Annotated in this window: 52 protein-coding genes and 2 tRNA genes (2 of these 54 cut by a window edge); 21 read left to right on the top strand and 33 right to left on the bottom strand. The window is 63.8% G+C overall.

Going from position 1 to position 57,478, the window contains the following annotated elements:
* Positions 1-225, bottom strand: partial view of a hypothetical protein gene (locus NG900_RS10790; RefSeq protein WP_252680004.1) — the 5' portion only. Its footprint begins 201 nt before the window's first position; only the first 225 of its 426 coding nucleotides appear in the window; it begins with the start codon at positions 223-225; its stop codon lies beyond the left edge, outside the window.
* A gap of 210 nt (positions 226-435) precedes the next feature.
* Here NG900_RS10790 and ompR point away from each other — a divergent pair, with 210 nt between their 5' ends.
* From ompR to NG900_RS10770, 4 genes are all read left to right on the top strand, one after another.
* On the top strand, positions 436-1,158 hold the full coding sequence (gene ompR / locus NG900_RS10785; RefSeq protein WP_004627064.1) for an osmolarity response regulator transcription factor OmpR: 723 nt from the start codon (positions 436-438) through the stop codon (positions 1,156-1,158).
* Between the two features lie 34 nt (positions 1,159-1,192).
* The gene (locus NG900_RS10780; protein WP_252680002.1) at positions 1,193-2,554 is read left to right on the top strand and encodes an ATP-binding protein; all 1,362 of its coding nucleotides are present in this window, start codon (positions 1,193-1,195) and stop codon (positions 2,552-2,554) included.
* A 195-nt stretch (positions 2,555-2,749) separates the two neighbouring features.
* A complete protein-coding gene (locus NG900_RS10775; protein ID WP_252680000.1) occupies positions 2,750-3,298 on the top strand; it encodes a peroxiredoxin in 549 nt (182 codons plus the stop codon).
* 80 nt (positions 3,299-3,378) lie between these two features.
* The gene (locus NG900_RS10770) at positions 3,379-3,900 is read left to right on the top strand and encodes a carboxymuconolactone decarboxylase family protein (protein WP_252679998.1); all 522 of its coding nucleotides are present in this window, start codon (positions 3,379-3,381) and stop codon (positions 3,898-3,900) included.
* 79 nt (positions 3,901-3,979) lie between these two features.
* Here NG900_RS10770 and ispF read toward each other — a convergent pair whose 3' ends face one another.
* Positions 3,980-4,486, bottom strand: coding sequence for a 2-C-methyl-D-erythritol 2,4-cyclodiphosphate synthase (gene ispF / locus NG900_RS10765; RefSeq protein ID WP_252679996.1), 507 nt, complete (start codon positions 4,484-4,486; stop codon positions 3,980-3,982).
* A gap of 20 nt (positions 4,487-4,506) precedes the next feature.
* Positions 4,507-5,241 carry a 2-C-methyl-D-erythritol 4-phosphate cytidylyltransferase gene (gene ispD / locus NG900_RS10760; RefSeq protein ID WP_252679994.1) on the bottom strand — a complete coding sequence of 245 codons (735 nt, stop codon included), beginning with the start codon at positions 5,239-5,241 and terminating at the stop codon, positions 4,507-4,509.
* A gap of 159 nt (positions 5,242-5,400) precedes the next feature.
* On the opposite strand from ispD, the gene mfd reads away from it, so the two are divergent.
* From mfd to serB, 3 genes are all read left to right on the top strand, one after another.
* Entirely contained in the window at positions 5,401-8,832 is a 3,432-nt protein-coding gene (gene mfd / locus NG900_RS10755; protein ID WP_252679992.1) for a transcription-repair coupling factor, read from the top strand.
* 37 nt (positions 8,833-8,869) lie between these two features.
* Entirely contained in the window at positions 8,870-10,054 is a 1,185-nt protein-coding gene (gene argE / locus NG900_RS10750) for an acetylornithine deacetylase (protein ID WP_252679990.1), read from the top strand.
* A gap of 102 nt (positions 10,055-10,156) precedes the next feature.
* Positions 10,157-11,014 carry a phosphoserine phosphatase SerB gene (gene serB, locus NG900_RS10745; RefSeq protein ID WP_252679988.1) on the top strand — a complete coding sequence of 286 codons (858 nt, stop codon included), beginning with the start codon at positions 10,157-10,159 and terminating at the stop codon, positions 11,012-11,014.
* Positions 11,015-11,102: 88 nt separating this feature from the next.
* Here the strand turns inward: serB and NG900_RS10740 are convergent, their stop codons facing one another.
* The 9 genes from NG900_RS10740 to phaC all read right to left on the bottom strand — a co-directional run bounded on the left by NG900_RS10740 (position 11,103) and on the right by phaC (position 21,865).
* Positions 11,103-12,314, bottom strand: coding sequence for a cystathionine beta-lyase (locus NG900_RS10740; protein WP_252679986.1), 1,212 nt, complete (start codon positions 12,312-12,314; stop codon positions 11,103-11,105).
* 41 nt (positions 12,315-12,355) lie between these two features.
* The gene (locus NG900_RS10735) at positions 12,356-13,114 is read right to left on the bottom strand and encodes a hypothetical protein (RefSeq protein ID WP_252679984.1); all 759 of its coding nucleotides are present in this window, start codon (positions 13,112-13,114) and stop codon (positions 12,356-12,358) included.
* A complete protein-coding gene (bktB, locus tag NG900_RS10730; RefSeq protein ID WP_252679983.1) occupies positions 13,089-14,273 on the bottom strand; it encodes a beta-ketothiolase BktB in 1,185 nt (394 codons plus the stop codon). The genes NG900_RS10735 and bktB overlap by 26 nt, the downstream gene beginning before the upstream one ends.
* A 109-nt stretch (positions 14,274-14,382) precedes the next feature.
* Positions 14,383-15,744, bottom strand: a complete 1,362-nt coding sequence (rimO, locus tag NG900_RS10725; protein WP_048932503.1) for a 30S ribosomal protein S12 methylthiotransferase RimO — start codon at positions 15,742-15,744, stop codon at positions 14,383-14,385.
* 67 nt (positions 15,745-15,811) lie between these two features.
* Positions 15,812-16,792, bottom strand: a complete 981-nt coding sequence (locus tag NG900_RS10720; protein ID WP_252679981.1) for a tRNA dihydrouridine synthase — start codon at positions 16,790-16,792, stop codon at positions 15,812-15,814.
* A gap of 197 nt (positions 16,793-16,989) precedes the next feature.
* The gene (gene phaR / locus NG900_RS10715; RefSeq protein WP_252679978.1) at positions 16,990-17,544 is read right to left on the bottom strand and encodes a polyhydroxyalkanoate synthesis repressor PhaR; all 555 of its coding nucleotides are present in this window, start codon (positions 17,542-17,544) and stop codon (positions 16,990-16,992) included.
* 406 nt (positions 17,545-17,950) lie between these two features.
* Positions 17,951-18,691 carry a 3-ketoacyl-ACP reductase gene (locus tag NG900_RS10710; RefSeq protein ID WP_252679976.1) on the bottom strand — a complete coding sequence of 247 codons (741 nt, stop codon included), beginning with the start codon at positions 18,689-18,691 and terminating at the stop codon, positions 17,951-17,953.
* A 111-nt stretch (positions 18,692-18,802) separates the two neighbouring features.
* Positions 18,803-19,984 carry an acetyl-CoA C-acetyltransferase gene (locus NG900_RS10705; protein ID WP_252679974.1) on the bottom strand — a complete coding sequence of 394 codons (1,182 nt, stop codon included), beginning with the start codon at positions 19,982-19,984 and terminating at the stop codon, positions 18,803-18,805.
* A gap of 87 nt (positions 19,985-20,071) precedes the next feature.
* The gene (gene phaC / locus NG900_RS10700; protein WP_252679972.1) at positions 20,072-21,865 is read right to left on the bottom strand and encodes a class I poly(R)-hydroxyalkanoic acid synthase; all 1,794 of its coding nucleotides are present in this window, start codon (positions 21,863-21,865) and stop codon (positions 20,072-20,074) included.
* Between the two features lie 271 nt (positions 21,866-22,136).
* On the opposite strand from phaC, the gene NG900_RS10695 reads away from it, so the two are divergent.
* Positions 22,137-22,370 (top strand): hypothetical protein, encoded by a 234-nt coding sequence (locus NG900_RS10695; RefSeq protein ID WP_252679970.1) that lies wholly within the window; start codon positions 22,137-22,139, stop codon positions 22,368-22,370.
* 5 nt (positions 22,371-22,375) lie between these two features.
* Here the strand turns inward: NG900_RS10695 and pgeF are convergent, their stop codons facing one another.
* Together pgeF and NG900_RS10685 are read right to left on the bottom strand one after the other, a co-directional pair.
* On the bottom strand, positions 22,376-23,191 hold the full coding sequence (pgeF, locus tag NG900_RS10690) for a peptidoglycan editing factor PgeF (RefSeq protein ID WP_252679968.1): 816 nt from the start codon (positions 23,189-23,191) through the stop codon (positions 22,376-22,378).
* Entirely contained in the window at positions 23,175-24,299 is a 1,125-nt protein-coding gene (locus NG900_RS10685; RefSeq protein ID WP_252679966.1) for an RluA family pseudouridine synthase, read from the bottom strand. Before NG900_RS10685 ends, pgeF begins: the two co-directional genes overlap by 17 nt.
* A 15-nt stretch (positions 24,300-24,314) precedes the next feature.
* On the opposite strand from NG900_RS10685, the gene NG900_RS10680 reads away from it, so the two are divergent.
* Positions 24,315-25,145, top strand: a complete 831-nt coding sequence (locus NG900_RS10680) for an outer membrane protein assembly factor BamD (RefSeq protein WP_252679965.1) — start codon at positions 24,315-24,317, stop codon at positions 25,143-25,145.
* A gap of 67 nt (positions 25,146-25,212) precedes the next feature.
* On the opposite strand, the gene NG900_RS10675 is transcribed toward NG900_RS10680, so the two are convergent.
* The 3 genes from NG900_RS10675 to NG900_RS10665 form a co-directional block, all read right to left on the bottom strand.
* Complete coding sequence (locus NG900_RS10675; protein ID WP_252679962.1) at positions 25,213-27,348, bottom strand: DNA repair helicase YoaA; 2,136 nt, start codon at positions 27,346-27,348, stop codon at positions 25,213-25,215.
* A gap of 74 nt (positions 27,349-27,422) precedes the next feature.
* Positions 27,423-27,626, bottom strand: coding sequence for a DUF465 domain-containing protein (locus NG900_RS10670; protein ID WP_252679960.1), 204 nt, complete (start codon positions 27,624-27,626; stop codon positions 27,423-27,425).
* A 33-nt stretch (positions 27,627-27,659) separates the two neighbouring features.
* Complete coding sequence (locus NG900_RS10665; RefSeq protein ID WP_252679958.1) at positions 27,660-28,424, bottom strand: hypothetical protein; 765 nt, start codon at positions 28,422-28,424, stop codon at positions 27,660-27,662.
* Between the two features lie 120 nt (positions 28,425-28,544).
* On the opposite strand from NG900_RS10665, the gene NG900_RS10660 reads away from it, so the two are divergent.
* Entirely contained in the window at positions 28,545-30,878 is a 2,334-nt protein-coding gene (locus NG900_RS10660; RefSeq protein ID WP_252679956.1) for a Tex family protein, read from the top strand.
* 187 nt (positions 30,879-31,065) lie between these two features.
* Positions 31,066-31,524: a hypothetical protein gene (locus NG900_RS10655; RefSeq protein ID WP_252679954.1), complete on the top strand. Its 459-nt coding sequence runs from the start codon at positions 31,066-31,068 to the stop codon at positions 31,522-31,524.
* 83 nt (positions 31,525-31,607) lie between these two features.
* Here the strand turns inward: NG900_RS10655 and NG900_RS10650 are convergent, their stop codons facing one another.
* Positions 31,608-33,509: a potassium transporter Kup gene (locus NG900_RS10650; RefSeq protein ID WP_252679952.1), complete on the bottom strand. Its 1,902-nt coding sequence runs from the start codon at positions 33,507-33,509 to the stop codon at positions 31,608-31,610.
* 382 nt (positions 33,510-33,891) lie between these two features.
* Here NG900_RS10650 and NG900_RS10645 point away from each other — a divergent pair, with 382 nt between their 5' ends.
* Positions 33,892-34,131: a hypothetical protein gene (locus tag NG900_RS10645; RefSeq protein WP_252679950.1), complete on the top strand. Its 240-nt coding sequence runs from the start codon at positions 33,892-33,894 to the stop codon at positions 34,129-34,131.
* A 6-nt stretch (positions 34,132-34,137) separates the two neighbouring features.
* Here the strand turns inward: NG900_RS10645 and NG900_RS10640 are convergent, their stop codons facing one another.
* A complete protein-coding gene (locus NG900_RS10640; protein ID WP_252679948.1) occupies positions 34,138-35,172 on the bottom strand; it encodes a quinone-dependent dihydroorotate dehydrogenase in 1,035 nt (344 codons plus the stop codon).
* Between the two features lie 206 nt (positions 35,173-35,378).
* Between NG900_RS10640 and NG900_RS10635 the strand changes: the two genes are divergently transcribed.
* The 5 genes from NG900_RS10635 to NG900_RS10615 all read left to right on the top strand — a co-directional run bounded on the left by NG900_RS10635 (position 35,379) and on the right by NG900_RS10615 (position 37,837).
* Positions 35,379-35,455, top strand: a tRNA-Met gene (locus tag NG900_RS10635).
* Between the two features lie 27 nt (positions 35,456-35,482).
* A tRNA-Met gene (locus NG900_RS10630) sits at positions 35,483-35,559 on the top strand.
* Between the two features lie 171 nt (positions 35,560-35,730).
* Positions 35,731-36,318, top strand: coding sequence for an NUDIX hydrolase (locus NG900_RS10625; protein ID WP_252679946.1), 588 nt, complete (start codon positions 35,731-35,733; stop codon positions 36,316-36,318).
* Between the two features lie 24 nt (positions 36,319-36,342).
* The gene (gene aat, locus NG900_RS10620) at positions 36,343-37,089 is read left to right on the top strand and encodes a leucyl/phenylalanyl-tRNA--protein transferase (RefSeq protein WP_252679945.1); all 747 of its coding nucleotides are present in this window, start codon (positions 36,343-36,345) and stop codon (positions 37,087-37,089) included.
* Positions 37,076-37,837 carry an arginyltransferase gene (locus NG900_RS10615; RefSeq protein ID WP_252679944.1) on the top strand — a complete coding sequence of 254 codons (762 nt, stop codon included), beginning with the start codon at positions 37,076-37,078 and terminating at the stop codon, positions 37,835-37,837. Before aat ends, NG900_RS10615 begins: the two co-directional genes overlap by 14 nt.
* A gap of 3 nt (positions 37,838-37,840) precedes the next feature.
* On the opposite strand, the gene NG900_RS10610 is transcribed toward NG900_RS10615, so the two are convergent.
* From NG900_RS10610 to NG900_RS10590, 5 genes are all read right to left on the bottom strand, one after another.
* Positions 37,841-38,008, bottom strand: a complete 168-nt coding sequence (locus NG900_RS10610; protein WP_252679943.1) for a hypothetical protein — start codon at positions 38,006-38,008, stop codon at positions 37,841-37,843.
* Positions 38,009-38,022: 14 nt separating this feature from the next.
* A complete protein-coding gene (locus NG900_RS10605) occupies positions 38,023-38,337 on the bottom strand; it encodes a TM2 domain-containing protein (RefSeq protein ID WP_252679942.1) in 315 nt (104 codons plus the stop codon).
* 69 nt (positions 38,338-38,406) lie between these two features.
* Positions 38,407-38,688 carry a hypothetical protein gene (locus NG900_RS10600; RefSeq protein WP_252679941.1) on the bottom strand — a complete coding sequence of 94 codons (282 nt, stop codon included), beginning with the start codon at positions 38,686-38,688 and terminating at the stop codon, positions 38,407-38,409.
* A complete protein-coding gene (locus NG900_RS10595) occupies positions 38,685-40,094 on the bottom strand; it encodes a LutB/LldF family L-lactate oxidation iron-sulfur protein (protein ID WP_252679940.1) in 1,410 nt (469 codons plus the stop codon). The genes NG900_RS10600 and NG900_RS10595 overlap by 4 nt, the downstream gene beginning before the upstream one ends.
* 38 nt (positions 40,095-40,132) lie before the next feature.
* Positions 40,133-40,858, bottom strand: coding sequence for a (Fe-S)-binding protein (locus NG900_RS10590; protein ID WP_252679939.1), 726 nt, complete (start codon positions 40,856-40,858; stop codon positions 40,133-40,135).
* Between the two features lie 252 nt (positions 40,859-41,110).
* Between NG900_RS10590 and NG900_RS10585 the strand changes: the two genes are divergently transcribed.
* Entirely contained in the window at positions 41,111-41,908 is a 798-nt protein-coding gene (locus tag NG900_RS10585; protein ID WP_252679938.1) for an IclR family transcriptional regulator, read from the top strand.
* A 65-nt stretch (positions 41,909-41,973) separates the two neighbouring features.
* On the opposite strand, the gene pbpG is transcribed toward NG900_RS10585, so the two are convergent.
* The 5 genes from pbpG to NG900_RS10560 all read right to left on the bottom strand — a co-directional run bounded on the left by pbpG (position 41,974) and on the right by NG900_RS10560 (position 46,711).
* Positions 41,974-43,176, bottom strand: coding sequence for a D-alanyl-D-alanine endopeptidase (gene pbpG / locus NG900_RS10580; RefSeq protein ID WP_252679937.1), 1,203 nt, complete (start codon positions 43,174-43,176; stop codon positions 41,974-41,976).
* 437 nt (positions 43,177-43,613) lie between these two features.
* Positions 43,614-44,321, bottom strand: a complete 708-nt coding sequence (locus NG900_RS10575; RefSeq protein ID WP_252679936.1) for a nitroreductase — start codon at positions 44,319-44,321, stop codon at positions 43,614-43,616.
* Positions 44,322-44,335: 14 nt separating this feature from the next.
* The gene (locus tag NG900_RS10570) at positions 44,336-44,779 is read right to left on the bottom strand and encodes an acyl-CoA thioesterase (RefSeq protein ID WP_252679935.1); all 444 of its coding nucleotides are present in this window, start codon (positions 44,777-44,779) and stop codon (positions 44,336-44,338) included.
* Between the two features lie 58 nt (positions 44,780-44,837).
* Complete coding sequence (locus tag NG900_RS10565; protein WP_252679934.1) at positions 44,838-45,755, bottom strand: DMT family transporter; 918 nt, start codon at positions 45,753-45,755, stop codon at positions 44,838-44,840.
* Positions 45,752-46,711, bottom strand: coding sequence for a histone deacetylase family protein (locus NG900_RS10560; RefSeq protein WP_252680883.1), 960 nt, complete (start codon positions 46,709-46,711; stop codon positions 45,752-45,754). Before NG900_RS10560 ends, NG900_RS10565 begins: the two co-directional genes overlap by 4 nt.
* Positions 46,712-47,114: 403 nt before the next feature.
* On the opposite strand from NG900_RS10560, the gene NG900_RS10555 reads away from it, so the two are divergent.
* Positions 47,115-47,693 (top strand): phasin family protein, encoded by a 579-nt coding sequence (locus tag NG900_RS10555; protein ID WP_252679933.1) that lies wholly within the window; start codon positions 47,115-47,117, stop codon positions 47,691-47,693.
* Between the two features lie 346 nt (positions 47,694-48,039).
* Entirely contained in the window at positions 48,040-48,600 is a 561-nt protein-coding gene (locus tag NG900_RS10550; protein ID WP_315862368.1) for a hypothetical protein, read from the top strand.
* A 109-nt stretch (positions 48,601-48,709) separates the two neighbouring features.
* Here the strand turns inward: NG900_RS10550 and lpdA are convergent, their stop codons facing one another.
* From lpdA to aceE, 4 genes are all read right to left on the bottom strand, one after another.
* Positions 48,710-50,500, bottom strand: a complete 1,791-nt coding sequence (gene lpdA, locus NG900_RS10545; protein WP_252679931.1) for a dihydrolipoyl dehydrogenase — start codon at positions 50,498-50,500, stop codon at positions 48,710-48,712.
* Positions 50,501-50,557: 57 nt separating this feature from the next.
* Positions 50,558-51,130 carry an Ntn hydrolase family protein gene (locus NG900_RS10540; protein ID WP_048932532.1) on the bottom strand — a complete coding sequence of 191 codons (573 nt, stop codon included), beginning with the start codon at positions 51,128-51,130 and terminating at the stop codon, positions 50,558-50,560.
* A gap of 93 nt (positions 51,131-51,223) precedes the next feature.
* Positions 51,224-52,894 (bottom strand): dihydrolipoyllysine-residue acetyltransferase, encoded by a 1,671-nt coding sequence (gene aceF / locus NG900_RS10535; protein WP_252679930.1) that lies wholly within the window; start codon positions 52,892-52,894, stop codon positions 51,224-51,226.
* A 154-nt stretch (positions 52,895-53,048) separates the two neighbouring features.
* Positions 53,049-55,739, bottom strand: a complete 2,691-nt coding sequence (aceE, locus tag NG900_RS10530; RefSeq protein ID WP_252679929.1) for a pyruvate dehydrogenase (acetyl-transferring), homodimeric type — start codon at positions 55,737-55,739, stop codon at positions 53,049-53,051.
* Between the two features lie 314 nt (positions 55,740-56,053).
* Between aceE and NG900_RS10525 the strand changes: the two genes are divergently transcribed.
* A protein-coding gene (locus tag NG900_RS10525) for a PAS domain S-box protein (protein ID WP_420804142.1) crosses the window boundary here: on the top strand, positions 56,054-57,478 show its 5' portion. It continues 1,137 nt past the right edge of the window; only the first 1,425 of its 2,562 coding nucleotides appear in the window; it begins with the start codon at positions 56,054-56,056; its stop codon lies off the right edge, out of view.

The following is a 57,478-nucleotide window of genomic DNA, read 5'->3' as shown; positions in this document are numbered from 1 at the left end:
CTCGCCGCCGGTCTGCATTGCATGCCCGCCGCCGAAAAAACCGCCGAATCCGCCAAAGCCACCGCGCTCGCGATCGTTACGGGCGTGCGCCGGCAATCCAGCCATGCAGAGGGCAGCAGCACACGCCAGCAGCGCAAGGCGCCGCTGAAACATCACTGACCGATTCGAAAAAGGGATTTGAGAAGCCACGTCCTTGTTGCTGGAAACCGATGCGCCATGCATCATTGCGCGACAATCGATAACTGGCAACCGCATTGCACGCCAGTCCCCTGCGCGGGGGTCCACAGACCCCAAATTGTTGCGAGGAACTGCCAGGGCAGTGTAGCTGTGCGTCCTACAGACTGTTCACGTGGCTCGGTAAATAATGTAACCGTCTGTTTCAATTGGGCTTTCAGTGCGCCTCGGGCCCATGTTTTTGTCGTTACCATTAGCGCCATGGAAAATTCCGGTCAAAAGATTCTCGTCGTCGACGACGATCCCCGCCTGCGTGACTTGCTGCGCCGCTACCTGGGGGAACAGGGGTTCACCGTGCTGGTGGCGGAAAACGCCACGGCCATGAACAAACTCTGGCTGCGCGAGCGCTTCGACCTGCTCGTGCTCGACCTGATGATGCCGGGCGAAGACGGCCTGTCGATCTGCCGCCGCCTGCGCGGTGCCAACGATCAGACGCCGATCATCATGCTCACCGCCAAAGGCGAAGACGTCGACCGCATTGTCGGCCTGGAGATGGGTGCCGACGATTACCTGCCCAAGCCGTTCAACCCGCGCGAGCTGATCGCGCGCATCCACGCCGTGCTGCGCCGCCGCGGCCCGGCCGAGATCCCAGGTGCACCGTCCGAAACGCCCGAAACCTTCGCCTTTGGCGATTTCGTGCTGAACCTGGCCACGCGCACGCTCAAGAAGAACGACGAAGAGATCACGCTCACGACGGGCGAATTCTCTGTGCTCAAGGTGTTTGCACGCCATCCGCGCCAACCGCTGTCGCGCGAAAAGCTCATGGAAATGGCGCGCGGCCGCGAATACGAAGTGTTCGATCGCAGCCTCGACGTGCAGATTTCTCGCCTGCGCAAGCTGATCGAACCGGACGCCAGCAACCCCCGATTCATCCAGACAGTGTGGGGCCTGGGCTACGTGTTCATCCCTGATGGTGCCAAGTAAGGGCGCCAGATCCACCCTTTCTCCCGCATCCGACTTGCGCATCCCGCGTCCGGCCGCGTTGCGGCATCTGCTGATCAGTGTGTTCGGTTCGCTGTTCTGGCGAACCTTCATGCTGATCGCATTGCTGATCGCGATCTCCCTGGGTGTCTGGTTCCAGAGCTTCCGCATTTTCGAGCGCGAACCCCGCGCGCAGCAGATCGCCATGCAGGTGGTCAGCGTGGTCAAGCTCACCCGGGCGGCGCTGCTGTATTCGGATCCGATGCGACGGCGCTTCCTGCTGCTCGACCTCGTGCAGAACGAGGGCATCAAGGTCTACCCACGCGAGAAGGAAGACGAATACCGCGAACCGCACACCAATCCGTACCTGACGCAGCTCGTCCAGCACGAGATCCGCGGCCGGCTTGGCGCCGATACCGTAATCGCCACGGCAGTCAATGACATCCCAGGCGTGTGGGTCAGCTTCCAGATCGAGGGCGATGATTACTGGGTCGCCATCAGCCCGGACCGCTTCGAGCGCGTGCCTGGCGTGCAGTGGCTGTGGTGGTCGACGGCGGCACTGGTGCTGTCGGTGCTGGGCGCGGCGTTCATCACGTCACGCGTGAACCAGCCGCTCAAGCGCCTGGCCGATACGGCGCGCGCCATCAGCGCGGGCGATGATCCGAAGGCGCTGCCCGAGGGCGGCGGCACCGAAGTGGCGCAGGCGAATCACAGCTTCAACCAGATGGTGCGCGACCTCAAACAGCTCGAGGCCGACCGCGCCGTCATGCTGGCCGGCATCTCGCACGACCTGCGCACGCCGCTCACGCGCCTGCGCCTGGAAACCGAGATGAGCCCCGTCGACGAGCAGACCCGCGAGTTGATGGTGGCCGACATCGAGCAGATGGACGCGATCATCGGGCAGTTCCTCGACTACGCACGCCCCAGCGGCGAGATGCTCGAAGCGGTGGACCTGACCGAGCTCGTGCGCGACACGGCGCCCGTGTATTCCGCGCACGACGACATCGACCTTTCACTCAAGCTCGCGCCCGAGGCCATCGCCCGCTGCAACCGCATGGAAACGCAGCGCATTCTCGACAACCTGATCGAAAACGCACGCCGCTACGGCAAGACGCCCGCCACAGGCCGCGCGGAAATCACCGTCAGCACGTTCCTGCAAGGCAACGAAGTTGTATTGTGCGTGGCCGATTCCGGCGCCGGCGTGCCGACGGACCAGCTTGCGCTGCTGACGCGACCGTTCTACCGGCTGGAATCGGCGCGCAGCGAGGCCAAGGGTGCCGGGCTCGGCATGTCGATCGTCAATCGCATCCTGCAGCGCAGCGGCGGCCGCCTCACGCTTGAGAACCGCGCCGCGCCCGCCACCGGGCTGATCGTCTGCGCCTGCTACGCGCGCGCCTGACCCGGCACGCGCAGGCACATCGCCTGCTTTCCACCACTGTCATGCGCGGCCGGCAACGGCCGTGCGGCAGGCCGTGCTATAGCCGGCTTTGAGATTTTCAATTAGCCGGTTTCCCATTCATCGCCAATACTCCAGCCGCCAGGCTGCGCGTTTGCGAGCCCCCTTTCCATTGCCGCACAACCCCAGGAGAAGCCCATGAAAACCATTGGTGACAAGCTCGAACCGTTCAAGGTCGTCGGCGTCAAGCCGGGGTTCAACAATCACGAGGAAGGCGGCCAGTCGGCGTTCGAAGACATCACCGAGACCTCGTTCCCGGGCAAGTGGAAGGTCATCTTCTTCTATCCGAAGGACTTCACTTTCGTGTGCCCGACCGAGATCGTGGCGTTCGCCAAGCTGAACGACGATTTTGCCGACCGCGACACCATCGTCATGGGCGGATCGACCGACAACGAGTTCGTCAAGCTCGCATGGCGCCGCGAGCACAAAGACTTGAACAAGCTCAACCAGTGGTCGTTTGCTGACACGACGGGCGCGCTGGTCGACCAGTTGGGCGTGCGTGAGCACGAGGCCGGCGTTGCATTGCGCGCGACATTCATCGTCGATCCGGACAATGTGATCCAGCACGTGTCGGTCAACAACCTGAACGTGGGCCGCAATCCGGACGAGGTGCTGCGCATTCTGGATGGTCTGCAGACAGATGAGCTATGCCCGTGCAACCGCGCGGTCGGCGGCGCCACACTGTAATCGCCACGCGGTGCCCTCCGAACCTGAAGCCCGCCCTTGCGCGGGCTTTCTTTTTCAGCAACCGCTGATAGGAGAAATCGATGGAATTTCTGCAGACGATTAAGGGCTCGATTCCGGACTACGCCAAGGACATCCGCCTGAATCTCGACAGCACGATCGCGCGCTCCTCGCTGGAGGGCAACGATGCGGTGGGTGTGGCGCTGGCGGCGGCCTTTGCCGCCAAGAGCAAGGTGCTGACCGATACCATCCGCCATGCCGGTGTGCTATCGCCCGAAGAAGTGAACGGCGCGCTGACAGCCGCCGCGCTCATGGGCATGAACAACGTCTGGTATCCGTATGTCGAGATGGCGGACGATTCCGACCTCTCGCAGCAGAAGGCGGAACTGCGCATGAACGCCTACGCCAACAACGCTGGCGTGGACAAGCGCCGCTTCGAGATGTACGCGCTGGCCGCGTCCATCATCGGGAAGTGCCACTTCTGCATCAAGTCGCACTACGACCTGCTGAAGAACCACCAGGGCATGAGCGCGCAGCAATTGCGTGATGTCGGGCGCATTGCGGCGGTCGTCAATGCGGCTGCGCAGGTGATCGCGGCCGAATAGCCACACCGTGCTCCACAAACAACAACGGCAGCGCTGGAGCGATTCAGGCTGCCGTTGTCTTGGCGCGGCCGCAACGCACTCAGTCCTGATCGGCGCTTTCCGCGCGATAGATCAGCACCACGGCCTGTGCAACGATGCCCTCTTCCTTGCCTTCGAAGCCGAGCTTCTCGTTGGTCTTGGCCTTGACGTTGCAGCGCTCGGGCGCGATACCCAGGTCTTCCGCCAGGTTGGCGACCATGCCCGGCACGTGCGGTGCGAGCTTCGGCTTCTGCGCAATGACCGTCGCGTCGACGTTGCCGACCGCGTAGCCCGCCTTGCGCACGCGGTGCACGGCTTCGCGCAGCAGCACACGACTGTCGGCGCCGGCAAAGGCCGGATCGGTGTCGGGAAAGTGCCGGCCGATGTCGCCCAGGCCGGCGGCGCCGAACAGCGCATCGGTGATCGCGTGCAGCAGCGCGTCAGCATCGGAGTGGCCGAGCAGGCCGCGGGTGTGCGGAATCTCCACACCGCCGAGGATCAGCTTGCGCCCTTCCACCAGCGCATGCACGTCGTAGCCCTGCCCGATGCGAATGTCCATCCAGTTCATGCTTGCGATGCCTCGTTGGGTTATGCGCTCTGCGCGAGGATGGCCTCGGCAAGCGCGAAATCGTCGGGATACGTCACCTTGAAATTGCGCAGCGCACCCGGCACGAGCAGCGGTGCGTGTCCTGTGGCCTCGATGGCGCTGGCTTCGTCGGTGACGATGCGGTGCTGCACGAGTGCCTCCCGCAAGGCGCGTTCCAGCAGGCCCAGCGGAAACATCTGCGGCGTCTGCGCCTGCCACAGGCCATCGCGCGGCACCGTGGCATGAATGTGCTGTGCAGCGTCGGCGCGCTTGAGCGTGTCCGCCACCGGCAGCGCAAGAATGCCGCCGACTGCCTGCGAGCCCTCCACCTCTACCGCAGCGACAAGGTGCGCGATCAGCTCGGGCGTCAGGCCGGGGCGCGCGGCATCGTGCACGAGTACCCAGTCGTCGTCGCTTGCCCCAAGCCCGCGCAACGCTGCCAGTCCATGCGTGACGGAGGCGTGGCGCGAATCCCCACCGCAATCGACTTCCACCAGCTTGGGCGCGTTGAAGCCACCGTCCGGAAAACGCTCGGTGAGCGGCTGTGCGCCGGGCGTCGTAACGACGAGCACGGTGTCGATTTCAGGGCTCGCCAGAAAGGCCTGCGCCGTATGCCAAAGCATCGGCCGCCCGGCGATCGCCTGATATTGCTTCGGCAAATCGCCACCGGCGCGCGAGCCGGTGCCGGCCGAGGGGATCAGCGCAAAACGGCGTCGGCCAGGGTGGGAAGTCGGCATGAAAGGCAGGAAATTGGGCGTGGGCGCAGCATTTGCGTGGGTTTTTGGCCGGCGCCAAGCGCGCGGCTGGCGCGGATTTTATAATAGCGACCAGCGTCACGACACCCCGCCTGCAAATGCCGGCGGGGTGTCGTGCTTTGTCCCCGATCCTGACGTCCCATGTCCGATTTCTCGCTTTCTGCCCTGCCCGTTGTCAAACCAGGCCAGCGTTTCGTCTTCAGCGGCCTGCAGGGCGCGGCGGACGCCCTGCTGCTTGCGCGCTACCTGGAGCAGCATCGCGCCAACGTGCCCATGCTGGCGGTGGTCTGCGCCAATGCCGTCGACGCCCAGCGCCTGGCCGAAGAGCTGCGCTGGTTTGCCCCGCAGGCGCGCGTGAAACTGCTGCCGGACTGGGAAACGCTGCCGTACGACAACTTTTCTCCGCACCAGGATTTGATCTCCGAACGGCTGGCGACGTTGCATGACCTGCAGAACGGTGCGTGCGACATCCTGCTCGTGCCCGCCTCCACGGCATTGCAGCGCATCGCGCCGCCGTCGTTCCTGGCGGCCTATACGTTCTTCTTCAAGAAGGGCGAAAGGTTGGATGAAGCGGCCCTGAAAGCGCAATTCACGCTGGCCGGCTACGAGCACGTGAGTGCCGTCATGCGCCCGGGCGAATACTCCGTGCGCGGTGGGCTGATCGACCTGTTCCCGATGGGCTCGCCGCTGCCGTATCGGCTCGACCTCTTCGGTGACGAGATCGAAACCATCCGCTCCTTCGACCCCGACACACAGCGCAGCCTCTACCCCGTGAACGAAGTGCGCTTGCTGCCGGGCCGCGAATTCCCGATGGACGAGGCCTCGCGCACCGCCTTCCGGGGCCGCTGGCGCGAGGTCTTTGAAGGCGACCCGACGCGCTCACCCATCTACAAGGACATCGGCAACGGCGTGCCCTCGGCCGGCATCGAGTACTACTTGCCGCTCTTCTTCGAAGACACCGCCACGCTGTTCGACTACCTGCCGGGCGCCACACACCTGGCCTTCGTTGGCGACATCGAGGGCGCGGTGCGCCGTTTCTGGGCCGATACCACGCAGCGCTACAACTTCATGCGGCACGACCGCGAGCGTCCGCTGCTGGAGCCCGCCGCGCTGTATCTGGATGAAGAGGCGTTCTTCGTCGCCGCCAAGCCGCATGCGCGCCTTGTGCTGCGCACTGAGCCGGGCGATGCACCGCTTTCGCTGCCGTTGCCGAACGTTGCCGTCAATCGCCGTGCGGAAGACCCACTGGTCAACCTCGAATCGTTCCTGATGCGCGGCAACTGCCGCGTGATGATCTGCGCAGAATCCGCCGGCCGCCGCGAAACGCTCGCACAGATGCTCGCCGCCAGCGGGCTGCACCCAGAAGGCGTGGCGGACTTTGCCGACCTGCTGGCAGGCGATGTCAAGTTCGTGCTCGGCGTGGCGCCGCTGTACCAGGGCTTCATCCTCGGTGATGAGCGCATCGCCATCATCACCGAGACCGAGCTATACGCGCAGTCCACGCGCCGCGCCGGACGCCGCAAGCAGGAACAGGCCACCGCCGTCGACGCGATGGTGCGCGACCTGGCCGAGCTGAAGATCGGCGACCCGGTAGTGCATAGCGAGCACGGCATCGGCCGCTACCAGGGGCTGGTCTCCGTCGATACGGGCAACGGCGAGGAAGAATTCCTGCACCTCGATTACGACAAGGGCAGCAAGCTCTACGTGCCGGTGCACCAGTTGCACGTGATCTCGCGCTACTCGGGTGCCGATCCAGAAACCGCGCCACTGCACTCGCTCGGCTCCGGTCAGTGGGAGAAGGCCAAGCGCAAGGCTGCGCAGCAAATCCGCGATACGGCGGCCGAACTGCTGAACTTGTACGCGCGCCGCGCGCTGCGCCAGGGCTTCGCCTTCCCGCTCACGCCGGAGGACTACGTCAAATTTGCCGAGAGCTTCGGCTTTGAAGAAACGCCCGACCAGGCCGCCGCCATCGCCGCCGTCATCGCCGATATGACCTCCGGCAAGCCGATGGATCGCCTCGTCTGCGGCGACGTCGGCTTCGGCAAGACGGAAGTCGCCTTGCGCGCGGCATTCGTGGCGGTGATGGGCGGCAAGCAGGTCGCCATCCTCGCGCCGACCACGCTGCTGGCCGAGCAGCATTACCAGACGCTGGTCGACCGCTTTGCCGACTGGCCCGTGCGCATTGCCGAAATCTCGCGCTTCAAGAACAAGAAGGAAATCGACGGCGCCATCCAGGCTATCAACGCCGGCACCATCGACATCGTGATCGGCACGCATAAGTTGCTTTCGCCGGACGTGAAGTTCGATCGCCTCGGGCTCGTCATCATCGACGAGGAACACCGCTTTGGCGTGCGCCAGAAGGAAGCGCTCAAGACGCTGCGCGCCGAGGTGGACGTGCTCACGCTCACGGCTACGCCGATCCCGCGCACGTTGGGCATGGCGCTGGAAGGCCTGCGCGATTTCTCCGTGATTGCCACCGCGCCGCAAAAGCGCCTCGCCATCAAGACCTTCCTGCGTCGCGAAGAAGACGGCGTGCTGCGCGAAGCCATCCTGCGGGAGCTGAAGCGCGGCGGCCAGGTCTACTTCCTGCACAACGAAGTCGAGACCATCGAGAACAAGCGCGCCAAGCTCGAAGAGCTGATCCCGGAAGCGCGCGTGGTGGTCGCCCACGGCCAGATGCACGAGCGTGAGCTGGAACGCGTGATGCGCGATTTCGTCGCCCAGCGCGCCAACATCCTGCTGTGCACGACGATCATCGAAACCGGCATCGACGTGCCGACCGCCAACACGATCCTGATCCACCGCGCTGACAAATTTGGCCTGGCGCAGCTGCACCAGTTGCGCGGCCGCGTCGGGCGCTCGCACCACCAGGCGTATGCGTATCTGCTGGCACACGATCTGGACGGCCTGACCAAGCAGGCACAGCGCCGCCTCGAAGCCATCCAGCAGATGGAAGAACTGGGTTCGGGCTTCTACCTGGCGATGCACGATCTGGAAATTCGCGGCGCCGGCGAGGTGCTGGGCGACAAGCAGTCGGGCGAGATTTCCGAGATCGGCTTCCAGCTCTATACGGACATGCTCAACCAGGCCGTGAAGTCGCTTAAGGCGGGCAAGGAGCCCGACCTCATGGCGCCGCTGGCGGCCACCACAGAGATCAACCTCGGCACGCCCGCCCTGCTGCCGCAGGACTATTGCGGCGACGTGCAGGAACGCCTGTCGCTCTACAAGCGCCTAGCCAACTGCGAGAGCAGCGAAACCATCGACAACATCCAGGAAGAGCTGATCGACCGCTTCGGCAAGCTGCCGCCGCAGGCGCAGTCGCTCATTGAAACGCATCGCCTGCGCATTGCTGCGCAGCCGCTGGGCATCCGCAAGATCGACACGGGGGCGGAAGCCGTCACGCTGCATTTCGTGCCGAACCCGCCCATCGACGCCATCAAGATCATCGACCTCGTGCAGAAGAATCGCCAGATCAAGCTGGCCGGGCAAGACCGTCTGCGCATCGAGAACATTCCCGCCGAAACGGCCGCGCTGGCGCAGACAATTCGCCACGCCATGCGGCAATTGACGTGATCCAGTAGGATCAGCCGATCAGAACAAGGAAACCATCATGAGCACCGCCCTCACCACCCTCGATTGGACCCGCAAGCTCGTCGGCTTCGACACCACCAGCCGCGGCTCCAACCTCGCGCTGATCGAAACCGTGCGCGACTACCTGCGCAGCGTCGGACTCGAATCGCACCTCTCGCACAACGACGACGGCAACAAGGCCAACCTGTTCGCCACCATTCCGGCAGCGGACGGCAGCGTGCAAGGCGGCATGGTGCTGTCGGGCCATACCGATGTGGTGCCCGTGGACGGCCAGAAGTGGGACAGCGATCCGTTCACGCCCGAAGTGCGCGACGGCAAGCTCTACGGCCGTGGCACGTGCGACATGAAGGGGTTCATCGCCTCGTCGCTCGCGCTGGTGCCATCGCTGCTGCAGGCAAAGCTGCGCGAGCCGGTGCATCTGGCGCTGTCGTACGACGAAGAAGTCGGCTGCGTGGGCGCCCCACGCATGATCGATGACCTGATCGCGCGCGGCATCAAGCCCTCCGGCTGCATCGTCGGCGAGCCCACCTCCATGCGCCCGATCGTCGCCCACAAGGGCATCAACGCGTACCGCTGCCGCGTGCATGGCCGCGCCGCGCATTCGTCGCTCACACCGCAGGGTGTCAACGCCATCGAATATGCCGCGCGCATCATCTGCTTCGTGCGCGATCTGGCCGATGAATTCCGAGCCAAGGGCCCGTTTGATGACGCGTTTGACGTGCCCTTTACCACGGCATCAACCGGCCTCATCAACGGTGGCATTGCGCTCAACACGATCCCCGCGCTGTGCGAACTGGTGTTCGAGTTCCGTAACTTGCCGGGCGTGGATGCACCCGCCATCCGGGGGCGCGTTGAACGCTACGTGCGCGAGACCATCGAGCCGGCCATGCAGCGCGAGCACCCGGACGCCCGCATCGAACTCGACGAGATCGCCGCCGCGCCGTCGCTCGACGCCTCCGAACAGGCTGCCATCACGCAACTCGTGCGCGTGCTGACCGAAGACAACGACAAGCGCAAGGTTGCCTACGGCACCGAGGCCGGTTTGTTCCAGCGCGCCGGCATCCCGGCCGTGCTGTGTGGCCCGGGCAACATCGAACAGGCCCACAAAGCCAACGAATATGTGGAACTCGCCCAGCTCGACGCCTGCGACCGCTTCCTCGCCAAAGTGGCGCACAGCCTGATGGTCGAGACCGCGTCCGCCTGACGCTTACACACCGACACCTCCCCTTTAAGTGGGGGGTATCCGACCGGGGCGTTCGCTACAATAGCGGGCTTCCCCCGGCGTCTTATTTCCCCTCTCTCGCCCATGCCTGTCGTCCTGCAAAGCCTGTCGCCGCTGTCCACCGGTGACATCGAATCCGTCCGCGGCCTGTTCGGCAGCGCCACTTACGAGCTGCGCGCGCCCAACGTCGCCGCCATCGAATGGGTGCACGAGTTGCCCAGCGAATTGCGCGTCCAGCTCGACGCCATTTGCGCCAACCTGAAGCTGGACTACGCATGGATTCCCGACGAATGGACGTTCGGCGATTTCCGCGTGCTGGCGATGGACATGGATTCCACGCTCATCACCATCGAGTGCATCGACGAGATTGCGGATTTCTGCGGGCTCAAGCCGCAGGTGGCCGCCATTACCGAAGCCTCGATGCGCGGCGAGATCAAAGATTTCAACGAAAGCCTGACGCGCCGCGTTGAGCTGCTCAAGGGACTGGACGCCAGTGTGCTGGAGCGCGTCTATACCGAGCGCCTGCAACTGTCGCTAGGTGCCGAGAAGATGCTCAAGGCCGTGCAGGCGATGGGGATTCGCACGTTGCTGGTATCAGGCGGCTTCGAGTTCTTCACTTCGCGCCTGCAGGAGCGCCTGGGTCTGGACCGCACGCGCGCGAACACACTCGAAATCGTCGACGGCAAGCTGACCGGCCGCGTGCTTGGTGAAATCGTCAACGCCGATGTGAAGGCGCAGACGCTCAAGGCGTTCTGCAAAGAGCTTGGCGTGTCGCCGGATAACGCCATTGCCATGGGCGACGGCTCGAACGATCTGAAAATGATGGGCGTGGCCGGCCTGTCGGTGGCATTCCGCGCCAAGCCGATCGTGCAGGCGCAGGCCGATGTGGCGTTCAATGTCGTGGGTCTGGATGGGTTATTGAACCTCTTCCCGCAGCAGTAACGCACCAACAACCGGTTGGTGAAATCAAAACGAAACGGGGCGCAACCTGTGCGCCCCATGCTGCTTCACTGAAAGGTCGGCAGACAGATCAACCCTGCAGGTGCGTCTCCATCGCCTGCTTCAGGTCGGCAATCAGGTCGCGCGGGTCTTCCAGCCCGATATACAACCGCACGAAACCACCCGCGTTCTCCCAATCGGCCGGCGGCCAGGCCGTCGCCGTGCGCATCGATGGAATGTTGTACGGCAGCGCAAGGCTGTGCGCCCCGCCCCACGAAAAACCGATCGCAAAGTAGCGCAAGCCTTCGATGAAGGCGTCGATCTGCGCCTGCGAATAGCGCTCGTGCAGCACGATCGAGAACAGCCCGCTCGCGCCGGTGAAGTCGCGCTTCCAGTTTTCATAGCCCGGGCAGTCGGGCAGCGCCGGATGCAGCACGCGCACGACCTCGGGCCGGTCGGCCAGCCATTCGGCCACTTCGCGCGCATGCGCGTCATGCGCGGCCAGCCGTGTCGGCAGGCTCGGCAGGCCACGCAGCACGAAATAGCAATCGTCCGCCGACACGCCCCAGCCCATGCGCATGCGCGTGGCCAGCAGCTTGTGGTGCAGCGCCTCGTCGTTGGTGATGGCGGCGCCCATCAGCACGTCGCTGCCGCCGGACTGGTACTTGGTCAGCGCCTGCACCGAGATGTCGATGCCGTGCGCGAACGGCTGGTAGTACACGCCGCCGCTCCAGGTGTTGTCGATAGCCGTGATGGCGCCTGCCGCGCGGGCGGCTTCGGCAATGGCCGTGCAGTCGGGCACCTCCATCGTCACAGAGCCCGGCGCTTCCAGCCACACGAGCTTGGTGTTATGGCGGATCAGGTCGGCAATGCCGGCGCCGATCATCGGGTCGTAGTAGCGCACGGTGATGCCGAACTGGCGCGCCATCCATTCGCCGTGGTCGCGGTTCGGGCCGTAGGCGTTGTCCGGCACCAGCACATCGTCACCCGACTTGATGAGCGCGAAGTACACCAGCGAGATCGCCGCCAGCCCCGACGGCAGCAGCAGCGTGTGCGAACCACCCTCAATCTGCGCCAGCGCCTGGCACAGCGCATCGGACGTCGGCGTCGCATGCAGGCCGTAGCGCCAGTGCACCACGCTCCCGCTGCCGAAGGCGCGCATATCGGCCAGGTTCTTGAACACCACCGTCGACGCTCGATGCGTGGCATGCGAGAACGCGGCAAAGCCCGGCGGGATATGCAGGTCCGGATGCACTGCCTGGGTTGCGGGAAACATCGGTGGGAGCTTGGTTTCGTCGGTCACGGGGTTTCCTGGTCGTTGGCGTGAGAGCGGCTTGCGGCCGCTTACCAGTGCGCGCTCGATCGCGCTGGGTTGGTGGGCGGCAACACCGGCGGCGGCGCAATCTGGCCCGGCGCAGCCGGTACCAACGGCGTCATCGGTGTCGCGGGTACGGCGGCGTTGCTGTTGGCGGCAGCATCGTACGGCGGAATCACCACGACGGCCACGGGCCGCAGCACAAAGGGTAGCGTATGACCGTCATGGGCGACGTCGGTCCAGGTGCCGCGCACGATGCCGCGGCCATCGATGGCGCCTTCCCAGGTGCCGGTGACGTGCGTGCCGTCATCCGACTCCTCCATCAGGAAGCCGCCGTTTTCGTATTCGCCGGTCACGAGACGCACGCCCGGCGCTTTGCCGAGGGCGTATTCACCGTGGACGCTGTCGATTTCACCGGGCTTGCGGCCGAGGCGCATATGGATCGGCATGTCGCCGATCACGCCGGTGTAGACGGGATATTTTGCGTAGTCGGGCTGCGGTTGCAGCGCGTGCGACGGCTCGGTCTGGGCAGAGAATCCGTTGCCAGCGCTCGCTGCTTTGGCGGCGCGGCGCTTGTCGCCATCGGCGATGGCGCGGTTCAGGCCCAGGTCGCCCGGCTGCACGTTCATGCTGCCGGTCGACACGTCGTAGCCGTTGTTGGCAGACGGCGCCTGCTCAGACGCCGTCGCCACACCTGTGGCCAGCACCAGCGCAATCAGCGCGCCGGCGGGCCAGATCAGGCGTTCAGTCAGAGAGAAGCGTTCAGATGCGTTCGAACACCGCCGCAATGCCTTGTCCTCCACCAATACACATGGTCACCAGCGCGTAGCGACCACCGATGCGCTGCAGCTCATGCAGCGCCTTCACCGTGATCAGCGCACCCGTTGCGCCGATCGGATGGCCGAGCGAGATGCCCGAGCCGTTCGGGTTGACCTTGGCCGGGTCCAGGCCGAGTTCCTTCGTCACCGCGCAGGCCTGGGCGGCAAACGCTTCGTTGGCCTCGATCACGTCCAGGTCCTTGACCGACAGGCCGGCACGCTCGAGTGCCTTACGCGTAGCCGGTACCGGGCCGATGCCCATGATCTTCGGATCAACGCCGGCATGGCCATACGACACCAGGCGTGCCAGCGGCTTCAGGCCGCGCTTCTCGGCCACCGAACGTTCCATCAGCACCAGTGCCGCGCCCGCATCGTTCAGGCCCGAGGCATTGCCAGCCGTGACCGTGCCGTTCTCCTTCGCGAAGACCGGCTTGAGCTTGGTCATGTCGTCAATGGTTGCATCGTGACGGACGTGCTCATCGGTATCGAACTGGATATCGCCCTTGCGCGACTTGATCGTCACCGGAACGATCTGGTCCTTGAAGTAGCCGGCCTGGATGGCGCGCGAGGCACGCTGGTGCGATTCGAGCGCCGTCTGGTCCTGCTGCTCGCGGCTGATGCCGAATTCCTTGGCGACGTTTTCCGCCGTCACACCCATGTGAATGGTGTGGAACGGGTCGTGCAGCGCGCCGAGCATCATGTCGATCATCTTGGCGTCGCCCATGCGCGAGCCCCAGCGGGCCGCAGGTGCCAGATACGGGGCGCGGCTCATGCTCTCGGCACCGCCGGCGATGGCGATGTCAGCGTCACCCAGCAGCACGGTTTGCGCGGCGTTCACCACAGCCTGCAGGCCCGAACCGCACAGGCGGTTGACGTTGAATGCCGGCGTCTCGGCCGACACGCCGCCATTGACGGCCGCCACGCGCGAGAGATACATGTCGCGCGGCTCGGTATTGATCACGTGGCCGAACACCACGTGGCCAACTTCTTCGCCCTTCACGCCAGCGCGGGCCAGTGCCTCGCGCACGACGAGCGCACCCAGCTCGCACGGCGCCACATCCTTCAGGCTGCCGCCAAAGGTCCCGATTGCGGTACGAACGCCGCTGACCACCACCACTTCACGTGCCATTGCTGTCTCCATTGCAATTAAAAATGAATGACGGCCAGTATAAACGAACGATCGTTCGCAAACGTTTAGGCGCGATTACGTAAGTGGGACCGCCTCCGGCCCCCTGGTATCAGACCTCGCCCCAAAGGTCGTGGCCGTCCGCGCCGGTGATCTTGACCGACACGAAATCGCCCGCCTTGTAGCGTTTATAAGGCTTGGACGGCGGCGCGATGTAGACCAGGCCGTCAATTTCCGGCGCATCTGCCGAGGAGCGCCCGATACCGCCATCCTGGTTCACTTCATCGACCAGCACGCGCAGCGACTTGCCGACCTTGCGCTGCAGGCGGCGGGCGGATACACGTTCGGCCACTTCCATAAAGCGTGCACGACGCTCCTCGCGCACCTCGTCGGGCAGCGCGCCCGGCAGGTCGTTGGCGGTCGCGCCCTCCACCGGCGAATACGCGAAGCAACCCACGCGATCCAGCTCGGCCTCTGCGATGAAGTCGAGCAGCGTCTGGAATTCTTCTTCTGTCTCGCCCGGGAAACCGGCAATGAACGTGCTGCGGATGGTCAGCTCAGGGCACACCTCGCGCCAGGCGCGAATGCGGTCCAGCGTTTTCTCGGCATTGGCCGGACGCTTCATGCGCTTGAGCACGTCGGGGTGGGCGTGCTGCAGCGGCACGTCGAGGTATGGCAGCACTTTGCCTTCGGCCATCAGTGGCATCACCTCGTCCACGCTCGGATACGGATACACGTAGTGCAGGCGCACCCAGGCACCGTACTGCGATGCCAGTTCGCCCAGCGCTGCCACCAGTTCGGTCATGCGAGTCTTGAGCGGACGGCCGTTCCAGAAGCCGGTGCGGAACTTGACGTCGACCCCGTAAGCGCTGGTGTCCTGCGAGATGACCAGCAGTTCCTTCACGCCGGCCTTGAGCAGGTTTTCCGCCTCCAGCATCACTTCGGCCACCGGGCGGGACACCAGATCGCCGCGCATCGACGGGATGATGCAGAAGCTGCAGCGGTGGTTGCAGCCCTCGGAAATCTTCAGATACGCGTAGTGCTTGGGCGTGAGCTTGATGCCTTGCGGGGGCACCAGGTCGATGAATGGGTCGTGCGGCTTGGGCAGGTGCGTATGCACCGCTTCCATCACTTCGCCTAGCGCGTGGGGGCCGGTCACGGCCAGGACCTTCGGGTGCACGCTGGTGATGATGTCCTGGCCCGCGGCGTCCTTCTTGGCGCCCAGGCAACCGGTCACGATCACCTTGCCGTTTTCGGCCAGCGCTTCGCCAATCGCATCCAGGCTCTCCTGCACGGCCTCGTCGATGAAGCCGCAGGTGTTCACGACCACCAGGTCCGCCCCGCCGTACGTGCCGGAGATCTCATACCCCTCCGCGCGCAGTTGGGTGATGATCTGCTCGGAATCGACGAGTGCCTTGGGGCAACCGAGCGAAACGAAGCCCACCTTCGGGCTCTGGGTACTGACGTCGGACATGGGAACAACCTGATGTGGGGAGAGGATTTGCGCTGCGCACACCGAGTGTGCCGCGCGGTTGCGTATTTTAACCGTTCGCCGTGCTGGGACGACCAAGCTTGAGCTGCATTTGCTCGATCACGCGCTCGATTTCGACCGCGTCCTGCAGCCGACGGATGGCGTCGTGCAACTCCGCGGCTTGCGGCCACGTCCGCTTCAGATAACTGAGCCACAGCTTGACCCGTCCATGCTCATGCTTGGCCGAGATGCGGGCATGCAGCTTCTTCAGATAATCGGCGAGATAACCGAGCACGATCGGCCATTCGGCTGCGGACGGCGCCTGTTCGCGCTGCCCCCGAATGCGCTGGGCGAGAAACGGATCGGACACGGCACCGCGCCCGATCATCACATCAGCGCAGCCGCTCACGGCACGGCAACGCTCCCAGTCGGCAACGGTCCAGACTTCGCCGTTGGCCGTCACGGGCACGCTGACGGCATCGGCAATGCGCGCAATCCAGTCCCAATGGGCTGGCGGACGATAGCCGTGGTCCCGCGTACGGGCGTGCACGACCAGCGATTCTGCGCCGCCTTCGGCCAGCGCCGTCGCGCAGTCGATCGCCCGCGAGGTATCCGACACACCGAGCCGCATCTTGGCCGTCACCGAAATGCGCGCCGGCACTGCCGCCCGCACGGCCCGCACGATGTCATGCAGGACTTCCGGCGTGGCAAGCAGCATGGCGCCGCCGCCGTGGCGGTTCACCACCTTGGCCGGGCAACCGAAGTTCAGGTCGATTCCGTGCGGCGACAGCGTTGCGGCGTAGGCGGCATTGCGCGCGAGCCATTCCGGATCGCTGCCGAGGAGCTGAATGGCCATCGGCGTGCCGCTGGCGGTATAACCGCCGTTGCGGATCTCGGGCGTCTCGCGCTCGTAGGTGCGCGCGGGCAGCAAGGAGCCCGTCACGCGGACGAACTCCGAGACGCACGCGTCATAACCGCCAGCCTGGGTCAGCACGTCACGCATGACGAAATCTGCGACCCCTTCCATGGGGGCAAGCAAGAGCCGGCTCATGCGAAAACGAAGGACAACCAGCCTGCAGGCCGGGGGCGGACATCAAACATGGGAAATCAAGGCGGGAAACAGAAACCTCAGTGAGGCGCATGCCTCACCTGAAGGACCCGCATTTTACCTTGTCGCTTCGTCTCGCGTTCCCAAACAAAAAGGCGAACCGCCCTGCGATTCGCCTTGTCTTGCCCAGTACACCGAAGTTACTTCTTTTCGGGCGGCTGGTTGAACGGGAAGGTCCCGAACATATTTTTGGCCTGACTCTGCATCTGCTCCTGCATCTGCACGAACAGGTTTTTGCTCTGCTCGATGTAGTTGCTCATCATGCCCTGCATCATGGGCCCCTGCATGTTCATGAACTGCGACCACATGTCAGGGTTGAAGCTGTTGCCACTGTAGAGATCCTTCGAGTTCTCGGCCAGCTTGCTCTGGATGTCGATGAACGCCTGGATGTTCTTTTCCAGATACGTGCCCATCATCCCCTGCATGGCGTGGCCGTAGAAGCGGATGATCTGCGCGAGCATGGCGCCGGAGAACATCGGCACGCCACCGGTTTCCTCTTCCAGGATGATCTGCAGCAGGATGCTGCGGGTCAGGTCCTCACCGGACTTCGCATCGATGACGCGAAATTCCTCGGTTTCCATCACAAGCTGTTTCACATCTGCCAGCGTGATGTACGTGCTGGTCTGGGTGTCGTAGAGCCGGCGGTTGGGATATTTCTTGATCAGCCGTTCGGTGCCCTTCTTGCTGGTGGCCATCGTGCCTTTCCGTGTTGGCGATGCTGCTGCGGTGCAGCCGATGCAGTGCGAAATGACCGCACCGGGCGGTGCAGCAAAAACGCGGTTGCGCGGCTGTGTCAATTCGCTTGCGAATGTTTGATAGCAAGCTCTGCGCAGATGCATCCGGTTATGATCGGACGCCCCTTGTCTCCCTGCGGAGCGCCTTCTTGCTTGGATTCTATGCGGATCGCAGTGCAAAGAAAAGACAGCCCCCCCCGGTAAAAACCCGCAGCATTTTGATGCGATTCACGCACCCGGGCACCCGTTGAGACGGCGCAAAAAAGACTGCTGCGATGCAATCGTGCATCGCAGCACTACAGGTGAAGCAGGGGAAAAAAATGCTGCGCTCATGCTGCAGCATCGCCACAGCATGAGCGTTGAAGCGTCAGCCCATGTGCAGGCCGCCGTTGAGGGAGAAGTCCGCACCGGTGGAGAAGCCCGATTCCTCGGATGCCAGCCATGCGCAGATCGAAGCGATCTCGCTCGGCTCGCCCAGGCGCTTGACGGGGATCGTGCCGATGATCTTGTCGAGCACATCCTGACGAATCGCTTTCACCATATCGGTGGCGATATAGCCCGGCGACACCGTGTTGACCGTCACGCCCTTCGTGGCCACTTCCTGCGCCAGCGCCATCGTGAAGCCATGCAAGCCAGCCTTGGCCGTCGAGTAGTTGGTCTGGCCAAACTGCCCCTTCTGACCATTCACCGACGAGATGTTGACGATGCGGCCCCAGCCCCGGTCGACCATGCCGTCGATGACCTGCTTGGTCACGTTGAACAGCGAGGTCAGGTTGGTATCGATCACCGCATCCCAGTCAGCGCGGGTCATCTTGCGGAACACCACGTCGCGCGTGATACCGGCATTGTTGATGAGGACGTCCACCTCACCCACTTCGGCCTTCACCTTGTCGAACGCGGCGGTGGTCGATTCCCAATCACCGACGTTGCCTTCGGACGGAATGAAATCGAAACCGAGGGCCTTCTGTTGTTCAAGCCACTTCGCCTTGCGCGGCGAGTTCGGGCCGCAGCCCGCGACAACGGTGAAACCGTCGCGCGCCAAGCGCTGGCAAATCGCCGTTCCGATGCCGCCCATGCCGCCGGTGACGTATGCAATGCGTTTGGTCATGTCCACTCCTAGTCCTTGTTGTTAGAACCGCCTGAGCCTTTCTCAAACGGAGATGCTTCGGATCGGCGTGCGATGCTTTCGTTCAACGCACGCCAATGACACTACAAAGTTTTACGGACGCTCAACCGCCAGCGCCACGCCCATGCCACCGCCGATACACAGCGACGCCAAGCCCTTCTTCGCATCGCGCTTCTGCATTTCGTGCAGCAGCGTCACCAGGATGCGGCAGCCGGACGCGCCGATGGGGTGCCCAATAGCAATGGCGCCACCGTTGACGTTGACCTTCGACGTATCCCAGCCCATTTGCTGGTGCACGGCCAGCGCCTGCGCGGCAAATGCCTCGTTGATTTCCATCAGGTCCAGATCGCTCACCGACCAGCCGGCGCGCGACAGGCAACGCTTCGATGCTGGCACAGGGCCCATGCCCATCACCTTCGGGTCCAGGCCGGCGCTTGCGTAAGCGCGGATCGTCGCCAGCGGCGTCAGGCCCAGCTCCTTGGCCTTGGCTGCCGACATCACCACCACGGCGGCCGCGCCGTCATTGAGGCCCGAGGCGTTGGCGGCTGTCACGGTGCCGGCCTTGTCGAACGCGGGCTTCAGGCCAGCCATCGATTCCAGCGTGGCGCCATGGCGAACGAATTCGTCCTGAGCAAAGGCAATCGGGTCGCCCTTGCGCTGCGGGATCATGATCGGAACGATTTCGTCGTTGAAGCGACCGGACTTCTGCGCCGCTTCCGCCTTGTTCTGCGAAGCCACGGCAAACTCGTCCTGGGCTTCACGCGTGATGCCGTATTCCTTGGCGACGTTCTCGGCGGTGATGCCCATGTGGTACTGGTTGTAGACGTCCCACAGGCCGTCCACGATCATCGAATCGATGAGTTTGGCGTCACCCATGCGGAAGCCGTCGCGCGAGCCCGGGAGGACGTGCGGCGCAGCAGACATGTTCTCCTGGCCACCGGCCACGACGATCTCGGCATCGCCCGCCATGATGGCGTTGGCCGCCAGCATCACGGCCTTCAGGCCCGAGCCGCAAACCTTGTTGATGGTCAGCCCAGGCACCATGTTGGGCAGACCTGCCTTGATGACGGACTGGCGCGCCGGGTTCTGGCCCGAGCCGGCCGTCAGCACCTGGCCCATGATGACTTCGCTCACTTGCTCGGGCGCCACCTTGGCGCGCGCCAGGGCTTCGCGGATGACGGCTGCACCCAGGTCAGGCGCAGCAATCTTCGCCAACGAGCCGCCAAATTTGCCCACGGCGGTGCGTACCGCCGATACGATCACAACATCGGTCATTTGCTTACCTTCCACTGTCGAAAGAGAGTCGTTGGACGCCGTCAGCGGCCGAAGCCGCGACGGCAACGGGGGGTCATGCGCGCGATCTTACGCCTTCTGTTTGACGTAGCGGCCAGGGGCCGGCTCGATCTCCGGATAATCCGAACTGCCGTAGCGCTTAGGTGCCGCCTTCTGTGCGCCGGCATGCGAGGCCAGCCATGCCGACCAGTCCGGCCACCAGCTCCCCGGGTGCTCCTTGGCACCCTCCAACCACGCCTCGGCGGTGGCGGGAAGCTTGGGATTGATCCAGTGCGAGCGTTTCTTGGCGACGGGCGGATTAATCACGCCAGCGATATGTCCCGAGGCACCGAGCACAAAGCGCCGCTCGCCCTTGAGCAACGGCACGGAGGCATACGCGGACGTCCAGGGCACGATGTGATCTTCACGCGAGCCGTAGATGTAGACCGGCACGTCGATCTTTCCGAGGTCCACGGGCGTGCCGTTGACCTTCAGCTTGCCCGGCACCTTCAGGTCGTTCTGCAGATACGTGTGGCGCAGATACCAGCAGTACCAGGGGCCTGGCAGGTTGGTGGAATCGCCATTCCAGTACAACAGGTCGAACGGCGCGGGCGTCTTGCCCTTCAGGTAGTTCTCAACGACGTAGTTCCAGACCAGATCGTTCGGGCGCAGGAACGAGAACGTGTTGGCCAGTTCCACGCCTCGCAGCAGGCCCGGGCCGGTCGGCGCACCGGCACCGATGGTCTTCTCGCGCATCTCCACCTGCGCCTGGTCGACGAAAACATCGAGAATGCCGGTATCGCTGAAGTCGAGCAGCGTCGTCAGCAGCGTCAGACTGGCGGCCGGATGCTCGCCGCGCTCGGCCAGCACCGCCAATGCGGTCGAGAGAATTGTGCCCCCCACACAGAAGCCCAGCACATTGATCTGGTCTTGCGCAGAGATCTCGCGTGCCACGCGAATGGCTTCGATCGCTCCACCCTCGATGTAGTCTTCCCACGTGCGGGACGCCATGCTCGCGTCCGGATTGCGCCACGACACTAGGAATACCGTATTGCCCTGCTCCACCGCGTAGCGCACCAGCGAGTTCGCCGGCTGCAAATCGAGGATGTAGTACTTGTTGATGCAAGGCGGCACCAGCAGCAGCGGGCGCGCATGCACCTTGGCCGTAAGCGGCTTGTACTGCAGGAGCTGGAAGTAGTCGTTCTCGAAGACGACCGCGCCTTCGCTGTTGGCAACGTTACGGCCGATCTCGAATGCCGTTTCGTCCGTCTGCGAGATCTTGCCGCGCTCCATGTCCTGCAGCATGTTCAGGATGCCGGCGCGTAAGGATTCGCCCCGCGACTCAATCAGCTGCTTCTGCGCCTCAGGATTGGTTACCAGGAAGTTGGACGGCGACATGGCGGCCGTCCACTGCGACACGGCGAAGCGCACGCGCTCGCGGGTCTTGGCGTCGGCTTGCACAGCGTCGGCCATTTCCATGAGCGTGCGGGCGTTGAGCACGTAGAACGCGGCGGCGTAGCCATAGAACGGGCTCTTGCGCCAGGCCTCGTTGGCGAACCGGCGGTCCGACGGCGCCACGGCCTCGGCGCTTTCGCCAGTGCTCATGTGGCGCCATATCTGCAGCCACTCTTCGAGATATTTCTGTTGGATTTCAGCCAGCCGTTCGGGCGGAATGAGCGCGTAGGGAATCGCGCCCTCGCCCATTGCTGCGCCATTGAACTGGCCAATGCCCGGCGCGGCAGCACCGGGTTGGGCGAATGCGCCCGCAAGGGCTTGCCACTGCTTGAACTGCTCCGCCCACTGCGCGGGGTCCGCCAAGCCCTGCCAGGCGGCTTGAGTGTGGGCGCTAGATGCTTTGGAAGATGCCGATTGACGCGATGCCATAGTGCCCTCGATCCGACGATATGCGCCGCTCCGGTTGGAACGGTGGCGCAACTCGTAGTATTGCGGGGCATTGTTGCCTTGCCATTTCAACGCTGTCAATCGGAGTTACCTGATGATTGGCCGTAAAGCCGCGCTGGGCGCGGGTTTCGGCGCATCCCCTGCAAATGGCGGCCACCGAATGGCTAAGCGCAATACCGGGGCTATGATCCAATCGGCGCAATTTCGTGCGAGACTGCCACATTAAGCCAACGCCGGGCACCCGTTTTTCGCCATGTATATCGTCGCCATCGCGTGGCTCTATGTCGTGCTGATGATGTCCTTGACTGAGCAGTCATGGATTGCCGGTATCGGTACATTTGCCTTCTATGGCGTGGCGCCGCTGTCGCTCTTTCTGTGGATCGTAGGCTCGCCGGCGCGTAAGCGGCGCCGCAAAGCCCAGGAAGCGTCCCAGGACACCGCAAGGGCCGCTCCCACGCTGGACAGTGGCGCCAGCGACGGCGCCTAGCTTCCTTACTCCGCGCGCCAGATCAGCGTAGCCATGCGCCCCGTGGTGCGCTCGCGGCGATACGAATAGAAGCGATCGGCGTCCGTCATCGTGCATAGGCCGCCGCCGTACACATCGGTGCAGCCCACGCGCGCCAGACGCAGCCGGGCCAGCGCATACAGATCCGCGAAGAACTTGCCGGCAGACCCGCCTGCCGAAAACGCGGCCTCTGTGGCTGGCAATTCGTCCGGCTGAGCGGCGTCGATAAAGGCCTGACGCACCTCCGCACCAACCTCAAAGCACGACGGTCCGATGGCGGGCCCGAGCCACGCCAACCACGTCGGATCGGCCTCCTGGCCGCTGGCGCGCAGCCTTTGCGTCATCGCGTCGACCGTACTTTCAATCACGCCGCCGCACAGGCCACGCCAGCCTGCATGGGCTGCGCCCACCGTCACGCCGCGCGCATCGCTCAGCAAGACAGGGAGGCAATCGGCCGTCATGACAACGCAGACGCGGTCTCGCCAGGATGCCACCGCGGCATCGGCCACCACCTGTGATGATGCTTCTGCCGCGATGCGCTGGTCCAGGTCCGCCACGCCGGTGCCGTGCACCTGCTCCATCCAGACCGGCTCGGCCGGCAGCGCGGCGCGCAAAATGCGGCGATTCTGTTCAACGGCCTCAGGCGCATCACCAACGTGCTGACCGAGGTTCAGGCCGCCCGGCAAATTGCCCGCCAATCCGTAAGGCCCGGCGCTGACGCCACCCAATCGCGTGGTGGCCAATGCCTTGACGCGCGGATGCGCTGGCCAGTCGGGAATGATCCAGTCAGGAGAAATCGGCATCGGCGTCCAGGTCGAGGGCTTCCATCAGTTCGGCGAAATCATCGGGCACGCCGGCTTCCCAGTGCACGGATTTGCCGGACGCGGGATGCACGAGCCCCAGGCGCACTGCATGCAGCGCCTGCCGCGCAAACGGCACGGGCAGCGGCGCCTTGATCGTCTGCGGCCGGCCACGGCGGAAGTTGCGCGTGTACACCGGATCGCCGAGCAGCGGATGTCCTTCGGATTCAAAGTGCACGCGGATCTGATGCGTGCGGCCGGTCTCCAGCTGGCAACGCACAAGCGACACCTGCGCGCGCCCGATGTCCACCACGTCCAGCGTCTTGAAATGCGTGCGTGCCGGCTTGCCGCTGGCCGTCTCGATGATGGCCATGCGCGTGCGGTCGCGCGGGTCGCGGCCGATCGGGGCATCGATCGTGCCCTCTTCCGGCGTTTCGCCCCACACCAGCGCCAGATAGGTCCGTTTCACAGTGCGTGCCTGCAGCTGGCGCACGAGATCGGTCTGCGCGGGCAGCGTACGGGCCACGACCATCAAGCCGGAGGTCTCCTTGTCGAGCCGGTGGACGATACCGGCGCGCGGCAGCTCCACAGCGTCGGGATAGCGGTACAGCAGGCCGTTGAGCACGGTACCGCTCCAATTGCCGGCCGCCGGATGCACCACCAGGCCGGCGGGCTTGTTGATGACGAGCAGCGTGTCGTCTTCATAGACGACATCGAGGTCAATGGGCTCAGCCACAAACGCGTTTTCGTCGGCGGCACGCTGCGGAATGACCTCGATGCGATCCCCGCCCGAGACAGCCGCACGCGGACGCACCACCTCACCGCGAACGCGTACCGCGCCGGCGTCGATCCATTGCTGCAGGCGGCTGCGCGAGTAGTCGGGCAGTAGCTTGGCGAGAGCCTTGTCCAGACGTTCGCCGTGCATGGCCTCGGGAATCTCCACCATGATCGGTTCGGCCGCCCGGGCCGCACCTGCGGTGAGCAGTTCGAGCGCTTCGTCGTCGAGAGCGTCATCGGCCTCCTGCGCGGTTTCCTGCGCGGTGAGGGAAACATCAGCCACCGCGTCGTCTGACACGGGGCTTGGGCTATAATGCTTGATGCGATTTTTCATTCAGAAAAGGTGCCCATGTCGGTCACGAGCATGAAGCTGGCGCGCATTCGCGCACAAATCGGAGCAGTGTTGGTGGCAGGCGCATGCCTGGCCGTCTCGGCCTGCGGCATCCTGCCGGAACAGCAAGACGAAACGGCCGGCTGGTCAGCCAACAAATTATATTCGGAAGCGAAGGATTCGCTCGACGGCGGCGATTACGCCAAGGCCGTCAAGTACTACGAAAAGCTCGAAAGCCGCTATCCGTTCGGCCCGTACGCCCAGCAGGCCCAGATCGAAACTGCCTACGCCAACTATAAAGATGGCGAAACGGCCGCCGCGCTGGCTTCGGTCGATCGCTTCATCCAACTGCACCCGAACCACCCCAGCGTTGATTACGCCTATTACCTCAAGGGCCTGATCAACTTCAACGACAACCTGGGCTGGCTCGGCCGCTTCTCGAACCAAGACCTGAGCGAGCGCGACCCGAAGGCCGCACGCGCTGCGTATGACGCGTTCAAGACGCTGACCACGCGCTTCCCGAACAGCAAGTACACGCCGGATGCCACCCTGCGCATGCAGTACATCGTGAATGCGATGGCCGAGCATGAAGTCGGGGCAGCCCGCTACTACTACCGCCGCGGCGCCTATCTGGCTGCCGTCAACCGCGCGCAGGATGCCATCAAGGATTACGACCGCGCGCCGGCTGTGGAAGAAGCGCTGTACATCATGATGAAATCGTACGAGGCGCTCGGCATGAAGGACATGCGTGACGACACCGAACGCATCATCAAGCAAAACTACCCGAAGAGCGACTTCCTGGCCTATGGCCAGCGCAAGAAGGACAAGCCCTGGTACCAGATGTGGTAAGCAAGGCTTGAACAACGCAGCAAAAAGCCCGGTCGATTGGCCGGGCTTTTTTATTGGTGCGTCAGTGTCAGTCCGCCGTGTCGCCTGCCTGCGGATCTGAGGGCGGATCGTCGGGCCGCAGCGAGCGCAGGAAACCGGCGGCCGTCTCGGCCTCACGCGTGCGCTTGAACGGCGGCAGGCTCTGCCAAATCTGGCGCCCGTAGGATTTTTCCACCAGACGTGGATCACAGATCATCAGCACGCCGCGATCCGTCTCGGAGCGGATCAGCCGGCCCGCGCCCTGCTTGAGCGTGATCACCGCATGCGGCAACTGATGGACGGCAAACGGGCTCAGCCCTTTCTTCTCCAGCGCCTCCATGCGAGCGCTCAAGACAGGATCGTCGGGCGGCGCGAACGGCAGTTTGTCGATCACGACCAGTGACAACGCCTCGCCGCGAACGTCCACGCCTTCCCAGAAACTCTGGCTGCCGATCAGTACCGCGTTGCCGAGGGTGCGGAATCGGTCCAACAGCTCTGTGCGGCTGGCCTGGCCCTGCACGAGCAGCGGGAAATCCCAGCCGCGTTGCGCGAACTCGTCGGTCAACCGTTCGGCCGCGCGATTGACGGCGCGCAACGTCGTACACAGCAGGAAGGTTTTGCCGCCCGCCGCTTCAATCATCGGCAACGCAGCGTCCAGCACGGCGTCGGTAAAGCGCGGATCGCTCGGCTGCGGCAGATCGCGCGGCACGTACAGCAAACCTTGCGACGGGTAGTCGAACGGACTGTCGAGCGTCATCGAGCGATTGCGGTCGAGGCCGAGTTGCGCCGCGTAGTGCGTGAAGTTGCCGCGCACCGAGAGCGTGGCCGAGGTAAAGATCCACGCGCGCGGCTGGCCGGCACGCTGGCGTGAAAAGATCGGTGCGATCGACAGTGGCGTCAGGTGCAACTGCACGGAATTGGCGAAGACCTCGACCCACCGCACGCGCTCGTCGACGGGAGCCGCACTCTCAGCTTCCTCACCGCCCTCGTCCCCGTCCTTCTTCGATGCCTTCGGCGGCTTGGGATCCACCCACGCCTCGAGCTTCTCGCACAGGGCGACGGCCCGGCGGTGGCATTGCTCGATGGTCTCGGCACGCTCGGCCTGGGCTTCCAGCGCACCGGTGAAATCCGACAGCGCTTGCTCGAGCTTGGGCAGCACCTCGTAGAACGGCTTGGCGATCGCCGCGTCGCTCTCGATCTGCTTGATCGACAGGCGCGCGCCGTCCTGGCGGAAGACCAGGCGCAAATCGCGCGCAGCACGCTCCAGCGGCGCGGCAATCGCCACCCAGTCCACCGCATCGCGTGCATGCGAAAGGCCTTCGGCCACGCTGTCGCGCGCGAGTTCGAGAATCTGGTTCGTGGAGATCGTCTCGCCAAAGAACAGCGTGGCAGTCTCGGGCAACTGGTGCGCTTCGTCGAAGATGATCGTGTTGGCCGCCGGCAGCAGCTCCGCCATGCCGGTGTCCTTCAGCATGACATCCGCAAAGAACAGGTGGTGATTGACGACCACCACGTCCGCCTGCTGCGCTTCCTTGCGGGCGCGCATCACGAAGCAATCCTTGTAATACGCGCAATCGGAGCCGAGGCAGTTGTCGCGCGTGGACGTGACGAGGTTCCACACCGGCGCGTTCTCGGGCACGCTGGCAAGCTCAGCCTTGTCGCCCGTCTTCGTGGTCTTCAGGAACAGGTTGATCTGACGCAGCCACGCGGCATCCTGGCGTGAAGACAGGCGCCCATTCTGCGACGTGCGCTCCAGGTGGTAATGGCAGACGTAGTTGGCCCGCCCCTTGAGCAACGCTACCGACACCGGTGCGTTTAGGGCCTTGCGCACCGTCGGGATGTCACGCAGGAAGAGCTGGTCCTGCAGATTCTTCGTTCCCGTAGAAAGAATCACCTTACCGCCCCACAGCATCGCCGGGACGAGGTATGCGTAGGTCTTACCCGTGCCCGTGCCAGCCTCGACGATGATCGAATCGGAGGCCTCGATGGCATTGGCCACGGCCTGAGCCATCGTCAATTGCGACGCGCGCGGGCGATACGACTCGATACCCGTGGCCAGCGTGCCGTCGTCGGCGAACAGCGTCGCCAGCTCGGCATGGTGGACATCGGCAGGCATGGAGGCAGCGGGAGCATCGACGGCGTCGGAATCAGTCGACGGCTCGTCGAGCGGGGAAAGCGAAGTCAACGCGGAGTCCCTGGGGATCAAATGACGGAGGCCGCACGTGATTGCGGCCTCTCGAGATGGAAATCGAGCACGCTTCAGGCCGGCACGTCCGGCTCAAGCTGCAACTGTAGCAGGGTGATGGTGTCCTTGAGTTTGAGGCGACGCTTCTTGAGACGGCGCAACTGCAACTCGTCGTGCTGGGCGTCTGCAGCCAGCCGGTCGATCAGGAAATCGAGATCGCGATGCTCGATCTGCAACTCAATGATGCGACGCGAAACCGTATTCAGATCGCTGTCCATCGCTCTCCTCCAAAACCCCGCCTTGGCTGGAGTTTAGAACCCCAGCGGGCTCGTGTTGTTCTGGTTTTGCTGGTTGCGGCGCTTGGTTTCTTCGCGGCGCTGCTCCAGTTCTTTCTGACGCTTTGCGGCGTCCTGCTGCTTTTCCTGGAACTGCTTGGCGTTTTCAGCGCGCTTGGCCGCGTTGGCGGCCCCCTGCTCCTGCGCGGCCTTGAGCTTGGCGTCGTAATCGGACTGCTTCTGGCCGTACGCCTGCGCATTGGCGGCACGCTGCGGCGCTTCGGCCTGGCGCTGTGCCTCGTTCAGGCGCTGCTGTTCCTGCTTGCTCTCGAAATCGGCGCGGTTCTTCTGTTCGGCGGCTTCACGCTGCGGGCGCTCGGCGTTGTACTGGGCTTCGCGGATGGCGCGATCCTGCTCGCGGCGGGCAGCGCGGTCGGCGCGCTCGGCTTCGTCCAGCGCCAGTTCGCGTTCGCGGATGGTGTGGAGTTCCGTGCGGCGCACATCCTTGGCCTTGTCGATGCAGCGCGTGACGAAGAACTTGTCATAGCAGGCGCGCTCCGCCTCGGCGTACCGGTATTCGGCCCAGGATTTGGCGCTGTTGATGCGGTCGTGCTCGGCGCCAAAGTCAGGCGGCGTGCTGGACAGGGCAGCGGCTGGCTTGGCAACCGGCTGAGACTGGCTCCACGCGGGCACGGCGCTCAACGCGGCACTCAGCGCGAAGAGCGGCAGAACCAGACGGGAAGCGTGGCGCGCACCGGCGCGGCAGCGGGCAGAAAACAGGAGCGTAGGCATAACGCGCATTTTATCACCGGGCCCGTGGACGCTTGTGCTGCCCACGCCGCGCGACCACGGATTTCCGCTCAGGAACGGGGTTCGCGTTGTGGCAAAATGCGCGGCTTTCCATCGCACTCTCTGGAAGCAATGACTGATTCCGTGTTGCAGAAGATCGTCTCCCGCATCGCCGTTGAACTGGCGGTGAAGCCGCATCAGGTTGCGGCCGCCGTGCAACTGCTGGACGAAGGCGCCACCGTGCCCTTCATCGCGCGTTACCGAAAGGAAGTCACCGGCAATCTGGACGACACGCAACTGCGCAACCTGGAAGAACGCCTGCTGTACCTGCGCGAGCTGGAAGACCGCCGCGCGGCCATCCTGGCTTCCATTGAAGAACAAGGCAAGCTGACCGACGCCCTGCGCACCGCCATCGAGGCTGCCGAAACCAAGCAGGTGCTGGAAGACCTCTACCTGCCCTACAAGCCCAAGCGCCGCACGCGCGCCCAGATCGCCCGTGAATGCGGCCTGGAGCCGCTGGCGCAAGCGCTGCTGGCCGATCCGACGCTCGATCCGCAATCCGAAGCCGCCAAGTTCGTCAACGGCAACCCCACCGCCGATGGCGGCGTGCCCGACGTGAAGGCCGCGCTGGACGGCGCGCGTGACATCCTCTCCGAGCAATTTGGCGAAACGGCCGAGCTGCTGGGCAAGGTGCGCGAGCACCTGTGGAACCAGGGCCTGGTCTCGTCGACGGTGGTGGAAGGCAAGGAAACCGCCGAGGAAGAGAAATTCCGCGACTACTACGCCTACAGCGAGCCGATCCGCAACGTGCCGTCGCACCGCGCGCTGGCGCTGTTCCGCGGCCGCAATGCCGGCGTGCTGTTCGTGAAGCTCGGCCTGGGCGAAGAACAAGACGCGATGAGCCCGCACCCGTGCGAGACCATGATCGCGCGCCACGTCGGCATCGAGAACAAGGGCCGCGCCGCTGACAAGTGGCTGTCGGATGTCTGCCGCTGGTGCTGGCGCGTCAAGGTGCAGCCGCACATCGAGACCGAGCTGCTGACGCAACTGCGCGAATCTGCTGAAGCGGAAGCCATCAAGATCTTCGGCCGCAACCTGCACGACCTGCTGCTGGCCGCGCCGGCCGGCCCGAAGGCCGTGATGGGCGTCGACCCGGGCATCCGCACGGGCTGCAAAATCGCCGTGGTCGACCACACCGGCAAGCTGCTGGAAACCGCCACGATCTACCCGCACGAGCCGCGCCGCGACTGGAACGGTTCGCTCGCCACGATGGCGCGCCTGGCCAAGCAGCATGGCGTGGCGCTGGTCTCCATCGGCAACGGCACCGCCAGCCGCGAGACCGACAAGCTCGTGCAAGACCTGATGCGCAACATGCCCGAGCTGAAGCTGACCAAGATTGTGGTGAGCGAGGCTGGCGCGTCGGTGTACTCAGCGTCGGAGCTGGCGGCCAAGGAATTCCCGGAGCTCGACGTGTCGCTGCGCGGCGCGGTGTCGATCGCGCGCCGTCTGCAAGATCCGCTGGCCGAACTCGTGAAGATCGATCCGAAGTCGATCGGTGTCGGCCAGTACCAGCACGACGTGAACCAGCGCGAGCTGGCCCGTGCGCTGGACGCCATCGTCGAGGATTGCGTGAACGCGGTCGGCGTGGATGTGAACACGGCATCTGCCCCACTGCTGGCGCGTGTGTCGGGCCTGAACTCGATCCTGGCCAAGAACATCGTCGAATACCGCGATGCCAACGGCGCCTTCGCCAACCGCGATGCGCTCAAGAAGGTGCCGCGCCTCGGTGACAAGACGTTCGAGCAGGCCGCCGGCTTCCTGCGCATCAATGACGGCGACAACCCGCTCGACCGCTCCTCCGTCCACCCGGAAGCGTATCCGGTGGTCAAGCGCATCCTGGACAGCATCAAGAAGGGCATCGGCGACGTGCTCGGCAACCGCGAGGCACTGCGCGGCCTGACCGCCCGCGAATTCACCGACGAGAAATTCGGCCTGCCGACCGTGGTCGACATCCTGTCGGAGCTCGAAAAACCTGGCCGCGACCCGCGCCCCGAGTTCAAGACGGCCACCTTCCAGGACGGCGTGGAAGACATCAAGGACCTACAGCCCGGCATGGTGCTTGAAGGCGTGGTGACCAACGTAGCGGCGTTTGGCGCGTTTATCGACATCGGCGTGCATCAGGATGGCCTGGTGCACGTGTCGGCGCTCTCCACCAAGTTCGTGCGCGATCCGCACGAGGTGGTCAAGCCCGGCCAGATCGTCAAGGTCAAGGTGATGGAGGTGGATGTGAAGCGCAACCGCATCGGCCTGACGATGCGCCTGTCGGACGAGCCGGGCCAGACGCCTGCGCGCACCGGCAGCGGCGATCGTCCGAACGGCGCTGGCAACCGTGGCGGCCAGCAGCGCCGTGAGGCAGCACCGGCTGGCGGCGCGATGGCAGCCGCCTTCGCCAAGCTCAAGCGCTGATACGCATTCCGCTGGCGAAAGCCCGCCCAGTCTTCGGACCCGGCGGGCTTTTTTCATACCCCGACGCGACGTTACAAGTCCTTACGCGCGTGGAACTTCGCTAACACTCGGGCGTCGTCGGCGCCCCTTTGGGGCTCGTTAAGCAGACACAGGCACACGCCGCCTGGCACCCACGAGGAGAAACTCCATGAAGACGAGCCACACCCTGATTGCTGCCCTGCTTGCTGTTGCTGGTACCGCCGCTTTCGCGCAAACCATGCCGGCCGCCCCTGTGTCGCCTGTCACGCAAGTCCAGCAAGACAACCGGCAGATTCACCAGGACAACCGCGACATTCGTCACGACAACCGCGATATCCGCCATGACCGCGCCGACATCGCCAAGGACAAGGCGGCCCTGGCTGACGAACGCGCCGAGCGCAATACCGCCCAACGCCGCGAAGACCGCGATCTGGCCAACGGCAACGTCAAGGGTGCCGAATACTGGAGCAAGCAGCGCGCGCAAGACCAGCACCAGATCAACGCCGAGCGCCGCGACCTGCACCACGATCGAAAAGACCTGCGCCATGACGTGAAGGACCGCAACAACGACGTACACGCCCGCAACGACGAAGTCCGCGAGCGCAATCACGCCGCTGCGAAGATGTAATTACGGCCCTGCCCCCCCATAAGCAAAACGGCCCGTGCGTCTCTCTCGCACGGGCCGTTTTGGTATTCAGCGATGGAGGTCGGTCAGATCTCGACCTTCGTCCCCAACTCCACCACGCGGTTGGCGGGGATGTGGAAGAAGTCCGACGGTTTGGCGCCGTTCTGATGCATCCACGCGAACAGGCGCTCGCGCCACATCGACATGCCCGGCAGCTTGGACGGCACGACCGACTCGCGCGCGATGAAGAACGACGTATCCATGAGCTCACAACGCGAGCCGATCTGCGGCTGACCGAGTTCGAGCACACGGTACACATCTGGCGTTTCCTTGAAGCCGTATTCCGCCGTGACGATGTAAATACCACTGCCCAGGTCACGCACGGCCACGCGGCGCTTGTCGTCCACGTATGGAATGTCGCGCGTGACGAAGCTGATGAAGATCACGCGCTCGTGCAACACGCGGTTGTGCTTCAGGTTGTGCAGCAGCGACACCGGCACGTATTCCGTATTGCCGGTCAGGAACACGGCCGTACCTTCCACGCGATGCGGCGGATGCGCCAGAAGCCCGGCAAGGAACGGCTCGAGCGGGATGCCGTCTTCCAGGCTGCGAGCACGCACCAGCTTCTTGCCCTTGTACCAGGTCATCAGCAGGAAGAACACGCCGGCACCCAGCGTCAGCGGGAACCAGCCGCCGTCGCGAATCTTCAGCAGGTTGGCCGAGAAGAACGCCATGTCGACCACCAGGAAGCACAGGCTCACCAGCGTCACCAGCACCGGATTCCAGCGCCAGACGGAGCGCATCACCACCGCCGCCAGCACCGTGGTGATGACCATCGTGGTCGTCACGGCAATACCGTAGGCCGCGGCCAGGTTGTCCGACTTCTTGAACGCCAGCACCACGCCGATCACCAGGATCAGCAGCATCCAATTGACCATCGGCACGTAGATCTGGCCGATTTCGGCTTCGGATGTGTAGCGGATTCGCATGCGCGGCACAAAGCCCAGCTGAATGGCCTGGCTCGTCAGCGAAAACGCGCCCGAGATCACCGCCTGCGAGGCGATGACAGTGGCCGCCGCCGCCAGCACCACCATCGGCAGTTGCAACGCTTCAGGCACAGAACGATAGAACGGGTTCTCGATGGTGCTCGGGTCGGTCAGCAGCATCGCTCCCTGGCCGAAATAGTTCAGCAGTAGGCTCGGCGCCACGATGAAGAACCATGCCCAACGGATCGGACGCGCGCCGAAGTGGCCCATATCAGCGTACAGCGCCTCAGCGCCGGTCAGCACCAGGAACACGGAGCCCAGCACGATGAACGCCTGCAACGCGTGATCGTGCAGAAACGAAATCGCATACACCGGATTGACGGCCACCAGGATCTGCGGCGCCTTCATCAGGTTCATCAGGCCCAGCGCAGCCAGCGCGGCAAACCACAGCAGCATGACAGGCCCGAACAGCTTGCCGACCACGGACGTGCCGCTGCGCTGGATCAGGAACAGCACGGCCAGGATCACGATCGTGATGGGCAGCACGAACGGCGTCAGCGCCGGCGCCGCGATCTCCAAGCCTTCCATGGCGGAAAGCACGGAAATGGCGGGCGTGATCACCGCATCGCCGTAGAACATGCAGGCCCCGAACACGCCCAGCATCATCAAGAGCGACATACGCTTGGAATTCGTGTCGGCTGTGCGCAGCGACAGCGCCATCAGCGCGAGGATGCCGCCTTCGCCGTTGTTGTCGGCGCGCATGACGAACAGCACGTACTTGAGCGACACCACGATCACCATCGCCCAGAACAGCATCGAAATGATGCCGAGCACGGCGGCGTTGGAGAACGGTATGCCGTGTTCGGGGCTGAAGCATTCCTTGAGCGAATACAGCGGGCTGGTGCCGATGTCTCCGAACACCACACCGACAGCGCCGATCACCATGGCGCGCAGGTTCACGTTGGTCTGGGGGGACCCGGTTGCTGTGAGAGCTTGACTCATGAACTTGGAAATCGGCCGAACCGCCGGCCGCTCAGAAAAATCGTGCAATGCACAATGAGGGCGGATTGTACTCCCCGGCTCTTTCACGCCAACCCCTTAAGCGGGCATTCGTTGCTGCAGTGCATCACACAACACAGCCGCGTATGGGCGCATAGAAACGAGCTCCTCCAACGCGAGAACCGGCGTGTAGATCACATGACTTCAGGCCGACCCGCCCGCATCGCCTGTTGGCAACACCCGGTGCATGCTGTGCTGCACATAGCCAAACGTAGGACAGCACCCGACAGAACTTTGTAGGAAAATCGCTGACAAACCTTTATTGCAAATTTTTGTTGAGCGACTGCCTATGGGTCGCCCGACGCTTTCCGAAACGGGGACGGCCTTGCCCCACTCTTCGATCCGCCTCTGGGGGCGCTCCCAGTCCTCGCTGACCGCACTGATCGTGCTGCTGGTTGTGGCCGCGCTGCTCTATGCCATTCCGCGCGTGATCCTGCCGTGGGCGCAGTCTGCGTTCGCGCAGCGCCTGGACCCGGCGGTGTGGGCGGACTACGCCGGCCCGTACGACGTGGCTGCCGCCGTAGTGGCGGCCAGCGCGGTCATCATCTTCCTGTTCCGCCGCTAGCCAGCTTCACCGCGCCAGCGCACGGGCGCACTCCGCCACCAGCGCCGGACCGCGATAGATCAATCCCGTATAGAGCTGCACCAGCTGCGCACCGGCGTCGATCTTCTCGCGCGCGTGCTCGCCGGCCAGAATGCCGCCCACGCCGATGATCGGCACCGCGTCACCCAGCAATCCGCGCAGGGCACGAATCACGCGGGTCGACCCCTCACGCACCGGCTGGCCCGACAAGCCACCAGCCTCTTCGGCATGCGCCAGACCAGCCACGGCTTCGCGGCTGATCGTCGTATTGGTAGCGATCACGCCGTCCATCTTGTGACGCAACAACGCATCGGCAATGTTGGCGATCTGGTCGTCATCCAGGTCCGGGGCAATCTTCAGCGCCACCGGCACGTAACGCTTGTACTGGTCTGCCAAGCGTTGCTGCGCGTCGCGCAGTGTGCCGAGCAGGCTGTCGATCTCGCTGGCGCCCTGGAGCTGGCGCAGGTTCTTCGTGTTCGGCGACGAGATGTTCACCGTCACGTAGCTGGCGTGTGGATACACGCGCTCCAGGCAATACAGGTAATCGTCGACGGCGCGCTCGATCGGCGTGTCGGCGTTCTTGCCGATGTTCAGGCCCAGCACGCCGCCCGCCTCGCGCCACTTCGATGCCTTCACGTTGCGGATGAATGCATCGACACCGCCGTTGTTGAAGCCCATGCGGTTGATGAGCGCGTTGGCGGCCGGCAGCCGGAACATGCGCGGACGCGGGTTGCCCGGCTGTGCGCGCGGCGTGACCGTGCCCACCTCAATGAAGCCGAAACCGAGCGCGCCGAGCGCATCGATATACGCGCCGTCCTTGTCCAGGCCAGCAGCCAAGCCTACCGGGTTCGGAAATTTCACACCCATCACCGTGCGCGGCTGCGGTGCCACACGGCCGCCGATGCAGCCCGAGAGCCCCATCGCATGCGCCCGCTTGAGCTGGTTCAGCGTGAAGTGATGCGCGTCTTCGGGGTCCATCGAAAACAGCAGCGGGCGGGCAAGCGGATACAGGGCGTTGAGCACGATCGGGATCAAGAGAAGAACGCGAAAGGCGGCATTGTAAACGGCCCGCGCACTGCCATGCATCGTGCGCGCCGCTTTCGAACATTGAGGTGCACTGCGTGTCTAAGTAACTGGCGCACGACACACCATACATCCTCACAGTGCGCGTGAACGAAAAGAATGTTGCAACGCCGCAGCAACTTCGCTATACTCTTTTATTCGACGGACGCGGGGTGGAGCAGTCTGGCAGCTCGTCGGGCTCATAACCCGAAGGTCGCAGGTTCAAATCCTGCCCCCGCAACCAGCCAGAAGTCGAATGCGTTTCTACGGACGCGGGGTGGAGCAGTCTGGCAGCTCGTCGGGCTCATAACCCGAAGGTCGCAGGTTCAAATCCTGCCCCCGCAACCAGCTAAGTAGAACGGCTCGCTCCAAGACCTGAGCCGAACATCAAGCCCGCACACAGCGGGCTTTTTGCTTTTCTGCGCACCGTTCGGCCTGCAACTCAGTCGATACCCCGGCCCACACGGAGCCAGGCCACCTCGGTGATACACTGAGACATTCCACCCGCGACGATTCCCCATGAAATTCTGTTCCAACTGCGGCCAGCCAGTCGTCTCGCGCATTCCTGCCGGCGACAACCGACTGCGCGACGTTTGCGACCACTGCAATACGATTCACTACGTGAATCCGCGCAACGTGGTCGGCACCGTGCCCGTTTGGAACGATCAGATCTTGCTGTGCAAGCGCGCCATCGAACCGCGCTACGGCTTCTGGACCCTACCCGCAGGCTTCATGGAGATCGGCGAAACCACGGCACAGGCCGCTTCGCGCGAAACGCAAGAAGAAGCCGGCGCCAACGTCGAAATCGGGGAGCTGTACTCGGTACTCAACGTGCCGCACGTGCACCAGGTGCATCTGTTCTACCTGGCCAAGTTGCACGACCTCGATTTCGCGCCCGGCGAGGAAAGCCTGGAAGTCGCGCTCTTCAATGAGGCCGACATCCCCTGGGACGACCTCGCCTTCCCGACCGTGATCCACACGCTGCGCTGCTTCTTCGCAGATCGTGCCGCCGGCAAGCTGACCGATGGCAGCTTCCGCCTGCACACGCTCGACATCTACAAGCCGATGCGCTCGGCCGTCATCGACACGCCGGCCACGACGTCGTAACGCCAAACCAACGTTGTCCGGATCATGATCGCCTGGCTGGATCCACACGATCCCTTCCCGCCGGTCGATCGCGCACTCGGGCCGGACTCAGAGGCGCCGGGGTTGCTCGCCGCCAGCTCCGATCTCTCACCGCAGCGGCTACTGATTGCGTATCGGCAAGGCATCTTTCCGTGGTACGCGCAGGGCCAGCCGGTACTGTGGTGGAGCACCGATCCGCGCATGGTGCTGCGCCCGGAAGATTTTCGCGTATCAACCACATTCCGCAAGACGCTGCGCCGCGTGCTCGACGACCCGGCATGGGAAATCCGCATCGACCACGGCTTTCGCGAGACGATGATCGCGTGCGCTACCACCGCACGCCCGGGCCAGCACGGCACGTGGATCACCGAAGACGTGATCCAGGCCTACACCGCCCTGCACCGCCGCGGCTACGCGCACAGCGTGGAGGCGTGGTACGCCGGCCAGCGCGTGGGCGGCCTGTATGGTGTGTCGCTGGGCCGCATGTTCTACGGCGAATCGATGTTCGCGCATCGCACCGATGCCTCGAAAATCGCGCTGGCCGCGCTCTGCGCCTTCCTCGGCGGCCAGGGCGTCGCGATGATAGACTGCCAGCAGGAAACCGAGCATCTGGCGTCGCTGGGCGGAGCCCCGGTGCCGCGCGCGGCGTTTCTCGCACATGTGCGCGAAGCGGCCAGTGCGCCGGCCATCGTGCCATGGCACTTCGACAAGTCGGCGCTCCGTCGTTGGACCGTGCGCAATGAGCAAGCTTAAGGAACTCCCACTCTCGGCATTGCAGTTCTATGCCACCGCGCCGTATGCATGCAGCTATCTCGATGGCCGCCTAGCGCGCTCGCAGGTCGCAACGCCGGCGCACCTGATCAACGCGGACGTCTATTCCAAGCTTGTGCGGGCCGGTTTCCGGCGCAGCGGCATTTTCACGTATCGCCCCCATTGCGACGATTGCCATGCGTGTACGCCGTGCCGCGTCGTCGTCGATCGATATTCCCCGACGCGCGCACAACGCCGCGCGGCCGAACGGCACCAATCGCTCGAAGCGCTGGTTGCACCGCTCACCTATGTTGAAGAGCACTACCAGCTGTATCTGCTGTACCAATCGGTCCGTCATGCCGGCGGTGGCATGGATCACGACAGCCGCGACCAGTATGAGCAGTTCCTGCTACAAAGCCGCGTGAATTCACGCCTGGTGGAGTTTCGCGAGCCGCCCGAATCGCCATCGGCGGGCAAGCTGCGCATGGTCAGCATGATCGACGTGCTGGAAGACGGCCTGTCGTCCGTCTACACGTTCTACGATCCGATGGAGCACAAGGCAAGCTACGGCACGTACAACGTGCTGTGGCAGATCGCCCAGGCGCAGGCGCTGGACCTGCCCTATGTCTACCTCGGCTACTGGATCGAGCAGAGCCGCAAGATGGCATACAAGGCGCTGTTTCAGCCGCTGGAGCTGCTGGTCAACGGAGAATGGCGTCGATTCGAAGACGTGGCGCCCGCCACGGAATGACGGTCAGCGCGACGTGCGTTCGATCCCCACATCGACCACGCCGTATGTGCTGATACTCGAACTTTGGCTGTACTGCTCGCGCGAGGTCGTACAGCCCGCCAACGTGCCCCCCAGGCAAACCAGGCCTGCGATCCACAGCGCGGCACGCTTCCACCGGTTCATCGTATTCATGAAGTACGTTCCTTTCAGGGCGCAGCCGAAAGCCGCTCGGCCAACACCGTGTTGTAAGCGCGGGTCATGCCCGGGATCAGGAACACGTCCACCAGCACCCACAGCCCGCCGATCACGGCCAGCACCCAGCCTGCGGTATTTCCCATGTCGCGAAATGCCAGCCATGTGCCGCCGATATTGGCGATCGCTTGCGCGATGCCGCTACCCGGTCGCTTCAGATAGAAGCGGTGCGCACCCAGAAAACCCAGCAGGAACCACCAGAGATAAGCAACGCCCGAACTCTTCTTCTGGGCGTCGTACAGCATGATTTCGCGGGCGGTCTGGTTCATGGCATGGTCTGGCACGGGAATAACGTGTCAGACACTAGCACGCGTCGTGCGTTCCATGTCGCCCCTCGATTACATGCTGGCGAGCTTGGCCTCGGCCTTGTCGGTCCACAAACGCATTTCGGCCAGCAGCGACGATGGCGAGAACGAGCAGCTCTCCTCGCCGAACGATACCGCCATATCCAGCCGTTGCAGCAGCGAGCGCCGCACCTGGTCGTAGGCCGGCGGCAGAACCGCTAACGGTGCGAGCACGACATCATCGCGCCACTGCTTGAGCAGGCGCGGCAGGTCGGGCGATTGCGCATGGCGCTCAAGCGCCTCGCGCAGGGTGTGCAGGGATTCAGTAGCGGTCATGCTCGCGCCTTCTTTTCACGATACAGCTCGCGGAACGTCTTGCCGGCCGGGGCCGGCATGTCACGCGTATCCGTCCAGCCTTTGCCGACTGGCAGCGAGTGGATGAGCTTCTTGTCGCCACCCATCCAGCGCAGCACGCGCGCTGCCACCCACGTACCGGCTGAATACAGCGCGGGACGCCGCGCCATGAAGCCCCAGACACGCAGGCCGAGGCGCTCCGATTGCGGACGCAGTTCGCGCTCCATCTGTTTCTCGCGCAGCGTACGCAGCAGGTCCGACAGCGGGATCGACGCCGGGCACACGCGATTGCACTCGCCGCACAACGTGGCCGCCTGCGGCAGATCGAGCGCGTTCGACAGCCCGACATAGCTCGGCGTCAGCACGCTGCCCATCGGGCCCGGATACACCCAGCCGTAGGCGTGTCCACCAATCTTTTGATAGACCGGGCAATGGTTCATGCACGCGCCGCAACGGATACAGCGCAGCATCTCTTGGAACTCGCCGCCGATCAGCCCGCTGCGGCCACCATCGACGATGACGAAGTACATGTGCTCGGGGCCGTCCTTCTCGCCGGGGGCGCGCGGGCCTGTCAGCAGCGAGAAGTAGTTCGAGATCGCCTGCCCCGTGGCAGAGCGCGGCAGCAGGCGCATCACGGTCGCCAGATCTTCGAGCGTCGGCAGCACCTTCTCGATGCCCGTCACCGCAACGTGCACGCGCGGCATGATCGTGCACATGCCTTCGTTGCCCTCATTCGTGACGATGGCCACGGAGCCCGTCTCGGCAATGATGAAGTTGCCGCCCGTCACGCCCATATCGGCCGACAGGAACTCAGGCCGCAGCACCTCACGCGCCTCGCGCGTCATCTCGGGAATGTCGCTCAGGCGCGGCTTGTTGTGTGTCTTGGCGAAGAGATCGGCAATCTCTTCCTTATCCTTGTGCACCACCGGCGCGATGATGTGCGACGGCGGCTCGCTGTCGTTGATCTGCAGGATGTATTCGCCCAGATCGGTCTCGATGCTCTGCACGCCCATCTCACCGAGCACCTGGTTCAGGCGCATCTCTTCGGTCACCATCGACTTGCTCTTGATGACCTTTTTCACGTCGTGCTTGCGGGCGATCTCGGCGACCAAGCGCGCGGCATCGGCCGTCGTCTCGGCAAACAGCACCTTGGCACCGCGGCGCGTAGCCTCCGCCTCGAATGTGGCGAGCCAGACGTCGAGATTCTCGAGCGCGCGGTTGCGGCGCTCCTTCAGCGCTTCACGCGTGGCCGGAAAATCAATTTCCTGGATGGCCGCCGCGCGCGCGGTGACGAACTTGGTCGAGAGCTTGGTGAGATTCTGCTGCAGGCGCTTGTCGGCGAGCTTCTGCCCGGCGCGCGCCTTGAATTCCATGCTGCGGACTTGCATGCGATTGCGTCTCCGTCGTGTTCTTTGGCAGGTGCCGTTCAGGCGTCGCCGGCCAGCACCTGCGCGATATGCAGCACGCGCGTCCGCGTATCGCCCGTGCGGCGCAGGCGCCCTTCGATGTTGAGCATGCAGCCCACGTCGCCTAGCACCACCGCATCGGCGCCGCTGACTTTGATGTTGGCGCACTTCTCATCAGCGATGGCGGTAGAAATATCGCCGTATTTGATCGAGAACGTGCCACCGAAACCGCAACACGCTTCGCACGCGGGCATCTCGGTCAACTGCACGCCGGGTAATTTTCCGAGCAACTCACGCGGTTGCGTCTTCACACCCAGTTCGCGCAGGCCGGAGCACGAATCGTGGTACGTGACATGGCCATTGAATTGGGAATCCAGCGATTCGATGCGCGCTACGTTGACGAGAAAATCCGTCAGTTCGTACACGCGCGGCGCGAGGCGTTCATAGCGGCCGGCGAGTTCAGGATCATCGCGGAAGAGATCGGCATAGCCCTTGCGGATCATGCCGCCGCACGAGCCGGACGGGATGACGACATAGTCGAATTGCTCGAATTCCTTGAGCGTTTTCTCGGCCAGATCCCGCGCCAACGGGCGATCGCCAGAGTTATAGGCAGGCTGCCCGCAGCACGTCTGTGCAGGGGGCACCACAACATCGTAACCGGCCTTTTCCAGCAGCTTGAGCACCGAAAACCCGATGTCAGGCCGCATCAGATCAACGAGGCAAGTGACGAACAAACCTACGCGCATGGGGACTCTCGTGTGTGCTTCAGGAAGCCGCCATTATGCGCCCAAGGTTGCTAACCTCACCGCCCGGCGCGGCTTTGTCGGCACAGAACTTCTTCATGCCACCGGTGAGTGCGCTTCACGAGACCGCCGCGAGCACAAGCGGCGACTCAATTGAGAATGCCCTCAAAAATACCGGGGATCATGCGTCAGGAGGGTGCGCATTTTCACATCGTGGGATAAAATTTCGCATCAAATCCGCAACCCACTGCACCCATGGCAGAAGCAGACAAGGACCCCGGCAAGACGTCCATCCAGGTCATCGAACGCATGATGATGCTGCTCGACGCGCTCGCCGATCATGCCGATCCGGTCAGCCTGAAAGCGCTGTCCGCCAGCACCGGCCTGCACCCCTCCACCGCTCACCGCATCCTGAACGACATGGTGGCGTGCCGCTTCGTCGATCGCTCCGACCCGGGCAGCTACCGCCTCGGCATGCGCTTGCTGGAACTCGGCAACTTGGTCAAGGCGCGCCTCTCTGTACGTGAAGCCGCGCTGGCGCCGATGCGCTCGCTGCACCGCCTGACCGGCCAGACCGTCAACCTCTCGGTGCGCCAGGGCGATGAGATCGTCTACATCGAGCGTGCGTATTCCGAGCGCTCGGGCATGCAGGTGGTCCGCGCCATTGGTGGCCGCGCACCGCTGCACCTGACCTCGGTCGGCAAGCTGTTCCTCGCCGCCGACGAGATCGGCCGCGTGCGCGCCTATGCAACGCGCACTGGCCTGTCGGGCCACACCCGCACGTCGATCACCGACCTGCCCAAGCTCGAACGCGAACTCAACTGGGTGCGCACCAACGGCTACGCGCGCGACAACGAAGAACTGGAGCTAGGCGTGCGCTGCATCGCCGCCGGCATCTACGATGATTCGCGCCGATTGGTGGCGGGGCTGTCGCTGTCGGCACCGGCGGACCGCTTGCAGGACAGCTGGCTCGACAACCTCAAGGACACCGCCCTGCAGATCTCCAAGGGCATGGGCTATACGTATGAAGCGGAAGCCGCGCGCACGGAATAAGCCGCCGGCTTTGGCCAACAAAAAAGCGCGTTCGATGACGCGCTTTTTTGTTGCGGTACGTTGGCTCAGGCGCCGTGCTGCTCCGAAGCCAGTACCGTCGACGGCTGCGTCGACACCGGCACCGTCATTGGCACATTCCGCAGCGGCGCGGCAGCTTGTGTGGCCTGCTCGACATGCGGATTGCGCTCCAGCCAATTGCGCACGCGCGTGGCATCGGCAAAGCGCGTGAGGTTGCCGGCGGAATCCAGGAACACCATCACCACATTGCGGCCATGCACGTTGGCTTGCATCACCAGGCAGCGGCCCGCTTCGTTGATGAAGCCGGTCTTCTGCAGGCCGATATCCCAGTCACCGCCGCGCACCAGACGGTTGGTGTTGACGTAGTGCAGCGAGCGGCCGTTGGCGTTAACAGTGTGCTCGGTGGTGGTCGTGAACTGACGGATCAGCGGCACCTTGTAGGCGGCCATCACGATCTTGGCCAGATCCTGCGCGCTCGACACATTGCTGCTCGACAGGCCATTCGAATCGACATAGTGCGTGTCGTTCATGCCCAGCTCGCGCGCCTTGCGGTTCATGGCTGCGACGAATGCCGGACGGCCGCCCGGATAGTTGCGGCCCAGGGCCGAGGCCGCGCGGTTCTCCGACGACATCAGCGCCAGCAGCAGCAGGTCTTCGCGCGTGAGCATCGTGCCGAAGCGCAGGCGCGAGCCGGTGTTGCGCTCGTAGTCGCGATCGTCATCGGTAATCTCGAGCAGCTCGTCCATCGGCTGATGCGCGTCGGTCACGACCAGCGCCGTCATCAGCTTGGTGATCGAGGCGATCGGCAGCACGGCCGACGAATTCTTCTGGAACAGGACTTCACCCGTGTTCTGGTCCATCACGAAGGCAACGGAGGAACGCAGTGCCAGTGCATCGGGCGTCGACCGCAGGCCCATTGCTTCGCCAAGCGTGGGAGCGGCCGGCACAAAGGCGGCACGCACCGGACGCGCACCGCGCTCGACCACGATCACGCGGCGCTTGCCTTTGACGGTGACAACCTTGCGGACTTTGCTGGTAGCGACTTCGTCACTGCTCGCAGCCGCGACTTTGGCGCTGGCTTGGCGATTGGCGACGGTTTTGCCTTTGGATTTGGCTTTCTTGCTGGCGGCGGGCTTTTTGTCGGCGGTGGCAGCGTTGGCCACCGTGGCGACGGAAACAGCGGCGAGCGCGACGGTCATCAGCGAAACGAGGCCGAGACGTCGAAAAATTGAGGAAACAGACCGTGACATGATTCGATCACCCGCGCGTGAGATGGCGCAAGTGTAGGCAAAAACAAAATTCTTAGCAAGATGAAGGACTTAGCTCACAGCCTTAAAGCTTGACCTCTGGAGCCTTATCATTCGGTCATCATTTCGACGCAATTTCCTGCTTCGGCAGGATCGGGATTGCGAGAAAAGTTGCGCAAGCCGCACATGACGTTGGATGTGGAATCAGAACGGAGTCGGAAATTGTTCCCAGATTCCGTCGCGCATGGCGACAGTCACGGTTTACAACCAGGCCCAACATTTCCTCACAACACGCTCGCGTCGTACACGGGACCGCATGATGGAAGTCTAACGACAGACCGGCCGGTTCTGTTGACATAATTCGACGACTTTTCAGCGCCAATTCCGGCTTTGCGCGACGATGTGCGCTGTAGCGTCCAGGCAGCCGCGTGATAGCGACGTCAGTCGAAGAAGCGAGTGAAGTCGGAGACCGGCGCCCGCTCCGTGATGAGCGTGTTCTCGACCGCGTCGGGATTCGCGTATCCCATCGACATGCCGCACACGACCATCTCGTCAGCAGAGAGCCCGAGGTGCTCGCCGATGATCCGGTGGAACTGCGTGAAGGCGGCTTGCGGGCACGTGTCAATGCCCCGTGCGCGGGCGCCCACCATCACGGCTTCAAGGAACATGCCGTAGTCGAGCCAACTGCCCTGCTCCATTACACGGTCGATCGTGAAGATGATGCCGACCGGCGCATCGAAGAAGCGGAAGTTGCGCGCGTGCTGTGCGTGCATGCGCGCTTTGTCGGCACGGCCGATGCCGAGCAGGCTGTACAGATCCCAACCGACTTTGCGGCGACGGCTTTGGTACGGGTCGACCCACGTGCGCGGGTAGTACGGATATTCCTCGCGATGCAGCGAGTCGACTTCCGGATGATCGTACGCGGCCAGCACCGACTCCGACAGGCGCGCCTTCGACTCCCCCGTCAGCACATAGACCTTCCACGGTTGCGTGTTGCTGCCGGAGGGCGCGCGGCGCGCCACATCCAGGATCGCTTCGATAGCTTCGCGCGCCACCGGCGTCGGCAGAAATGCGCGAATGGAGCGCCGCGAAGTGATGGCCCGATCGACAAGTTCAACTTCAGCGGAGGTGGGACGTCGGTCGCTCATGGCAATGCGGAAGACTAGGCGGTGATGTTGGCCGCAAGCGGCTCGAGCACAGCACGCAGGGCATCCGGCAGCGGCACGGGCCGGCGCGTTTCGCGATCGACGTAGACATGTACGAAATGACCTTGCGCGGCGGCCTCTTGCGCGTCGCCCCGGAACAGGCCCACCTCGTAGCGCACGCTCGTGTTGCCCAGGCGTGCAACGCGCAGCCCCGCCACCACGGGATCAGGAAACGACAGCGGCGCGAAGTAGTTGCATTGCGTCTCGATGACGAGGCCGATGGTGTCGCTGTGCTCCGGGTTCAGCACGCCCTGCCCGATCAGGTAGGCGTTCACCACGGTATCGAAATAGCTGTAGTAGACGACGTTGTTGACGTGGCCGTAGACGTCGTTGTCCATCCAGCGCGTGGTGATGGTGTGGAAGTGGCGGTAGTCGTCGCGCGTCTGGCGGAGCGTACTCATGGGCGGCAAGCGGATGACGAGGGAAAGTGATGAGGATACGCCAGCCGCCTGAGCTGGGTCACCTGCGGATGACGAGCGCCACACCGCTGGCGGCAATCACCATCCCCAATGCGGCCAATGGCGGAAAGCGCTCGCCGAACAGCGCCCAGGCCATCACGGCCGTCGTGGGCGGCGTGAGATACAGAAGCGACGTCACCTTGGTGGCCGCGCCCCTGCGGATCAGCACGAACAGAAGCGAGATCGCACCGATCGACAACGCCAGCACCGACCACACCAGCGAGCCGATCATCTGCCAAGTCCAGTGCACTTCGCGCGTCTCAAACAGGAACATGAACGGCAGGCACAGCAACGCCGATGCCCCGAACTGGATGCACGCCCCCATGCGCAGATCGAACATCGGGCAATGGCGCTTCTGATATAGCGTGCCGATCGTGATCGACAGCAGCGCGCCCACGCACAGCGCAAGCGTCGTTACACCCACGCCCGCCAGATGCAGCTTGTTACCCACGACCAGACCCACGCCGGCGATGCCACACAGCAGGCCCAGCCATTGGCGGCCCGACACCCGCTCGCCGCGCATCGACACATACAGCGCCGTGAGAATCGGCTGCATGCCGACGATCAGCGCAGTCATCCCTGCCGGCATACCGAGCTTGACCGCCGCCCAGACGCCCGCCAGATAGCCCCATTGCATCAGCACACCCGCCACGGCGATGTGGCCAACGGTCGGCCAGTCGGTCTCTTCCGTGCCCGCCCGACGTGGCAACGGCACACGTGCCAGCCACACCAGCGGCAGCAGGCATATCAGCACGCCAACAAAGCGGAAGAAGAGGAAGGTGATTGGCTCGGCGTACGGCATGCCGTACTTGGCCACGATAAAGCCCGTGCTCCAGATCAACACGAAGAGCCACGGCATCGCGGCCACGAACAGGGAATCGCGCGACGAGGCCGGCGCGACGGAATACGCTTGGGTCATGCGGAAAGCGGAAGAGAGATCGATGCGGCAGCCTTGTCGCGTGCCGCCCAGCGCTGGGCATGCTGGGCAGCCAGCGCAATGGTTTGCGCGTGGACGGCCACGGTATCGTCGATATTGTTGCCGTAGCCGCCCGCCATGGTAACGGCAACCGGAATCCGCCGCTGGTACGCAAAATCGAAGACTTCCTGATCGCGCCGTGCCAGACCGTGCATGGTCAGCTTGAGCCGGCCCAGGCGGTCGCCCTCGTGCGGATCCGCGCCCGCCAGATAGATGATCAGGCGGGGCTGGAAGCGCCCGGCCAGGATATCGAGCGCGCCGGTCAACGCCTGTAGATAGTCCTCGTCGCTGCAGCCGTCGTGCAGGCCGACGTCCAGATCCGACGCCTCCTTGCGAAACGGGTAGTTCTTCTCGCCGTGCAACGACACGGTAAACACGGTTGCATCGTCGCGCAGGATCGACGCAGTGCCATTGCCCTGATGCACATCCAGATCGACGATCGCGACCGGGAAATCGGCTGGCGCCCTGCCCGGCCGGCGCTGCATCCAGCGTGAAGCGATCGCCGCATCGTTAAATACGCAGAAGCCGCCCCCCTTGTCCGCATACGCGTGATGCGTGCCGCCCGCGAGGTTCACTGCAATCCCATCGTCGAGTGCCGCTTCGCACGCGGCCATCGTGGCGCCGGCCGATCGACGGCTGCGCTCCACCATCTCGGGGGACCACGGAAAGCCGATTTCGCGCTGGCGAGCTGGGTCGAGCTGACCCGCATTCACTGCCTGGACGTACTGAGGGGTATGCGCCAGCAGCAGCGCATCGTCATCAGCGCGCGGGGCCTCATGAAAGGACAGCCCCGGTACGTCAGCCTCGACCCGGGCGCGCAAGTCGCTGTATTTGCGCATCGGAAACCGGTGGCCCGGTGGCAGCGGCAAGACAAAATGGTCGGTATAAAACGCCCGCATGTGAAGGAAGGATCGCAACGCAACAAAAAATGGAACCCGGGCGCATCCTAACCTACGCTGCACCCGTGTGTTTTTTGAGACGGAATTGCCGGCGGAAGTGGGCAGACACGCTTCACGTGCACCGCGAACGCGCATTTTCTTGCCACAAAAATTTGCGCCAAACGGTTGGTTGCGCAATTCCTGAGCAGGAATAATCAGCGAATTCTGATTTTTGTGCGATGCACAAAGAAAGCTTGACACCAGTTTGGTGCTCGACAACAATGGAATTGTTGCGATGCACCATCCCTTATCGATCGCGATGTCGCCTGGAAGGCCCGACGCAGACCGTCATGCTTTGTACATCTGGGCGATCTAAATTTTTGATTTTGATTCCCCGACCCACCTTTGTATTTGGAGAGACAACATGCTGACTCAGGAACAGATCGCTGCGGCGCACAAGGCCAACCTGGAAACGTTCTTCGGCCTGACCAACAAGGCATTTGAAGGCGTCGAAAAGCTGGTCGAACTGAACCTGCAAGTCGTCAAGGCCACCCTGGCTGAGAACGTCGAACACGCCAAGAAGGCCCTGACCGCCAAGGACGCACAAGAACTGCTGTCGGTGCAAACCGCCGCCGTGCAGCCGCTGGCCGAGAAGGTTCTGGCTTACAGCCGCCACCTGTATGAAATCGCTTCGGACACGCAAGGCGAATTCAGCAAGGTTGCCGAAGCACAAATCGCTGAAAACACCCGCAAGCTGCAAGCCCTGGTCGACAACGTGTCGAAGAACGCTCCGGCTGGTTCGGAATCGGCTGTTGCTCTGGTGAAGTCGGCCCTGTCGGCTGCCAACAACGCCTATGACTCGGTGCAGAAGGCCACCAAGCAAGCCGTTGAACTGGCCGAAAGCAACTTCCACGCTGCTGCCAACGCCGCCAGCAAGGCAACCGCTCAAGCTTCGGCTCAAGCGCGCGCTGCTACGGGCAAGAAGACGACGACCGCTGCCTAATCGGTCGCTGGCTTCCGCCGCTCAAGCGGGCCTCCTTCGGGAGGCCCGTTTTGTTTTGGCGGTCGATCGAGCCCATCGTCCAAACACGCTGTTTGCGCGCATTTGCGCGGAACCGAAACGCAAGCCCATTGGTCCATCCCATCGTGTTCGTCAGATTGTCTCCTCGGTACCTCTGCCGAAAAACCTGTCCTCAGTGGTGATCAGTGGGTACCTTTAACCCGGCTTCGGCCGGGTTTTTTGTGTGCAGGGGAAACAGCTCGCGCCTCCAAATTGCGAACTTTTGTGCCCGAACAGCGCTCCATTCTGTATTGCGGGCCATCGCCCGCCCTGCCTTTACCCCATCACAATGTCTCGCGAATCCCTGATCAAGCGCAGTCTGATCTTCGTTGCAGCGCTTATCTTGCTGTTCGAAGAGTGGATCTGGAACGTCATGCTGCGCGCGACCGCCCGCTTGGCGGCGCATCCGTGGGTACAAGCCGCCGAGCGGCGGCTGGCGACGCTGGAACCGGTTGAGGCGTTGTGCGCCTTTGTCCTGCCCATGCTGGCGCTACTGCCGTTCAAGCTCGCGGCGGTCTATGTGCTGGCGCGGGGCCACTTCATCGCCGGCGCACTGGTCCTCATCGCCGCGAAAGTCACCAGCACTGGGCTCGGCGTGCGCATCTACTGCGCCGTCCGGCCGCAATTGCACACGATCGCTTGGTATGCACGCTGGGAAGCCGCCTTCCTGGCGTGGAAACGGCGTGTCGTTGCTGCCTTGCGGGCTACGCCGACATGGCAAGCGTTGCAGGTGCGAATCGCCGTTTGGCGCGCACGCCGGCACGGGCTGGTCCAACAGATCTGGCGGCGCCTGGTCGCAGCGGTACGCCTGCTACGCCGATCTCGACGCCCCGCCGAACCACGCCATTGATCCGTCATCACATCACACGCAAAAAAGAGGGGCTGCCCATATCGAGCAGCCCCTCTTTTTGTCAGCCAAGTCTTGGGGTGTCCCAAAAAACCTGGCAGTTAATTGCACATCAACGCTTGCGAGCCGGCGGCACGTCCGTGCAAACGCCTTCGTAGATTTCCGCCGCCATGCCCACCGACTCACCCAGCGTCGGGTGCGGGTGGATAGTCTTGCCGATGTCCACGGCGTCTGCGCCCATCTCGATGGCCAGGCAGATCTCGCTGATGAGGTCGCCTGCATGCGTACCGACAATGCCGCCACCGATGATGCGATGCGTTTCCTCGTCGAAGATGACCTTCGTGAAGCCCTCGTCGCGGCCGTTGGCGATCGCGCGGCCCGAAGCGGCCCACGGGAACACGCCCTTGCCGTACTTGATGCCCTGCGCTTTGCACTGGTCCTCGGTCAGGCCGGCCCAAGCCACTTCCGGATCGGTAAAGGCCACCGACGGAATCTGCTTGGCATCGAAGTAGGCCTTCTCGCCATGCGCCGCTTCGGCTGCCACGTGGCCTTCGTGCACCGCCTTGTGCGCCAGCATCGGCTGACCAACGATGTCGCCGATCGCGTAGATGTGCGGCACGTTGGTGCGCTGCTGCTTGTCCACGTCGATGAAGCCGCGGTCCGTCACGGCCACGCCGGCCTTTTCCGCGCCGATGCGCTTGCCGTTCGGGCTACGGCCCACTGCCACCAACACCATGTCGTAGCGCTGCGGCTCGGCCGGTGCGGCTTCGCCTTCGAACTTGACGTAGATACCGTCCGCCTTGGCCTCAACACCAACGGTCTTGGTCTTGAGCATGACCTTGTCGAAGCGGCCCTTGTTCATCTTGTCCCACACCTTGACGAGGTCGCGGTCGGCGCCCTGCATCAGGCCGTCGAGCATTTCCACCACGTCGATGCGTGCGCCCAGCGTGCTGTACACGGTCGCCATTTCCAGGCCGATGATGCCACCGCCGATGACCAGCATCTTGGCCGGCACTTCGCGCAGCTCCAGGGCGCCGGTCGAATCGACGATGCGCGGATCTTCCGGAATGAACGGCAGCTTCACGGCCTCGCTGCCCGCAGCGATGATCGCCTTGGCGAAGCGGATGACCTTCTTCTCGCCGGTCACAGCCTTGCCGGCGCCGTCCGTCACCTGCACTTCCAGGTGGTTCGGATCGAGGAACGTGCCGACGCCGCGCACAACCTGCACCTTGCGTGCCTTGGCCATGCCGGCCAGGCCGCCGGTCAGCTTGCCGATCACGGATTCCTTGTGTTTGCGCAGTTGGTTGATATCAACCTTCGGCTCGCTGTAGACGATGCCGTGGGCGGCCATCGCCTTGACTTCTTCCATCACGGCGGCTGTGTGCAGCAGCGCCTTCGACGGGATACAACCCACGTTCAGGCAGACGCCGCCCAGCGTGGAGAAACGCTCGACCAGCACGGTGTTCATGCCGAGATCCGCGCTGCGGAACGCAGCCGAGTAACCGCCCGGGCCGGAACCGAGGACGAGCATGTCGCATTCGATGTCAGCGGCGCCGGCGTGCTTGGCCGCTTGCGGTGCGGGTGCCGAGGCTGCCGAGGCTGCCGGAGCGGCAGCAGGCGCTGCGGCAGGAGCCGGCGCTTGCGCGGGCGCCGGGGCGGCAGCGGCACCGGCTTCCGCCGTGGCGATCACCGTGCCTTGGCTGACCTTGTCGCCCACCTTGATCTTGACTTCGACAATCTTGCCGGCCACATCCGACGGCACATCCATGGTGGCCTTGTCGGTTTCCAGCGTGATCAGCGCCTGATCGACGGTAACGGCATCGCCCGCCTTCACCATCACTTCAATGACGTCCACGTCCTTGTAGTCGCCGATATCCGGCACCTTGATTTCCACCACGCTCATTCCTGACTCCTTGTTCTTGTCGTCGGCTGCAGGCACTCGCCTTGGCCGCCGACGCTTTCAATCCTGCAGACGCACCGTGTGCACTTCGATCGGGCCGCCCGAACTCTTGTCGAACTCCACGCCTGCGGACACGCCCACCTGGGCGACATCCGCCGCCGTCTTGCCGGGCATGTCGAACACCGCCGACATGGCCCCCAGCGCAAAATTGCGCCCCGAGCCGATGCCCCAGAAGCGGTCGAACGAAAACACCTCGCGGTACGAATAGACGCCGTAGATGCCGGTTGCGTTGGCGATCAGGCAGGTGATCTGCGACGACTCGTAGGGGTCGTCGTCGTCTTCCTTGGTGTTGACGAAATACTCGTCCTTGAGCTTTTCGTGCACCTTGAGGAAGGTCCGGAAGACGTCGTCGCGCGTGCCGAGGCGGCACTCATCGGCCAACCCCGTCAGCAGGCTGCGCATGACCGGAAAGTGGGCCGTCGTACCTGCCAGGGCGATCAGAGAATCGCCCACTTGGAAGATCTTCTGGTTCTGCTCGTAGCCGCGCGCCAGGCGCGTGTCGCCAAACGTCACCAGAGAATCAGCCGCAATCGCCACTTCGCCGTCTTTCTTGACCACCACGCACGTCGTCATGTCGTCCTCGCGAAAAATTCGCCGACCGCTGCAAACCCATGTGGGCCGGCACGCACAGGCCAGAAGCCAGATGCGTGCCGTGCCCGCTCAGGCTTACAGGCTGACGCGGCGGAAGTCCGCCAGCAGGCTGCCCAGATACGCGTTGAAGCGTGCAGCTTCCGCGCCATCGATCACGCGGTGATCGTACGACAGCGACAGCGGCAGCGTCAGGCGCGGCACGAACTGCTTGCCGTCCCACACCGGCTTCTGATAGCCACGCGACAGACCCAGGATCGCCACTTCCGGCGCATTGATGATCGGCGTGAAGTTCGTACCACCAATGCCGCCCAGCGACGAGATCGAGAAGCAGCCGCCCTGCATCTGGTCTGGCTTGAGCTTGCCTTCGCGCGCGGCCTTCGACAGGTCGGTCATTTCACGGGCGATATCCACCACGCTCTTCTTGTCCGCATCGCGAATCACCGGCACCACCAGCCCGTTGGGCGTATCGGCCGCAAAGCCGATGTGGAAGTACTGCTTGAAGACGAGGTTATCGCCGTCCAGGCTCGCGTTGAAGGTCGGGAACTTCTTCAGCGCCGAGACGACCGCCTTGATCACGAACGCCAGCATCGTGAACTTCACGCCGGCCTTTTCGTGCTCCTTGTTCATCTGCACGCGGAAGGCTTCCAGATCGGTGATATCCGCTTCGTCGTTGTTGGTGACGTGCGGGATCATGACCCAGTTGCGATGCAGGTTTGCGCCAGAGATCTTCTTGATGCGCGACAGCGGCTTCGGATCGACCGGGCCGAACTTGGTGAAGTCCACCTTCGGCCACGGCAGGAGGTTCAGTTCGCCGCCACCAGCCGGCGCGCTTGCAGCGGCCTTGCCAGGAGCAGCAGCCTGACCGGTCATCACGCCCTTGACGTAGCGCTGCACGTCTTCCTGCGTGATGCGGTTCTTCGGGCCCGTGCCGCCAACGAGGTTGACGTCGACGCCCAGGTCACGCGCGTACTTGCGCACCGACGGGCTGGCGTGGGCAGCCTTGCCCACCGTACCGACGGTGTCGGCGGTGTACGTGGCAGGCGCTGCAGCCGGAGCAGCAGCGGGCGCAGCCGCAGGGGCCGGGCTGGGTGCAGCGGCAGCCGGTGCGGGCGCCGGAGCTTGTGCAGGCGCCGGTGCTGCGGCAGCACCGCCAGCGCCTTCCAGCACGACGATCAGCGTGCCTTCCGACACCGCATCGCCCACCTTCACGCGGATTTCCTTGACGACACCGGCGGCCGGCGACGGCACATCCATCGTGGCCTTGTCCGATTCGAGCGTGATCAGCGACTGCTCGGCTTCCACCTTGTCGCCCACCTTCACGCTGATCTCGATGACCGGCACATCCTTGTAGTCGCCAATGTCCGGGACCCTCACTTCGACCGTGCCGCCACCCGCAGCAGCCGGCGCCGGGGCCGACGCTTGCGCAGCAGGTGCGGGGGCCGGCGCAGCAGCGGCCGGAGCCGGAGCGGCAGCCTGGGGCGCGGGAGCCGGAGCCGCCGCGGCGCCCTGCTCTTCGAGCAGCAGCACCAGCGAGCCTTCCGACACCGTGTCGCCCACCTTGATCTTCACTTCCTTGACGACGCCGCTCTTGGGCGACGGCACGTCCATGGTCGCCTTGTCCGATTCCAGCGTAACCAGCGAATCCTCGGCGTTGACGGTATCGCCCGCCTTGACCAGCACTTCGATCACCGGGACGTCTTTGTAGTCGCCGATGTCCGGCACCTTGATTTCTACGACTTGACTCATTCTTCTGTCTCCAGAGGGTCTGGCGGCGAGTGCGTCCGGCGGCGGGCACAAACTGCTCCGCAGGCTACCGCATCGTGCAGGCAAATGCACTACGCGAAAAGTCTGTCAGAGCGGTGCCCGGGCCGGGACGCAACCCACGCGCCCGGCGGCTCCGTTATACGGTCATCGGGTTGGGCTTGTTCGGATCGAGGTTGTACTTCTTCAGTGCCTCGGCCACCTTTTCGCGCGGCAGCACGCCTTCATCGGCGAGCGCCTTGAGCGACGCAACCGTCACCCAGTAGCGATCCACCTCGAAGAAGTGGCGCAGCTTCTCGCGGGTATCCGAGCGGCCGAAGCCGTCGGTGCCCAGCACCACGTAGCGACGCGGCACGAAAGCGCGGATCTGCTCGGCGAAGGTGCGGACGTAGTCGGTCGATGCGATGACCGGGCCGCGTGCGTTCTTGAGCAGCTTCTCGACATGCGATTCGCGTTGCGGCTCGGTCGGGTTGAGCAGGTTCCAGCGGGCAACGGCGTTGCCTTCGCGAGCCAGTTCGGTAAAGCTCGGGCAACCCCACAGGTCCGACTCCACGCCCCAGTCCTTCTTGAGCAGCTCGGCGGCAGCGATCACCTCACGGAAGATCGTGCCCGAACCCAGCAGCTGCACGCGCGGTGCGTTGCTGTTCTCGACGCCCTTCTTGAACTGGTACATCCCCTTGATGATGTCGGCCTCGACACCCGCCGGCATTTCCGGGTGCTCGTAGTTCTCGTTCATCACCGTCAGGTAGTAGTAGACGTCTTCCTGCTCGACATACATGCGGCGCAGGCCGTCTTGCATCACCACGGCCAGTTCGTACTGGAACGTCGGATCATACGAGATGCAGTTCGGGATGGCAGCGTGGTACACATGCGAGTGGCCGTCTTCGTGCTGCAGGCCTTCGCCGTTCAGCGTGGTGCGGCCAGCGGTGCCGCCCAGCAGGAAGCCGCGCGAGCGCATGTCGCCGGCGGCCCAGCAGAGGTCGCCGATACGCTGGATGCCGAACATCGAGTAGTAGATGTAGAACGGGATCATCGCCACGCCATGCGTCGAATACGACGTGGCGGCCGCGATCCAGTCGCACATGGCGCCGGCTTCGTTGATGCCCTCTTGCAGCACCTGACCCGTCTGCGATTCCTTGTAGAACATCAGCTGGTCGTGATCCTGCGGCACGTACTTCTGGCCTTCCTGGTTCCAGATACCGACCTGGCGGAACAGACCTTCCATACCGAACGTGCGCGATTCATCCGGCACGATGGGCACGACGTGCTTGCCGACGTTCTTGTCCTTGAGCAGGATGTTCAGGATACGGACGAAGGCCATCGTCGTGGACACTTCGCGGCCTTCGCCGGTGGCCTTGAGCAGCGCGTCGAATGCCGACAGCGCCGGAATCTGCAGTGGGTCCGCCTTCAGGCGACGAGCCGGCAGGTAGCCACCCAGGTCCATGCGCGCCTTGCGCATGTACTCCAGTTCCTTCGAGCCTTCCTCGAACTTGACGTACGGAACCTTCTCGAGCTGGTCATCCGCCACCGGAATATTGAAGCGATCGCGCAGCTTGCGGATGGCGTCCACCGGCATCTTCTTCTGCTGGTGGGCGATGTTCATCGCTTCACCGGCTTCGCCCATGCCATAGCCCTTGATGGTCTTGGCGAGGATGACGGTCGGCTGACCCTTGTGGTTACTCGCCGATTGGAATGCCGCGTAGATCTTGTGCGGATCATGGCCGCCGCGGTTCAGCGCCCAGATGTCGTCGTCGGACCAGTCAGCCACCATGGCCTTGAGTTCCGGCGTGTTGAAGAAGTGCTCGCGCACGTAGGCGCCGCTCTTCGACTTGAAGGTCTGGTACTCGCCGTCGACGCATTCCATCATGCGGCTCATCAGCAGGCCCTTGGTGTCGCGGGCCAGGAGCTGATCCCAGCGGCTGCCCCAGATGACCTTGATGACGTTCCAGCCGGCGCCGCGGAATTCGCTCTCCAGCTCTTGAATGATCTTGCCGTTGCCGCGCACCGGGCCGTCCAGGCGCTGCAGGTTGCAGTTGATCACGAAGACGAGGTTGTCCAGCTTTTCACGGCCGGCCATGCCGATCGCGCCCAGCGATTCCGGTTCGTCGGTTTCGCCATCGCCCAGGAAGGCCCAGACCTTGCGATTTTCCCAGTTCTGGATCAGGCCGCGGCTGGCTAGGTACTTGGTGAAGCGCGCCTGGTAGATCGCCATGATCGGACCCAGGCCCATCGACACGGTCGGGAACTGCCAGAAATCCGGCATCAGCCACGGGTGCGGATACGACGAGATGCCCTTGCCGTCCACTTCCTGACGGAAGCTGTCGAGCTGCTCTTCCGACAGGCGGCCCAGCAGGAAAGCGCGCGAGTACACGCCCGGCGCCGAGTGGCCCTGCACGAAGACCATGTCGCCACCGTGCTTGTCCGACGGGGCATGCCAGAAGTGGTTGTAGCCGACGTCATACAGCGTGGCTGCGGACGCGAACGACGAGATGTGGCCACCGACGTTGGTGTCCTTGTTCGCGCGCAGCACCATCGCCATGGCGTTCCAGCGGGTGTACGAACGGATGCGGTGCTCGATTTCCTGGTTGCCCGGAATGCGGTCCTGGTTCTCAACCGGAATCGTGTTGATGTAGGGGGTTTCTGCGTGCAGCGGCGAGGTCACGCCATTGATGCGCGCGTACTCAATCTGCTTGTCGAGGAGGAACGCCGCGCGCTGCGGGCCTTCCGCGCCGATGACGCCTTGCAGCGCCTCCAGCCATTCCTTGGTTTCCTGGGGATCGACGTCGCTGGCGCTCGTGGCGCCCAGGACTTGTTCTGGTACGGCCGACATGGCGGTCTCCTTGGTAGCAGTAACGGTGGGTACGTCTCTTGTGAGGTATCCCGCCGGCGCGCGCGTCGCACGCACGCAAGGGGCCACCCCGACTTTTGCGCTGATTCTATGGGCACCCGCAAACACAGCACAAGCGGAATTTTCAAATTGCGATATGGTTTTTTATAATGTGGAATATTAGTGCGATGCAAAACAAAGCACTCGTGACATTGCAGCGCAGCATTTCGGTAAGCCCCGAGAGGCATCACCAAGCGGTTTCCCCAAGCGACCCGCAAGTTAATTGCCGTTACACTTAGTTTTGCGCAGTTGCACAGATGTCCACTCCCATACCTCCGCAGAATTCCGGCGTTCGTCCGCCCATCATGCTTGCCCCCTCCCACGCTTCGCAGGACCCGGCTGCCTCGTCGGCATCCGCCGCTCCTGTACCGGTGCCCGCGCCCGAGTTGCCGCCCGACGAAGGTGCGCGCCCGAACATGCCGCGCCGCCTGTGGCTGACGCGCCTTGGCCGGCTGTGGACGACCAACTGGTTCATGTTCATCCCGCTGGTGGCGATCGTCCTGTTTGCCGGCGCAATGATCTTCATCCTGTATCAGCTGCACGCCACCGAGGTGCAGCAGCAGCGTGATGCACTCTACCGCGACGCTGCCTGGGCGGAGCAGAAGGTGCGCCTGTCCCTGCAGAGCAATCAGGACCAGGTGGCCGCGCTGGCACGCGACATTGGCGCCGCGCAGCTCGACCCGAGCGCCTATCGCGACGCCGCCCGCCAGCTCCTGCGAGAAAACCCCGAACTGGTCTTCATCAACTGGCTGGACGCCACGCGCCGCCCGCGCTGGGCATTCCCGGCCAACTCCGAATTCGTCGCCCGCGTGCGCGAAACGCGCGACCACCCCCTCGAGCCTGAAATCCAGTCCGCCTACGATGCCGCGCGCGAAACGCAGCGCGCCGTCTATTCGCGCCCCATCCAGAACGAGCGCGGCGAGAGCTTCATGCTCATGGAAGTGCCGATCGTGCGCGACAACGAGTTCCTGGGCACCGTGGGCGCCATGTACTCCGTCACCGGCATCCTCACGCAACTGCTGCCCGGCGAATTGACCGACCGCTACCGCTTCTCGCTGGTCGACAAGAACAACGTGATTCGCGCCAGCACGTCGCTGCGGCCGGTGCCCAAGGCGGCCGCGTCGTACGAGGTGCTGCTGGATCCGCCGGGGCACTCGTTGTCGTTACGGGCGGAGGCCTATCCGGCGCCGTCCAACTTGCCCAACAACATGCTGATGTGGCTGGTGGCCGGCCTGTCGTGCTTCGTGATCTGGAGCCTGTGGAGCGTGTGGCGCCACACCAGCCGGCGCTCCGAGGCACAGCGCGCGTTGCTGGCCGAAACCTCGTTCCGCCGTGCCATGGAAAACTCCATGGTGATCGGCATGCGCTCGCTCGACCTCAACGGCCGCATCACCTACGTGAACCCGGCGTTCTGCCGCATGATCGGCTGGACCGAAGCCGAGCTGGTCGGCCGCATGCCGCCCTTCCCGTACTGGCCGCCGAACGAGATCGGCGAGATGCAAAAGCACATCGAGCTGACCTTGCGCGGCAAGGCGCCTGCCAACGGCATGGAGCTGCGCATGATGCGCCGCGACGGCACGAGCTTCTATGCGCGGATGTACGTCTCGCCGCTGATCGACGCACGCGGCCGGCACACGGGCTGGATGAGCTCGATCACCGACATCACCGAGCCCAAGCGCGCG

The organism is Ralstonia soli, from assembly GCF_023955655.1.
In the GTDB taxonomy this organism is placed as follows: Bacteria; Pseudomonadota; Gammaproteobacteria; order Burkholderiales; family Burkholderiaceae; genus Ralstonia; species Ralstonia soli.
The sequence above is the reverse complement of the archived record's forward strand: the minus strand, read 5'-3'. Positions and strand labels throughout refer to the sequence as shown.

Bases quoted from the DNA above. Each gene is read 5' to 3' on its own strand.
- NG900_RS10705 (WP_252679974.1), bottom strand. From the start codon at position 19,984: ATGACCGATGTTGTGATCGTATCGGCGGTACGCACCGCCGTGGGCAAA.
- NG900_RS10560 (WP_252680883.1), bottom strand. From the start codon at position 46,711: ATGCGGGCGTTTTATACCGACCATTTTGTCTTGCCGCTGCCACCGGGC.
- NG900_RS10665 (WP_252679958.1), bottom strand. From the start codon at position 28,424: ATGCGCGTTATGCCTACGCTCCTGTTTTCTGCCCGCTGCCGCGCCGGT.
- ispF (WP_252679996.1), bottom strand. From the start codon at position 4,486: ATGAACTGGATGGACATTCGCATCGGGCAGGGCTACGACGTGCATGCG.
- NG900_RS10570 (WP_252679935.1), bottom strand. From the start codon at position 44,779: ATGAGTACGCTCCGCCAGACGCGCGACGACTACCGCCACTTCCACACC.
- NG900_RS10720 (WP_252679981.1), bottom strand. From the start codon at position 16,792: ATGAGCCGGCTCTTGCTTGCCCCCATGGAAGGGGTCGCAGATTTCGTC.
- phaC (WP_252679972.1), bottom strand. From the start codon at position 21,865: ATGGCATCGCGTCAATCGGCATCTTCCAAAGCATCTAGCGCCCACACT.
- mfd (WP_252679992.1), top strand. From the start codon at position 5,401: ATGTCCGATTTCTCGCTTTCTGCCCTGCCCGTTGTCAAACCAGGCCAG.
- NG900_RS10585 (WP_252679938.1), top strand. From the start codon at position 41,111: ATGGCAGAAGCAGACAAGGACCCCGGCAAGACGTCCATCCAGGTCATC.
- pbpG (WP_252679937.1), bottom strand. From the start codon at position 43,176: ATGTCACGGTCTGTTTCCTCAATTTTTCGACGTCTCGGCCTCGTTTCG.
- NG900_RS10685 (WP_252679966.1), bottom strand. From the start codon at position 24,299: ATGAAAAATCGCATCAAGCATTATAGCCCAAGCCCCGTGTCAGACGAC.
- NG900_RS10565 (WP_252679934.1), bottom strand. From the start codon at position 45,755: ATGACCCAAGCGTATTCCGTCGCGCCGGCCTCGTCGCGCGATTCCCTG.
- rimO (WP_048932503.1), bottom strand. From the start codon at position 15,744: ATGTCCGACGTCAGTACCCAGAGCCCGAAGGTGGGCTTCGTTTCGCTC.
- pgeF (WP_252679968.1), bottom strand. From the start codon at position 23,191: ATGCCGATTTCTCCTGACTGGATCATTCCCGACTGGCCAGCGCATCCG.
- aceE (WP_252679929.1), bottom strand. From the start codon at position 55,739: ATGTCGGCCGTACCAGAACAAGTCCTGGGCGCCACGAGCGCCAGCGAC.
- NG900_RS10680 (WP_252679965.1), top strand. From the start codon at position 24,315: ATGTCGGTCACGAGCATGAAGCTGGCGCGCATTCGCGCACAAATCGGA.
- aceF (WP_252679930.1), bottom strand. From the start codon at position 52,894: ATGAGTCAAGTCGTAGAAATCAAGGTGCCGGACATCGGCGACTACAAA.
- bktB (WP_252679983.1), bottom strand. From the start codon at position 14,273: ATGGCACGTGAAGTGGTGGTGGTCAGCGGCGTTCGTACCGCAATCGGG.
- ispD (WP_252679994.1), bottom strand. From the start codon at position 5,241: ATGCCGACTTCCCACCCTGGCCGACGCCGTTTTGCGCTGATCCCCTCG.
- lpdA (WP_252679931.1), bottom strand. From the start codon at position 50,500: ATGAGCGTGGTGGAAATCAAGGTGCCGGATATCGGCGACTACAAGGAC.
- serB (WP_252679988.1), top strand. From the start codon at position 10,157: ATGCCTGTCGTCCTGCAAAGCCTGTCGCCGCTGTCCACCGGTGACATC.
- ompR (WP_004627064.1), top strand. From the start codon at position 436: ATGGAAAATTCCGGTCAAAAGATTCTCGTCGTCGACGACGATCCCCGC.
- NG900_RS10660 (WP_252679956.1), top strand. From the start codon at position 28,545: ATGACTGATTCCGTGTTGCAGAAGATCGTCTCCCGCATCGCCGTTGAA.
- NG900_RS10655 (WP_252679954.1), top strand. From the start codon at position 31,066: ATGAAGACGAGCCACACCCTGATTGCTGCCCTGCTTGCTGTTGCTGGT.
- NG900_RS10615 (WP_252679944.1), top strand. From the start codon at position 37,076: ATGAGCAAGCTTAAGGAACTCCCACTCTCGGCATTGCAGTTCTATGCC.
- NG900_RS10650 (WP_252679952.1), bottom strand. From the start codon at position 33,509: ATGAGTCAAGCTCTCACAGCAACCGGGTCCCCCCAGACCAACGTGAAC.
- NG900_RS10605 (WP_252679942.1), bottom strand. From the start codon at position 38,337: ATGAACCAGACCGCCCGCGAAATCATGCTGTACGACGCCCAGAAGAAG.
- NG900_RS10775 (WP_252680000.1), top strand. From the start codon at position 2,750: ATGAAAACCATTGGTGACAAGCTCGAACCGTTCAAGGTCGTCGGCGTC.
- NG900_RS10575 (WP_252679936.1), bottom strand. From the start codon at position 44,321: ATGAGCGACCGACGTCCCACCTCCGCTGAAGTTGAACTTGTCGATCGG.
- NG900_RS10625 (WP_252679946.1), top strand. From the start codon at position 35,731: ATGAAATTCTGTTCCAACTGCGGCCAGCCAGTCGTCTCGCGCATTCCT.
- NG900_RS10590 (WP_252679939.1), bottom strand. From the start codon at position 40,858: ATGCGCGTAGGTTTGTTCGTCACTTGCCTCGTTGATCTGATGCGGCCT.
- NG900_RS10770 (WP_252679998.1), top strand. From the start codon at position 3,379: ATGGAATTTCTGCAGACGATTAAGGGCTCGATTCCGGACTACGCCAAG.
- NG900_RS10600 (WP_252679941.1), bottom strand. From the start codon at position 38,688: ATGACCGCTACTGAATCCCTGCACACCCTGCGCGAGGCGCTTGAGCGC.
- NG900_RS10695 (WP_252679970.1), top strand. From the start codon at position 22,137: ATGTATATCGTCGCCATCGCGTGGCTCTATGTCGTGCTGATGATGTCC.
- NG900_RS10550 (WP_315862368.1), top strand. From the start codon at position 48,040: ATGTCTCGCGAATCCCTGATCAAGCGCAGTCTGATCTTCGTTGCAGCG.
- NG900_RS10595 (WP_252679940.1), bottom strand. From the start codon at position 40,094: ATGCAAGTCCGCAGCATGGAATTCAAGGCGCGCGCCGGGCAGAAGCTC.
- NG900_RS10670 (WP_252679960.1), bottom strand. From the start codon at position 27,626: ATGGACAGCGATCTGAATACGGTTTCGCGTCGCATCATTGAGTTGCAG.
- phaR (WP_252679978.1), bottom strand. From the start codon at position 17,544: ATGGCCACCAGCAAGAAGGGCACCGAACGGCTGATCAAGAAATATCCC.
- NG900_RS10610 (WP_252679943.1), bottom strand. From the start codon at position 38,008: ATGAATACGATGAACCGGTGGAAGCGTGCCGCGCTGTGGATCGCAGGC.
- NG900_RS10555 (WP_252679933.1), top strand. From the start codon at position 47,115: ATGCTGACTCAGGAACAGATCGCTGCGGCGCACAAGGCCAACCTGGAA.
- argE (WP_252679990.1), top strand. From the start codon at position 8,870: ATGAGCACCGCCCTCACCACCCTCGATTGGACCCGCAAGCTCGTCGGC.
- NG900_RS10540 (WP_048932532.1), bottom strand. From the start codon at position 51,130: ATGACGACGTGCGTGGTGGTCAAGAAAGACGGCGAAGTGGCGATTGCG.
- aat (WP_252679945.1), top strand. From the start codon at position 36,343: ATGATCGCCTGGCTGGATCCACACGATCCCTTCCCGCCGGTCGATCGC.
- NG900_RS10710 (WP_252679976.1), bottom strand. From the start codon at position 18,691: ATGACCAAACGCATTGCATACGTCACCGGCGGCATGGGCGGCATCGGA.